Here is a 41,301-nt window from a genome sequence, read left to right as displayed (position 1 = left end):
TGCCGTCGCCGTCCACGGCTCCCAGGCCGGCCCTGGACGAACTGGTAGATCTCCGGGGTGTCGGCGAGCTCGCCGTCTATGGTATCGGACCTCTCGGACGACGAGTCATCCGACGAGGCGTCGTCTCCGGCAGCGGAGGAGTTCGTGGAGTCAGTGTAGTCAGCGGAGTCAGCGGAGTCAGCGGATTCAGCGGAGTCAGCGGAGTCAGCGGAGTCAGCGGAGTCAGAGGAGTCAGAGGAGTCAGAGGAGTCAGAGGAGTCAGAGGAGTCAGAGGAGTCAGAGGAGTCAGAGGAGTCAGAGGAACAGGACGCCAGAGCGACCGTGGGTACGGCGATCCCCGCCATCAGGAATACCAGCCTCTCAGCCACCAGGGTCACGTCCCTGTCCCCACCGCGTCTGTCGGCGCGCGGTACCCGTACTCGTAGCGACAGACTGGTAGCGACAGGTGAGGGCCCGGGGCAGCTCCCCCTCACCCGTCGTCAGGAGTCGAGGATGTCCTCGTTGGCACGGTAGACGAGCTCGGCGTCCTTCCGGGACGTCTCCCACCAGTCGCGGTGGTCGCGGTACCACGCCACCGTGTCCGCCAGGCCGGCGGCGAAGTCGGTGAAACGCGGCTCCCAGCCCAGCGAATGCATCGCGGACGGATCGATGGCGTAGCGCAGATCGTGGCCCGGTCGGTCGGTGACGTGGACGAAGTCATCCTCGTCCCGTCCGAAGAGTCCGTTGAGCGCCCGGACACACTCCAGGTTGGACCGCTCGCCGTCCGCGCCGATGAGGTAGGTCTCCCCCGCCACACCACGGTCGAGGATCGCCCAGACGGCGTCATTGTGGTCGTCGACGTGGATCCAGTCACGGACGTTCTCACCGGTGCCGTAGAGCCGCGGCGTCTCCCCGTCGAGCAGACCGGTGATCTGCCGGGGCAGGAACTTCTCCGGGTGCTGACGCGGCCCGTAGTTGTTCGAGCAGTTCGAGATCGTCGCGCTCAGACCATGACTGCGCACGAACGCGCGCACCAGGTGATCCGCGGCCGCTTTGGACGCCGAGTACACCGACGACGGCGTATAGGGCGTGTCCACCGTGAAGCGGGCCTCCGACCCCGGTTCCCCGGATCCGCGCAACGGCAGGTCCCCGAAGACCTCGTCGGTGGAGATGTGGTGCAGGTGGACGCCGTGACGCACGCACGCCTCAGCCAGCACCGCTGTGCCCTCGGTGTTCGTGCGCACGAAACGCAGCGGATCACGCAGCGCATTGTCGTTGTGGCTCTCCGCCGCGAAGTGGACCACGGCAGCATCCGCACCGTCCCCGGCATCTCCGGCGTCCTTCCTGAGGGACGCAACGAGACGGTCGACCAGCGCAGCGTCCGCCACAGAACCCTCGACGAGATCGACGCCGGTCCCGGCGAGATTCGCCGGATTCGCGGCGTAGGTCATGGCGTCCAACACCGTGATGTGAACGTCAGGACGCGTCGCGAGCGTGCGGTGGACGAAGTTGGAACCGATGAAACCGGCCCCGCCGGTCACCAGCAGACGGGTGATCCGGCGGGACCGGTCGAGAACGGTCGGCATCAGTTCAGTCCGGCGTAGGAGTGCAGACCTGAGACGACGATGTTGATGAAGAAGAGGTTGAACACCATCGTCGCGAAGGCGAAGATGTTGATCCACGCGGCCGGCAGACCGCGCATACCCGGTGTAGCGCGGGCATGCAGGTAGGCGGCGTAGAGGATCCAGGTGATCAGGGAGACGGTCTCCTTGGGGTCCCAGCCCCAGAAGCGGCCCCAGGCGGCGTGCGCCCAGATCGCGCCGAAGACCACACCCAGGCCGAAGATCGGCAGGGTCCAGATGGCGGTGCGGTAGGCCAGGGCGTCCAGCTTCGAGGCGTCCGGCAGCGGGGAGACGACCTTGCCGAACCAGCCGTGCTCCTTGCCCTTGGGCTGCTTGCGGCGCAGCACGTACAGCAGGGAGGACACGCCGGAGACCAGACCGATGGAGCCACCCACCGAGACGGTGGAGACGTGGATCCAGTACCAGTTGGACTTCAGGGAGGGCACGACCGGGGCGACGTCGGCGTACAGCTCGGTGCCGGCGTAGAAGAGCAGCAGGATGATCGGCGTCAGGATCCAGGGCCACAGCACGCGCATCGCCTTGCGGCGCAGCACCACACAGGCCACGCAGATGGCCATACCGGTGACGACAGTGACGTACTCGAAGAGGTTGCCCCACGGGAAGCGCTCGGCAGCGAGGCCACGGCACACCAGGAAGAGCAGGTGGACGGCGGCGGTGAGCCAGACCATCATCTGCGTCATCCCGCCCCACTTGTCGGCGCGGCGGAACTTCGCCTTGAGCGCCTCGACCTGGAAGGTCTTCGGCAGGTCGGACTCGGTCATCGACCCGGAGGCGATACCGGAGACGTCGTTCCTCTCGTCGTCCGGGACGTCGTCGCCGTCGATGACGTCACCACCGGCAGCGGCTCCGACGGCCACCTTCTGCTTCGAGGACGCCTTCTTCGCCTCCCCGAGGATGCGGGAGCGTTCACGACGCGCCTCGGTCGCCGAGCGCAGCATACCGTAGTAGACGAGCGATACGGCGAGGCTGATGAGGTACAGGACCACCGCGGTCTTGAAGGCCAGGTCTGAAAACTCGGCCAGCCCCTGATTGGCGTACATCCGTCGGTTCCTCCGTTGAGAGTTGGATTTCAGTGGTCAACGCTACCGCTGGGGTGCGTCTGTCACCAACATGTCGTCACTTGCTGTCGTCGGGGTCACTGTCCGTGCCGGTGTCCGTGCCGGTGTCGCCGTCACTGTCGCCGTCGCTGTCACTGTCGCTGAGCTCACCGTCACGGCGCTCGCGGGCGAGCTCACGGTCGAGCTCGTCCTCCCAGTCGTCCCAGTCCGCGTCGGTCTGGTCGAACTCCTCGTCCAGCTCCTCGTCGTCGAGGTGCAGCAGCTCCTCGGAGACGCGGTTGAACTCGCGGCCCCAGCCGGCGGAGTCGGTGCGGGCCAGGCCGGCGATCTCCAGGAGGCTGGTGCCGTCACCCTTGTCGGTGACGCGGACCCAGAAACGACGACGCTTGATCGTCAGTGACCCGACCAGGCTGATGAGCATCAGCAGGGCGAAGCCGAGCACGAAGATCTCGGTCCGGTCGCGGCTGACCTGGAGGTTCACGAACTCCTTGGCACCGTCGAAGGAGATCTTCGTGCCGTCGTCGAGGGTCACGTCCTCGCCCTGGTGCAGGTTCACCCTGTCGAGCTTCTGCAGTGAGCCGTTGTGCAGCTGGGTCTGGGACAGGGTGAAGATGTCCTGTCCGGTACCCGAGTCCAGGCCGGTGTCACCGCGGTAGATGTCGATGGCGACCGCCGGGTCGTCCATCGCCGGGAAGCGGGAGGACAGCAGCGCGTTGTTCTCGCCGGAGAACTCGGCCGTGGGAGCGAACAGCCCCTGGATGGCGAGCTGGTTCTGGCGTCGTTCCTGCAGATCCGGGTACATACCGGCCGGCGGGTCCATCTTCAGCGCACCCGAAGACAGGAAGTAGGTCAGGTCGTCCGGGCGGAACTGGATGGTCTCGGTTCGCGTCTCGCCGTTCGGCCAGGTCACGGTGAACGTCGGGGCGTAGCCGTGGCCCTGCAGGTAGACGCGGTCACCGTTGATGGTCAGCGGGTGGTTGACCTTCAGTGTGGTGTGGTCCCATTCATCGACGGGCTTGAGGGCGTCATCCCCCGCGGCGTAGTCGATGTCCGAGCTGAAGTCGGTGGCCTGACCGGACGGCAGGTAGTCGGCGTTGAAGTTCTTGACGTTGACGCAGAAGGGCGTCAGCGTGGTGCCGTCGAAGGTCGGACCGTAGCGCATCGAGTCGAAGTTCGCGACGGCGGTATTGCAGAACTGGGAGTTCTCGGTGCCGGCGACGACGATGACCTGACCCTCGTAGTAGACCATCCGGCCGACGAGGACGGACACCAGGATGCCGACCAGGGACAGGTGGAAGACGAGGTTCGAGAACTCGCGGAGGTAACCCTTCTCCGCGGAGTAGGACCACTTTCCGGCACGGTCCTTGTCCGCCTCGGTTGCCCCACCGGTCCAGCGGCGGAACCGGGCGGAGACCTCCTTCTGCACCTGCTCGGCAGGCATGTCCACGGTGCCGGAGATGTGGTTCGGCATCCGGTCCAGCCGCTTCGGCGCGGCCGGCGGGAGCTTGCGCAGTGCCTTCCAGTGGTCGATCGACCGCGGCAGGATACAGCCGATGAGCGAGACGAACAGGAGGACGTAGATCGCGGCGAACCAGGTGGAGCTGAAGACGTCGAAGAGACCCAGCTTGTCGTAGATCTCCGCGATCTTCCCGTTCGCTTCGAGGTAACTGTCAACGTTCGCCGAGTTCAGCGACCGCTGCGGCAGCAGCGCGCCCGGGATCGCGCCGAGTGCCAGGAGGAACAGCAGCACCAGGGCGGTACGCATCCTCGTCAGCCACTGCCACGCCTTCTTCGGCCAACGGAGGATACTGCGGAGCATGGGGACCTTTCGTGCGGTTGCCGGGGCCGTCATCGGGTTCCGGCGGGATTCTGTGCGGAAGTCTAGGTTCTGATTCTGTGAGTGCTACACGGGCAGGGTCGTGTCATTGACGAGCCACTGGCGGATCCAGTCGACGAAGACCGCCCACTGGCCACTGACCAGCAGAATGCCGACGACGACCAGCAGTGCACCGCCGACCATCTGGATGGTGCGGGAATGACGCCGCAGCCAGCCGACACCACGCAGTGCCTTCGCCGACCCCAGCGCCACGAGGATGAACGGGATGCCCAGGCCCAGGCAGTACGCGATGATCAGCGTGACGCCGCGGACGGCGGTCATGCCCTCGGTCCCGGCGGACACCGAGATGATCGCCGCGAGGGTCGGGCCCAGGCACGGCGTCCACCCGAGGGCGAAGACCGCGCCGAGCAGCGGCGCGCCGGCGAGCGTCGACCAGCGACGCGGCGTCATCCGGGTGTCGGTCTGCAGCGGGCGGATGAAACCCATGAAAATCACGCCCATGATGACCGTGACGATGCCACCGATACGCATGAGCAGGTCCTGGTTGACCTGGATCGCCTGGATCGCGCCGAAGACCGTGGCTGTGGCCAGGCAGAACACGACGGTGAAACCGGCGACGAAGAGAAGGGCCGCACCACCGGCGCGTCCGCGTCCCTTCGTGACGACGGTGCCGTCGGCGGTGTACTCCGCCTCCGCACCGACGACGCCGGCGAGGTAGGAGACGTAACCCGGGACCAGGGGGATCACACACGGGGATGCGAAGGACACCAGTCCCGCAGCGGCGGCGGCCAACAGGCCGAGCAGCAGCGGGCCGGTGGTCACCGCGTCCGCGAAGGTGCTTCCCAGATCACTCATCGAGCAGTGGCTCCACGGCGTCCCACAGCTCGTCGGTCGTGACTTCCTTGAGGAAGACCGCCGCCGGACGGTGCTGCTTGTCCAGCACGATAGTCGTCGGGATGACGGACGCCGGGATGCCGCCCAGGGCGAGGGCGGACTTGAACGGCGGATCGTAGATCGAGGGGTAGGTCATGCCGTTGTCCTCGTGGAAGTCCTGCGCCTTCGCCCGGGCGCTGTCACGGACATTGATGCCCAGCAGCGAGCCGCGGCCGTCCTCCTCGAGCCTCTCCTGGACGGTCTGCAGGTCATCGGACTCGGAGCGGCACGGGCCACACCACTGACCCCAGGCGTTGAGGACGACAACCTGGTCCTCGAAGTCCTTGAGCCCGATGGTGGTGCCCGGGTCCATGAGGGAATCACCCTCCAGGTCGCCGATCTCCCTGCGGTCACCCTCGTCGTAGGTGATCACGGTCTGGCCGCCCGGGGAGACGAACTTGAACTCGCCGCCGATGGCGACGGCGTCCGTCCCCGCGGTGGAGTCCTCACCACAGGCCGCGGCGCCCAGCAGGACACCCACCACCAGGGAGGACGCCGCGACGGTCCGGGCAGCATTCCGGGCAGCATTCCGGGCCACATTCCGGGCCACGTTCCGGGCTTTCCCTGTACTACGCATCTCAGATCTCCTGCGCGGGCTCGGAGTAGAGGAAGTCGGTGAGCTCGTCGCCGTCGAAGACGAGGGAGGAGACGGAGGCGAGGTTGCAGCGCCGGTTGGCCGGGTTGTGCTGCAGCGGCAGGCCCTGGACATCACGCTGGACGCAGACGACCGGCAGCTGGTGGGACACGCAGACGGCCTCGTGGCCCTCGGCGGCGCGACGGGCACGGTCGATGGCGACCCACATGCGGTCGAGAATCTCCGGGTAGGGCTCGCCCCAGCTCGGGACGCTCGGCTTCGTCAGCATCGGCCAACGCTTCGGGTTCCACAGCGCGGACCGGACACCCTTGATGTGGAGTCCCTCGAGCTGGTTGCCGGCCTCGAGGAGATCCTCGTCGGTGGTGAGGGCGAGCTGCGCGCCGGCACGGTTGCCGTTGACGGCCTCGAGGATCGGAGCGACCGTCTCCTGCGCGCGCTCGAGCGGGGACGCAGCGACATAGGTGATGTCGTGGTCCCCGAGATCCTCGGCGACGGCGGCGGCCATCTGCCGGCCACGGACACTGAGGTGCCAGCCGGGAAGACGACCGTAGAGGATGCGGTCCGGATTGTGGACCTCGCCGTGACGGACGAGGTGGACGATCGTGCTCATGGCATGTCAGCGTACCTGCCGTGGTGCTGAGGTCATAAGTGCGTGATGGCGTCCTTGATCATCGGCACATAGCGGTCGATGGACCACGGCACGGTGAGCGGGTTGATCATCGAGGAGCCGGTGACGAAGGAGTTGTCGGTCGGGGCGACGACCGCACCCTTGCGGATCGCGGTGACGGCACCGTAGGTCGGCAGGGCCTCCATCTCCTCCCGGTTGGCCTCGTCCGAGTAGAAGGTGAAGAGAACGTCAACATCGTCCAGGATGTCGGCATTCTCGATGCTGAACGTCGCCGAGTCGGTGCCTTCCTTCTCCTGGCTCTTCATGTCCTCGACGACAGGGGCGACTGTCAGGCCGAGGTTCTCCACCATGGCGGCACGCTGCTCCGAGGGGAGGAAGACGCCCATGTCGCCGGTGGCACCCTGGTTGTAGATGAAGGCGAAGTCGTATTCGGCGAAGTCGGGGTTCTCCTCGCGGACGCTCGCGAACTGGTCCTCGATGCCGCCGATGAGTTCCTCAGCCCGGTCCTTCTCCCCCAGCGCGGTGGCGACGGTGGTGATCTGGTCCTTCCAGTCGATCGTCCACGGCTTCTCCGGGTAGGCGACGGTGGGCGCCAGAGCGCTGAGACTGTCGTACTGTTCCTCGGTGATCCCGGACCACGGCGCGAGGATGACGTCCGGGTCGAGTTTGGCGATCTCCTCGGCACTGACACCGCTGTCGCCGGCGCTGATGAGTTCGGGGTAGTCGTCCTCGGCGACGCCCTCGTTCTCCAGTTCCTCGTGGACCCAGGGAAGGTAGCCGGACTCGTCGGCACCCCACTCATACTCCTCGGTGCCCACCGGGACGATGCCGAGGGCGAGTGCTGTCTCGGCGGACCCCTGGCCGAGGGTGACGACGCGCTCGGGCTTCTCGGTGATCTCGGCCTCGCCGAGGGCGTGGGTGATGGTCACCGGTTCGAAGTCGGTGCCGCCCGAGCTGCCGTTGCCGCTGATGTCGTCGCCATCGTCGGAGCCGCAGGCGGCCAGGCCGATGACGAGGGTGGACGCTGCGAGTACCGAGCCGGCGGTGCGCAGTGCCCGTTTCGCGAAGGACGCCCGGGAAGTCCGGTTTTCCTGGGTAGTCCCGAGCGCCGTATATGGGTGAATGATAGTCATGGAAACGAAGCCTACCTTTTCCCCGCGATGCCCCCTCTCCCACTGAAGGAAGTGTTACCGGTTCTCACTGGTAACACTCTTCGCGACCTGGGTAAATGCCAGACTGCGACTACGCCGACGGCTGAGCGGCTGCGGCGGCCTTCGCGGCGACGGCCAGCGCGGACTCGATGCGCGCGAAGTCGTCATCGGTCAGGGCGGTCGAGACGAACCAGGTCTCGAAGACGCTCGGCGGCGCGTAGACCCCGGCGTCCAGCAGGGAGTGGAAGAAGGGCGCGTAGCGGAAGGTGTCCGCCGCCTGCATGTCGGCGAAGTTGCGTCCCTGCCCCTCGGCGAAGCGGATGGAGAGCATGGACTCCGCCCGCTGCATGTGGTGGGCCACGCCCTCGGCGGTCAGGGCCGCGGAGATCAACGAGGACAGCCGGTCGGCGTTGGCGTTCAGTGTCTCGTAGACGGCGTCGTCCGCGAGCTGCAGGGACGCCAGGCCGGACGCCATGGCCACCGGGTTACCCGACAGGGTGCCGGCCTGGTAGACGGGGCCGACCGGGGCGAGCATGTCCATGATGTCGGTGCGTCCACCGAAGGCGGCCGCGGGCATACCGCCGGAGACGACCTTGCCGAAGGTGGTGAGGTCACCGGCGACACCGTCGACCCCGAACCAGCCCTTGCGCGAGGTACGGAACCCGGTCATCACCTCGTCGACGATGAGCAGGGCGCCGTCGGCGTGGGCGATCTCCTTGAGCGCGGCATTGAAGCCCTCGTCCGGGCGGACCGAGCCCATGTTGCCGGCCGAGCCTTCGACGATGATCGCGGCGATCTCGCCGGGATGCTCGGCAAAGGCGGCGCGCACGGCGTCCAGGTCGTTGTAGGGCACGGCGATGGTCTCTGCGGCGGCGGCCGCGGTGATGCCCGGTGAATCGGGCAGACCCAGCGTGGCGACACCGGAACCGGCGGCGACCAGCAGGGAGTCGACGTGGCCGTGGTAGCAGCCGACGAACTTGAGGATCCGGTCACGGCCGGTGAAGCCGCGGGCCAGGCGCACGGCGGACATGGTGGCCTCGGTGCCGGAGTTCACCATGCGGATCTTCTCCACGCTGGTGCGGCCGATGATCTCCTCGGCCAGGGAGATCTCCCCCATGGTCGGCGCGCCGAAGGAGACTCCCCTGGCCACGGCGGACTGCACGGCGTCCACCACCACGGGGTGGGAGTGGCCGTGGATCATCGGGCCCCAGGAACAGACCAGGTCGACGTAGTCGTTGCCGTCCACGTCGACCAGCCGGGAACCGTCGGCTGAGGCGATGAACGGCGCGGTGCCGCCGACGGAGCCGAAGGCCCGGACCGGGGAATTCACGCCGCCGGGGATCACCCGGCGCGCCTCCTCCATCGCGGTCGAGCTGGCGGACAGGTTGGACTCGGTGTGTTCACTCATCACGTCGACCAGCTTAACCGCAGTGTTGTCAGCGGGTCTGCTCAGCGGGTCTGCTCAGCGGGTCTGCTCAGCGGGTCTGCTCAGCGGGTCTGCTCAGCGGGTCTGCTCAGCGGGTCTGCCAGGGCAGCAGGTTCTCCCCCGCCCAGGAGCGCAGCTTGCCACGCCGCGGACGCCAGTTCGACACCACGGTGCTGCGGGTCGTGTAGTCGCGGTGGGTGATGCGCGCCGAGCGCCACTCGATGAGCATGGAGGACAGCAGCATCGGCACCGTCGCGAGCAGCGGGTTGAGCAGTCCGGTCACGGACAGCAGCACGGCGATGACGTTGTAGCCCCAGGCGAGCCAGAGGTTCCAGTCCACGGTGGCGCGTACGTGGCGGACCAGGCTGACCACCTCGGGGATACTGGAGATGTCCTCGCGCAGCAGCACGACGTCACTCTCGGCGTTGTCGATGCGGTCCGCCGATCCCATGAGGACGCCGATGTCAGCGACCCGGAGGCAGTCGAGCACGTCCTTGTCACCGACCATCGCCACGGTCGCCCCCTGGGCGTGGACACTGCGCACAGTGGCGGCCTTGCGTCCCGGCGCGATACCGGCGAGCACGGTGGAGATGCCGATCATGTCGGCCATCCGACGGGCCACCGGGTAGGTGTCACGGGCGATCATCGTGGTCTCGATGTCCATGTCCTCGAGCTGTTCCACAGCCGTCGATGCGTCCCTCTTGACCTGGTCGGAGACATTGATGACGCCCCGGGCGGTCCCCTTCCACGAAACGACCAGCGGGGTGCCGCCACCGACGGCCGCGTTGGCGAGTGCGGGATCGGTGAGCTCGGAGAGGTCCCGGGGGCGCCACAGTGCGACGGTGACGTGCCTGGTCGTCGTCTCACCGGTCCTGGCGTCCGTCACGGGCAGTTCGACGGTGGCGGAAAAGGTGCCGTGGTCGTCGATGGTGACGGTGCTGGTCTCGAGCCAGTGCGGGACCGAGTCCCCGCCGGTGCCGGAGTCGCGGGCCTCACGGTCGGCGCGGACGATGGCGCGGGAGACGGCGTGGGTGGATTCCAGGGACAGGGCACCGGCGACGCGGAGCACGAGTTCCGGGTTCTCCCCCTTCGCCGCGGTGACCCCGGTGACGGCCATGGGGCCGTGGGTGAGGGTGCCGTTGCGGTTGAAGATGATGGTGTCGACGTCGGCGAGCTGATGGATGGTGTTCGCGTTCCGGAGCAGGGTGCCGCCGGCCGCGGCGCGGGCCAGGCCGAGGCGCAGCGCGAGAGTGGTGGACAGCGCCAGGGCCAGCGGTGCGACGGAGATGAGGACCGCCAGCGCGGTGGCCACGGCATTGGCGGTGGCATCGGTGACGAGCAGCCAGACGGCGGCGGCGCAGCTGGCGATGACGACGGCCCAGGGCACCAGGAGGGACGCCGACCTGGTCGCGATCTGGTCGAGCTGGGCCTCGTCACGCTCTGCGGCACTGATCCAGCGTTGGACGGCGGAGAGCCTGGTCCGGGAACCGGTGCGCTCCACCCGGATTTTCAGGGTGTCGCCGAGGTTGCGGGTTCCGGCGTAGACCGGAGAGTTCACGGTGACCTCGGTGTGCCGGTCACCTCCGCCGAAGGGGCCGGCGTCCACCTCGGCGCGTCCGCCGACGACTTCGCCGTCGGAGGGGACGACGCCGCCGCGGGGTACCAGCAGGTCATCGCCCACACGGATCTCACCGACGGTGATCTCGGACTTCACGGGCCTGCCGCGACGGTCGTTGCGCACCACGGTGACGGTGTCGGAGACCGGCATCTGCAGTGAGCTCAGCGCCAGGGCGGAGCGCAGTCGGGTACGCCGGGTGAACAGGCGTCCGAGCAGGAGCAGGATCGTCACACCGCAGGCGACGTCGAGGAAGACCGCGCCGTTGCCGTTGTCGTGGTAGCCGGCGGTCCAACCGGGATCGTTGCGCCACCCGGCATCGCCGACATCGGTGACGAGCATGGCGACCAGCGAGTAGACGAAGGCGAGCACGATCGCCACAGAGGACGCCGTGTCCAGGGCGGACATGCCACGTCTGAGTCCGGCGGCCATGGCGCGGTGGAAGGGCCAGGCGCACCAGGTGACGACCGGCACCGACAGGGCGAGGCAGAGCCACTGCCAGTTGTCGAACTGCCAGGAGGTGTTGATCTGCATCGCCACCACAGGCACACCTAGCAGCACGGCGACGATGAGCCGCGCCGGGGTGATCAGTGCGCGGGCGGTGTAGAGCACCTCGGTGGTCGCGTTCGACTGGGTGGAACGGCGTCGGGGTGCGGTCCTGTCCCGGTGCTTCCGGTCGCGTTGCTGCGACAGGCGGTGACGCCGCATCCGGCGGCGGCGTTCATTGATATTCAGGCGTTCGGCACGACGGCGCAGGGACGCGGTGGTGAGCCAGGCGTCCACCCCGGCCTGTGCCATGAGGTCACGCAGGACGTCGGGTGACAGGGAGTCAGGCGCGGTGACCCAGGCCATGGAGGTGGAGTAGACCACCCGTGCCTGCACACCGGGGACGAGGTTGAGGATTTTCTCGAGCTGACCGGCCGCGACCGCGGACTCCAGCCCCGACAGGTGCCAGGTGAAGGAGGTGACCGGACCACCGACGGACCCGGCGTCCTCGTCCCCGGTCTCCCCGGTGTCCTCGGTGGCGTCGTCGAGGTGGGTCAGTCCGGCGGCACGCGCAGCGGCCCGGGCCTCGTCAATGGCGCGGGCTACATCTGGCGTGTCGTCATTCACCGGTCCTCCCCGGTCGCTTGGCCGAAGTACGTCTTCACTCCGGGACGGTACGCCGCGAGCGCGGCGAAGGCGAGGAAAAGCGCGATGAGAGGCTGGACGAGCCCGCCGACGCCGAGCAACCAGCTGCCGAGGGAGACGACGAGGAGGACGCCGGTGACGACGAGCGTCCGGAATCGGGCGCGCGCGTCACCGCGCAGGAGACCGGGCACGAGGACGCAGAGGACGACCGCGCCGACAGCCTCGATCACGGCGAGCCACCTGAGTACCGAGGCGATCGCGTCGATGGTGGCCTGTCGGTCGGCGTCGGAGGAGGTCGGCGGGTCAGCGGTCCACATCAGCAGGGCTGCAACGAGCAGTCCGACGCCGCAGATCACGTAGAGGACGAAGGAGAAGCGGACCACGCCGGGCGTCCCTTCACCGGGACGCCAGTACCGGACCCGACGGTTCGGGTCATTCGCGTCTGCCCCGGCACCGGGGAACAGGGAGGCAGGCACCGTCAGTCGCCCTTCTGCTTCTTCTGGTCCTTCTTCTCCTTCTTGGCGGCCTTCTCCTCGTCCTTCATCTTCTTCAGGTCGGCGGAGCGCTTGTCGAGAGCGGCGGTGAACTCCTCCATCTCCCGCTCACCCGGCATGCCGAACCAGTCACGGGTCTCGGGGCGGGTCAGCATCCACCAGCCGGCCGGGGCGAGGACGCCGGAGATGATCGTGCCGGCACCGACGAGCACGATGAGCGGCACGGATCCGGTGTCCGGGGCGCTGGCGAAGGTCTGCATCAGGGCCATCAGCGCCAGGTAGACGGTGCCGAGGGTGAGGAAGAAGCGGGAGCGGTACCCGCCGCGTCCTACCCGGGAGATCAACCACACCGCCACCACGACGGAGAGCAGGGTGAGCAGGAACTGCAGGATCGCGTAGCCGGTGACCAGGGTGTCGGTACTGACGTCACCGGGCAGATCCATGTCCTCGGTCTGCTCGGTGACCTGGCGGGTCAGTGTCCGCCGGTCGGTGAGACTGAGCACCAGCTGCAGGATGCCGGTGAGCAGCTGCAGTGCGGCGACGGCGTACCAGATCTTCACGCCGTCCTTGACCTGGACCGGCGCCTCCTTCATGGAGGGGGCGAGGCCGTCGGCACGGCCCATCTTCGGCGGCGTCGGCATCGGTGCGGGCGGCGTGGGCGCCCCTGACGGCGGAGGCGTCTGCTCCGGGGAGCTGCCGGAGCGGCGGGGGGTGCGGTGCGGTGCAGTCATATCGTCCCCCAGCCTAGCGGTCAGGCGAGCAGTCGCGCGGCCTCGGTTGCCCAGTAGGTGAGGATGATGTCCGCACCGGCGCGGCGGATGCCGGTCAGCGAGTCCAGGATCGCCGGCTCACGGGAGATCCAGCCGTTGGCCGCGGCCGCGGAGATCATCGCGTACTCGCCGGAGACCTGGTACGCCGCAACCGGGACAGTGGAGATGTCCGCGACCTGACGCAGCACGTCGAGGTAGGGCATCGCAGGCTTGACCATCACCATGTCCGCGCCCTCGTCGATGTCGAGCTGGACCTCCATGATGGACTCGCGGGCGTTGCGCGGATCCTGTTGGTAGGTCTTCCGGTCACCCTGCAGGGTCGAGCCGACGGCCTCACGGAAGGGCCCGTAGAACGCACCGGCGTACTTCGCCGAGTAGGCGAGGATGGAGACATCCTGGAAACCCTCGGCGTCGAGTGCGGCACGGATGACGCGGATCTGGCCGTCCATCATCCCCGACGGGCTGACGACGTGGGCACCGGCGCGCGCCTGACTGACGGCCATGGCCGCGTACAGCGGAAGGGTGGCGTCATTGTCGACGATGGTCTGGCCGAACGGGTCCGTGGTGAGGACGCCGCAGTGACCGTGGTCGGTGAACTCGTCGAGGCAGGTGTCCGCCATGACGATGAGGTCGTCACCGAACTCGCGACGCAGTGCGGCGACGCCCTGGTTGAGGATGCCGTCGGCGGCCCAGGCCCGGGTGCCCGCGGCGTCCTTGTGCTCCGGGGTGGGGACGCCGAACAGGTCGATCGAGCCGACGCCGGCCTCCAGCGCCTCCTCGGCAGCCTTGAGCAGGGAGGTCTCGGTGTGCTGGTGGACGCCCGGCATCGCGGAGATCTCGCGCGGGGTGTCGATACCCTCGGCGATGAACGCCGGGAGGATGAACTGCGACGGGTCGAGATGCGTCTCGGCGACGAAGTCACGCATCGTCGCGCTGGTGCGCAGCCGGCGGGGGCGGCGCGACGGTGCGGGGACACCGTAGGTGTCGGTAGGGAGGTTCGGGAGGGTGGGCTCGCTCATGGACCCGATCGTACGCCCGCTCCCCCACCGACTCCGATCAGCTCGGGAGCACCGGATGCAGCCGCTTCATCGACCAACTGCGCTGCATTCTCGCGGCGAGGGTGGAGATCGACAGTGCCACGATGAGAGTGAAGACAAGGACCGCGAGCGCCGTCCACAACCGCTCGTCATGGAAGCCGTAGAGCATCTGCCGTAGCGCATTGACCGCGTAGGTCATCGGGTTGAACGGATGCACGGCCTCGATGAGTGCGTTCTGCGTCTCGACCGGATAGATGCCGCCCGAGGTCACCATCATCACCATCAGTGTGATCAGCGACCCCACCCGGCCGGGCCCGGAGCCGAGCAAGGAGACCAGGGCGTGGTTCATCGCGATGAACACCAGCGAGACGAGCATGGCGACCAGGGTGAATCCGAGGACGTTCGCCGGACGCAGCCCCACGGCCAGGGTGCACACCGCGACCATGACCAGGGCCTGACACAGGGCGAGGAGAGCCACCGGCAGGTAGCCGTCGAAGGCCGCGCGGAGCGAGCCCACACCGGCGGCGATGGCGCGCTGCTGCAGCGGCTTGAAGATCTGGAAGATCACGATGCCGCCGATGAACAGGGCCAGGGAGATGAAGAAGGGCGCCAGGCCGGTACCGAAGGAACTGACCTCGACATCGTCCTGGGACGCCAGTGACACCGGCCCCCCGATGGTCGTCGCCGCCTGGACACGCTGCCCCTCGTTCCAGCTCGGGACCTGCTCAGCGCCCTCGGCGAGCCGGTCGTGCAGCTCATTGGCACCGTCGTCGAGCTGGCCGGCACCGTCGACCAGGGTCGGGAGCTTCTCCTGTGCCTGGCCGAGACCGTCGTCGAGCTGCTTCGCACCGTCGTCGATCTGACCGACGCCGTCAATGAGCTGGGGAAGCCGGTTCACTCCCGCCCGGTACTCGGCGGAGGGGTCGGAGAGCTGGTAGGCCAGCTCGGATGCTCCGGCGTCCAGCCGCTGCAGATCGGAGGCGGTCGAGGACTGCGGACCGAGTCCCTCGGTCTCCAGGGAGGACGCGGTGCCCTCCATCTGACTGATGATCCCCGCCGTGCCCGGGAGGTTCAGACTGCGCAGCTGCTGGGCGTAGCCGCGCAGGTTGGACGCACTGTCACCCTGCACCGTGGTGATCTGTCCGAGCTGACCGGTGAGCTGGCTGACGCCGTCACTGAGTTCATTGGCACCGTCGCCGAGCTGCTGCGTCCCGTCGACGAGTTGGCTGAGCTGCTGGACCCGGGTGTTCAGTTCCCCGGTCCCGGCGGCCAACTGCGCCGAGCCGTCCTTGAGCTGGTCCATTCCGTCGGTCAGCTCGGGCAGCTGGTCGACGAGCTGCCCGGTGCCGTCGGCGAGCTGACCGGCACCGTCGGCGGCCTCGGCCAGGCCGTCACCCGCGTCGAGGACGCCGATGAGGACCTTGTCCACCGCCTCGGCACTGATCCTCGTACCGACGGTGTTGAGGACCTCGCGCATGACGTTCTCACCGATGATGGTGGAGAGGTAGCCGTTGGCGTCGTTGTAGTGGGTGATCAGGCGGGCCTTCTCCGCGTCCGTCCCGGCTGCCGAAGTCACCGCCTCGGAGAAGTTCTCCGGCAGTTGGAGGGAGAAGTAGTAGGTACCGTCCTTGACGCCCTGTTCCGCCTCCTCGGCGGAGACCTCCGTCCAGTTGATCTGGTCGTTGTCCCGCAGACCCTGGACCACCTGGTCGCCGGCCCGGGTTTCCTCGCCGTCGAGTTCGGCACCCTGGTCACTGTTGACCAGGGCGACAGGCAGCGCCTCGGTCTTGTTCAGCGGGTTCCAGAAGGCCCACAGGTACAGCGCCGAGTACAGCAGTGGGATGAGGATGAGGGCGATGATCGTCAGTCGGGTCAGCCTGGCCCGCTTGAACCGGCGCAGTTCATTGGCGACGTGGAATCCGGCGATAGGCACTGTGCGGTCCTTCTACTGTCGGGTGGTGGAGAGGTCGGACGTGGACGGACCGGTACCCGGACCGCCGTCATGGGCGGGACGGATATGCGTCCCGTAGGTGTCGAGGACGACCACCTGGTGCGGCGGAGCGGACTCCGGCAGGGGGTTGACCGAGTTGAGGACGACGGGCATCCGCTCGGCGAACCGGCCGAGGATGCCCAGCAGGATATCCCGGTCGCGGGCCTCGCGGACCTGCTCGAAGTCGTCCATGACGAGCATCCGGATCTCACCGTGGTGGGAGGGACGCAGTGCCAGGCAGATCCGCAGCAGCAGCCGGTCGAGAGTGGAGAGGTCGGAGACCCAGGCGTCCAGCGGCGGCAGGTCACGGGACCCGTAGACCTCACTGCAGAGCTCCCGGACATCGTCCTCGGTCGCCTTACGCACCGGTCTGAACCAGGTACGCGACCAGGACTTGTTCTCGGTGATGATGTCGCGGACGCGGACCGAGCGCGGCATCTCGTCGAGCTGCTCCACCCCGGCGAGCGCGACATGGTGCCAGATGCTCTTACGGTCGGTGGAACCCAGGACCTCGAGCCGCCCGGTCGTCGGCTTCATGCGCCCCGAGAGCACCAGCGACAGGGCGGTGCGTCCTGATCCCCCGGACCCGCCGAGCACGGTCAGACCGACCGGGGCGAGGGTGAAGCTCAGCGGCCCGAAGACCGGCCCCTCCTCGGCCGACACCTCGATCCCCTCGGCGATGACGGACGGACGGGTGGTGTCACTCTGGGTCACTGTGTGATTCCTCGTCGGGGTGGGGTGGGTGTCGAACGCCCCTCAATATACGGGTCAGACACCCCCGGCCCCGGCCGATCGGCGGAATCGGGTCCTCTGTTCAGCGGACTGCCCGGCGGCCTGTGCCGCAGCCTATTCCGCAGGCACGGTGCGCCGGCGACGACGACGCTTGCGCGGCGGCGGCAGCTGGTCGGCGGCCCGCAGTGCGGCGACATGCTCGGCCAGGGCGTCCACCAGTTCGGGGACGCCGGCGACCTCGGGCATGACGTCGACGCGCAGCCCGTGCTCCTCGGCGGTTTTCGCGGCCATCGGGCCGATACAGGCGATGATGGTGCGGGTGTGCGGCTTGCCGGCGATGCCGACGAGGTTCTTCACCGTTGACGAGGAGGTGAAGCACACCGCGTCGAAACCACCGGACTTGATCATGTCGCGGATGTCCTGGCTGGGCGGGGCGGCGCGCACGGTGCGGTAGGCGACGACGTCCTCCACGGACCAGCCGAGTTCGATGAGACCGTCGACGAGGGTGTCGGTGGCGATATCCGCACGCGGGAGCAGGACGCGGTCGACCGGGTCCAGGTCCTCGTCATAGGGCGGGAACACCTCGACCAGACCGGCGGCGTTGCGGGCCTTGGCCTTCGGCAACAGCTCCGGGGTGATGCCGAGGTCGCGGACGGCCTGCGCGGTCTTCTCGCCGACGGCGGCGACCGAGACACCTGCCAGGGCACGGGCATCGAGACCGAACTCGCTGAGCTTCTCCCACACGGCGTGGACCGCGTTGACGGAGGTGAAGACGATCCACTGGTAGCGGCCGTCGACCAGGCCCTTGACGGCACGTTCCATCTGGGCGGGGCTGCGAGGCGGCTCCATGGAGATCGTCGGCACCTCGATCGGGATCGCACCGTGGGACGCCAGCCGGGTGCTCATCGGGCCTGCCTGGGCCTTCGCCCGGGGCACGAGGACGTTCCAGCCGTAGAGGGCGCGGTTCTCCCACCAGGAGTACTTCGACCGGCCGGACGCCGCAGAACCGAGCGTGACGACCAGGTGCTCCGGCATCTCACCCTCCTTGGCGAGCGGGCCGGACGCGGCGACGACCGACTTCAGGGTGTCGAGGGTGACATCCCAGGACCGCTGCTTGCGGGTCGTCGCATGGACGGTGACGGTCGCCGGGGTGGATCCGGGGACGCCGTGGCCCTTGAGCTCCCGGGCTACCGGGGCCAGATCAGTGGGGGCGACGGTGAGGATCAGCGGCTTCGGCGCGGCGGCGACGGCGGCCCAGTCCACACCGGGTAGTCCACCACGCAGGTCGACGGCGGTGTAGCCGTCGCCGGTCGGGATGCCGTTGTAGGCGGGCAGGGCCGAGGCGCCGGTCATACCGGGGATGACCTCGAATTCAGCACCGAGGGCGGCAACCTCACGCAGCTCACGCAGCACGGCCGGGTCGTCGACCGGGTTGCCGGCCACGAGGCGCACCACATTGACGCCGCTGTGGATCATCTCGACCATGTCGGCGGCGAGGCTCTGGGCGGTGAGGTCCGGGACCGTCAGGTCGGGACCGGTGGCACCGGCGCGACCGCACGGCGAGTCCGGCAGGTCGACGGAGGTGCGGGTGGCGGCGGCGTTCACCGAATCCCCGCCGGGGACCGCGAGGACGATCTCGGCGGCGGTGACGTGGGTTGGACGGGCAGGACGCCGACGGCTGCCGGCTTCCTTGGCCGCCTCGTTCTCGGCCTGCCACTCACGCTCCGCCGCGTCGAGCTTGGCGGCGGACACGGGCTCGGCGTCCGCGATGAGCGAGCGGACATTCTCGGGCACGGCAGGGTCGACCCAGGCATGGACCGTGTGCTCGAGGATGTCGCGGGCACGGACGGTCAGCAGTTCGGGGTTGCCTGGTCCGGCACCGACGAAAAGTACACGTCCGTGTCCGAGGGCATTACCGGCAGAGGTCATCGGGGTCTTTCTCGTTGAAGCGTCCTCGACGGTCGGCGGGCCGGTCGTGGAGGAAGGAAAAGTTGTGTGGAGCAGTGCGTGCCGGGCGGGCGCGCAACGGGGGTCTGTTACGGAGCACTGGCGGCGATCACTGCGGCCGCTCCGGCGTCCAGCAGTTTCTGTCCGACTGTCCGCCCCAGCTCCCTGGCAGCATCGCGCCACCGTGGATGCAACGGGTCAGCACCGACATCGGAAAGGTCGATCGTCGCGGATGCCTCACGGACGACGCGTGTCGACCCGTCGAGGGCGAAGGCACCGGCCTGCAGGGTCAACATCGCGGCGTCCTCCCCTGTCCCGAACTCGGAGTAGGCACCCACCGGGGCGGTGCACCCTGCCTCAAGGGTCGCGAGCACGGCGCGCTCGGCGACAGCCCTCGCATGCGAGGCCGGATCATCGAGGGCGAGGACCGCGGTGACCGCCTCGGCGTCATCGACGCGGACCTCCACGCACAGCGCACCCTGGGCGGGGGCGGGCATGATGTCGGCGACGGCGACGGTCTCGGCGGCGCGGTCGAGATGACCGACCCGCTCGAGCCCGGCACGGGCCAGGACGACAGCGGCGAGATCACCGGGGCCACCGTCGACGACGGTGCTGGTCGTGCCGTCACCGGCGCGGCCCATGCGGGTGTCGATGTTGCCGCGGATGCCGATGCACTCGACGTCGGGACGCAGCGCGCGGATCTGGGAGACGCGTCGCGGGGCCCCGGTGCCGATCTTCGCGTCGGCGGGCAGCTCACGCAGGGTGAGGTTGCCGTGGCTCACGAGGACCTCGCGCGGATCGACCCGCGGCGGGACCACGGCGATGAAGCGGGGGTCCGGTGCGGTCGGCAGATCCTTGAAGGAGTGCACGGCCACATCGCATTCACCGGCGGCCAGGGCGTTGCGGAGGGTCTCGGTGAAGACACCGACACCGATGCGGGACACCGGGGTCTGCGCTTTCTGGGAGGCGTCCCCGGGGGTGTGCACGAAGTGGAGGTCGGCGGTCGCACCGTTGTCGACCAGTGCGTCGCGGACCAGACCGGTCTGGGTCGAGGCCAGGGTGGACGCCCTGGTTCCGATGAGGAGGGTGCGGGTCATGAGGCCTCTCCGGAAAGCATGTTGCCGATCCGTGCGAGTGCGGCGTCCCCGGGCTCCAGCGAGCGGGAGACGGGGGCTGAGGACCCGGCAGGAAGGTTGAACAGGACGGCGAGCGCCTCGGCATAGTTCACGCCGTTGGCGGAACCCAGCTTCTTCACCTGGACCGTCGGGGTGTGGAGGATCTTGTCGACCACGCGGCGGACGGTGCGGGTGACCTCGGCACGGTCCTGGTCGCTCATGCCCGGGGTCCGGCGGATCAGCTGGCCGAGCTCGTCGTCGATGACGTCGGAGGCACGCTGACGCAGGGCCTTGACCGTCGGGACGACCGACTGGACGCGCACCTGCTCGAGGTACTCGGCGAGCTCCCGGGCGACGACGGCACGGGCGGCGTCCTCGTCCCGGGTGCCGTCGCCGGCCAGGGTGGTGAGTTCCTCGATGTTCAGCAGGCGGATCTCGTCACCGGCCTCGGTCACCGCATCATCGATGTCACGGGGCATGGACAGGTCGACCAGCACCATGCGGTGCGGGAGACTGGCCTGCGCGTCGGCGATGTCCTCGCCGGAGAGGACCTTACCGACGGCGCCGGTGGCGGAGACCACGACGTCGACACCGGCGAGGACGCCGGGAATGCCGGTCAGCGGAACGGCGGAGGCCGGCACACCCGCCTGACGGGCATGATCGGCGAGGTTCTCGGCGCGGCTGAGCGTCCGGTTCGCCACGGTGACGTGCTCGACGCCCGCCCGGCCGAGCCAGGTGGACGCGAGGGAAGCCATCGCACCGGCGCCGACGACCAGGGCACGGCGTCCGACCATGTCGGTGGCACCGAGCTCGGACAGGGCGTGGTCGAGGGCGAAACTCACCATCGACGAACCAGCGACATCCACCTCGGTCTCGGTGTGAACGCGCTTGCCGGTGCGCAGAGCACGCTGGGTGAGCTCGTGAAGGGTACTTCCGACGGTGCCGTTCTCGTCGGCGGTCTGGTAGGCCGTACGGAGCTGACCGATGACCTGCTGCTCGCCGACGACCATGGAGTCCAGACCGGAGGCGACGGTGAGCATGTGCTCGGCGGCCTTGTCCGCGTAGCGGACGTAGAGGTAGGGCTCCAGGTCAGTGGCGGGGATACCGGCGTGGGAGGCGACGGTCTCGACGACGTGGTCGAGCGCCGGGTGGAACGCCGTGGTCGCGACGTAGAACTCCATGCGGTTGCAGGTGGAGAGGACGAGAGCCTCGGTGACGCAGTCGCCGTCGAGCATGTCCCGCTCCAGTGAGGCCAGGTCCGCCGCCGCGGCGGAGGCCTTCTCCAGCACCGGCACGGGTGCGGAGCGGAACGACAGTCCGACGAGGAGGACAGCTGCGGGCCCGGTGATACCCAGTCCAGCCATGGGCGTTCCGCCTCCTGTGTGTCATGAATCGGCGCGTGTGAATTCATTGGGACTCCGCCGGGGCCGACGGGGCCTCCAATGGAGTCAACGGATACCTACGGTATCTGTTCCACCCCCCGATGACCAAAGCGTGCGGGTGGGTGATGTATATGGTGCCGCCCCGCGCGGCACGGGTGGCGTCCGGTTTCGCGCAGGGGTTTCAGTGTCAGGTTGATGTCAGGTTGCTCGCGTTCAGCTTGCTCGCGTTCAGCTTGCTCTCGGTCAGCTTGCTCTCGGTCAGCTTGCTCGCGCGGCGGTGACGGCGGCCACCAGTTCCTCATCGTCGATCTCCCAGCAGGCGACCTCCTCGTCGTCGACGAGCACCACCGGGACACGGTCCCCGAACTCGACAGTCAGCGAGGTCTCCCCGTCGACGTCGACAATCTCCAGGTCGGCTTCCAGATCCGCACACAGCGGGGTGATCTGTTCCCTGACTCTCACGCACGAACCACAGGTGCTGCGGACCAGGAGAGTGACGGTGACCGGGGTGGGAGGAGCCATGGCTGCGAGCCTAGTCGCGGCGAGATCCCGGCGAGATCCCGGCGTCCGGAAATAGTGCCGACAGGTCGTCTGTCTGCCCCCGACGTCCGGAAATAGTGCCGACAGGTCGGTCGCCAGCGGGTTTTCCGACTTCTCAGCACTACTTCCGGACATCAGCCTCCGACCACCCCCGACCGCCACAACCACCCTCCCCCGGAAACGCCGGAAGGCGCAGTTCCCGGCACTCCGGGGACCACGCCTTCCTGCTGCTGGCGAGAAAGCTACCGACCCTACGGCCGGCGACTTTCTACTTGCCGAGCTTCCGCCGCTGAACGCGGGTACGGCGAAGCATCTTGCGGTGCTTCTTCTTCGACATGCGCTTGCGACGCTTCTTGATGACGGAACCCATAGGTCCTCCTCGTCAATGATTCGGTAACGGACAACTGTGATCGGTACCCGACCGCCCGGAGCCGGCGACTCGGCAAGGAGTCTCCGCAGGCGATCGGTAGCGGCAAGGACCATTCCGAGACCGAACCGACACGAATGACCCCTACTCTATCGCCCGTGCACGCCGGGGACAAAAAGACCCCTCCTCTAACACGGTGCAGGCACCGGCACAGGAGGGGTCCGGGGCATCAGCCCGGGGTGGCGGCGTGGGTGGAATCAGCCCGCCTGGTCCGCGTTGTAGATCGACGCACCGAGATATTCCTCGACGGCCTGCTCGTGAACGCGGAAGGACCGGCCCACCCGCACGGCCGGCAGTTCGCCGGAGTGCACGAGCCGGTACACGGTCATCTTCGAGACACGCATGAGATCGGCGACCTCAGCGACGGTCAGGAATGTTCCGCTGTCGTTACTTGCCATAGTGTTCCATCCTTACGACGCCTCCGTGCGCTGCAGGCTTCCCCTCCTGCAGAAACAGTCACAACGGTGCGCTGGGACCATACTAGCGTTATCTGTGTGACTTGTGGGATACGAAGAGATGAATGACACCCGTGATACTCACGGGACAGGGGGCCGGGCAGGGGTGCCGCGACTATTCACCATCTGAAAAATGCGGGTCAGTCCTCGTCGGAAGCCGGCCGGCCGAGCTCCGCAGAGCGCTCGGCGCACGCCTCCATGGCCTGGTAGAAGGCCTTGCGGATACCGTTCTCCTCGAGGCCACGGACGGCGGCGGCGGTCGTTCCGCCGGGGCTGGTGACGTTGCCGCGGAGCTCGGAGGCGGACTTGTCGCCCTTCACGAGCATCGCGGACGCACCCTCGAGGGTGCCGGCGGCGAGCTGGGCGGCGACCGGACGGGTCAGCCCGAGCTGGACGCCGGCCTCGGTCATCGCCTCGGCGACGAGGAAGACGTAGGCCGGGCCGGAGCCGGAGACGGCCGTCACGGCGTCCATGTCCTTCTCACCGACAGTCACGGCGGTACCGACGGCCTCCATGAGGCCACGCACGGTCTCAACCTGTTCGTCACTGGCGAAGCGGCCACCGGCGACCGCGCTGGTACCCTTGCCGACGAGCATCGGGGTGTTCGGCATGACGCGCACGACGGGCACGCCTGCGGCTAGTGCGGCCTCCATGGTGGCCAGGGTGACACCGGCGGCGACGGAGACGATAACCGTCTCGGCGTCGTTGGAGTCGATGGTGGAGGAGATCTGCTCCAGGACGGTGGAGACGAGGTAGGGCTTCACGGCGATGACGACGATGTCCGCCTCGCTGGCGGCCTCGGTGGCGTCATCGGTGGTGGCGAGACCGTAGGTCTCACGGAGGTAGTCGAGGCGGGGTGCATACGGGTCGACGACGGTCACATCGGACGCCGAGATCTCCGCCGCCGCACCGGACGTGTCCGCCACGAGTCCGGAGGCCAGGGCCTCGCCGATGTTTCCGCCGCCGATAATTGCAATTTTGGTCATGCCCCCAGCGTGCCAGGTGGCACCACCCCACTGCCACCCGGGGAGGGCACGGCACGGTGCCGCGCCCCGGTCAGATCGACATGATGAGGCGTGGTCCGACGGTCAGCGCAATGCCGACGACAAAGGTCAGGACCAGCAGCAATGTGTCTCGGTGACGCAGCAACGTGTGCACCACGCCGACGCAGACACAGGTGACCACGAGGGCCATCACGAGCACCAGAACGGTGCCGAGGTTGTCCCACAGGAGGGTGAATCCGAAGAAGATGAGGACGCCGATGATGACTGCGGCCGCCGACTGGGCGATCACGGCGGGCCAGGAGACGGTGTCGTCCTCGTACTCGACGACCTCGTCGCTCTTCGAGGCACCGGTCTTCTTCGACGGAGCCTTGGCTGCTGCTTCGGCGGGCACCTCGGTGGAGACGCGATCCGTTCCCGGCTCCGCGAGGGAGGATGCCGCGAGGGCACCCGCGCCTGCGGTGGCGCCTGCACCGGTGGACGCGGCGACAGCGAAGTCGTCGGCCTCGTCGGGTGCATCGACGTCGTCCAGCTCGGCTGCGTCGACGGCGTCGACGGCGTCGACGGCGTCGACGCTGTCAGAGCCTTCGCTGTCAGCGGTGTCCTCGACAACCTCACCCTCGATGACATCGGCGCCGGAATCGACCGCAGAGTCACCGTCGTCGGCAGCGTCCGTGTCGGCAGCGTCCGCGTCGAGGCTCTCAGCGTCCTCAGCGTCCTCAGCGTGCACGGCCACGAACTCGGCCGAGGGGTTGGCGCTGGTGAGCAGGGAGTCAGGGACGACAGCCTGGACGATCGTGGACTGCTCGTCGAAGCCCTCATGGGTCTGAGGTGTCTCAGCGACCCCAGTCGTCTCAGCCTGCACCGGCTCCTCGGCCTGGTGTCCACCGTGGCGCTGGGCCGTGGCGTCCTTCTGGCCCCCTACGGCTCCGGCGGCCCCGGCGGCACCGGCGGCACCGGCGACGACACTCGCGGTGTTCGCGGGGCTCGCACCGTTCCCGGCGCCCTCGGCGTCCTTCGCGGCCTTACCCTCGCCCTGACCGTCCTCGTCGTCGATCTTCACGACGGGGATCGACCCGGTCAGTTCAGAGACGGAGACCCCGCCCTCGTCGAGGTTGCGGCGTCGACGGGGCCGGTCGGAGGAGGTGCGCCCACCTTCTCTGGCATTGCGGGCCAGTAGCTCCGCGACCGTCAGCTTCTCACTCATCCTTGAATCCCATCAGTCTCCGTCCCACCCCACCGGCCGGCGGCTGACACCGGGCGGAGAGGTACTACAGGTGACACTCTACAGTTGCCGAATCACAACTCACACCGCATCCGGCACACCCGCCGACATTCGTAGCAGATTCGGAGCCACAGATCCGCCGCTACCGACGCATCAGCCGTCGATCAGGAAACTCCCGGATACGCCCTCCCCGGCGTCCGCCCGACGCAGGATCACGCCCTCACGCAGTGCCCACGGGCACATCTGCAGCTGCTCGATGCCCAGGTGACGCATCGCCGCCTCCGCCACGAGCGCACCGGCGACGATCTGGTGGGAACGGTCGGCACTGACACCCTCCAGTTCCGCACGGTCTGCCGCGGTCATCCGCGAGATGAACGAGGTCAGCTGACGCAGACCAGCCTGGGTGAGCACACGGCGCACCCGGGGCCCGGCGGAGCTCGGGGCCGCACCGGTGAGGCGGGCGAGCATCCGGAAGGTCTTCGAGGTACCGACGGCGAGATCGACGGGGCCGGCATCCCGCAGCAGCTTCACCGGCTCGGCGAGCGTGTCGTCGATGTACTCGGCGAGCGCCTTGATCTCCTTCTTCTTCGGCGGGTCCGTGTCGAACCAGTCGTGGGTCAGCCGGCCGGCACCGAGGTTCACGGACTCGGCGACATCCGGCATCTCGTTGACGCCGACGGACATCTCGAGCGAGCCGCCGCCGATGTCCAGGTCGCAGATCCGACCGGCGGACCAGCCGTACCAGCGGCGCACCGCGAGGAACGTCAGCTTCGCCTCGTCCGCCCCGGAGAGGATGTTCAGGCGGACGCCCGTCTCCCCCTCCACCGCGTCGAGCACCTTCTCACCGTTGGTCGCCGACCGCACCGCCGAGGTGGCGAAGGGCAGCAGCTCATCGCAGTGGAACTGCTCGGCCATCTCGCGGGCCAGGCCGACACCCTTGATGAGCTTCTTCGATCCCTTGCCGGTGATGGCACCGTCCTTGTCCAGGTACTCGACAAGACGCATCGGGGTCTTCCAGTTGCTCATCGGGGTCGGGGGACCGCCGGGGGCCATGTCCACCACAACAAGATGGACCGTGTTACTTCCCACATCCAGGACGCCTAATCGCACGCCGTCCAGAATAGCGGTTCCGACTCCTCCCCCGTGTGTCGCGGGGCACAGGAATCCCCGGAGCGACCGCAGAATTCGCCGCTGACCACCCCGGCGTTACAGTGGAACGGTGGCTGCCCCGGAACAGATTCCCGCCACCGGTTTTCCCGACGGAACACCGGCCGATCTGTCGATCCGCGCAGGCCGGGAGCTCCCCGACGGGCACCCGCGTGAATGGCTGGAGTTCATCGACCCCGCCGATCCGGAGCACATCATCCAGGCCGACCTCACCTGGCTGACCTCGACCTACCGTTGCCGGTTCGGCACGGACGCCTGCCACGGCATCGACGCGGAGAACCCCGACGTCGGCTGCTGCGTCCACGGTGCCTTCCTCACCGACGAGGACGACAATGACGCGCTCACCGAGATCGCGTCCCGGCTCACCGACGAGGACTGGCAGCTGCGCGGCGAGGTGCTCGCACTCGGGGAAGACGCCGCCCCTGACGACAACGATTGCGCCGCCGGTCCCGAACCGTGGCTCGTCTGGGATGAGCTGGATGACGAGGAGACCGGCGAGCCCGAACCCGCCCTGAAGACCCGCGTCCTGCGGGGTGCCTGTGTCTTCGCCAACCGCGCCGGCTTCGCCGGTGGGGCGGGATGTGCGCTGCACGGCTGGGCACTGCGTCATGATGTGCCGGTGACCGTCGCCAAGCCGGAGGTGTGCTGGCAGCTGCCGCTGCGCCGGCTGGAGGACTGGGAGACCGCCCCGGACGGACGCGAGATGCTGCGCACCACCGTCACCGAGTACACCCGGCGCGGCTGGGGCGAGGGCGGCGAGGACTTCGACTGGTACTGCACCTCGGACCCCGGCTGCCACTCCGGCTCGACCGGCCTGTGGGAGAGCTGCGCCGAGGAGCTCACCGAACTCATCGGTGAGCCGGCCTACGAGCTGCTCGCGGAGCACTGCCGGGCACGGAGGGAGCTGGTGGCGTCCCTGCCGCAGCCGCTGACCGGTGGGATCTCGCCGTCGGGACTGCCGCTGCTGAGCATCCACCCGGCGACGGTCGCCGCGCAGCAGCGCGGGTAGCGTCAGGCGAACTTGTAGCCCAGCCCCCGGACCGTGAGCAGCTGCACCGGGGAGGACGGGTCCTCCTCGATCTTCCCGCGCAGCCGCTTGACGTGCACGTCGAGGGTCTTGGTGTCCCCCACGTAGTCCGAGCCCCAGATCCGGTCGATGAGCTGGGCGCGGGTCAGCACGCGGCCGGCGTTGCGCAGCAGGTACTCCAGCAGGTCGAACTCCTTGAGCGGCAGTGCGACCTCCTCCCCCGCCACTGTCACCACATGCCGCTCGACATCCATGGTCACCCGCCCACCGGAGATGACCGAGGTGGCGTCCTCCGGGTTCTCCGCCTCGCCACCCCGTCGCAGGACCGCGCGGATGCGGGCGATGAGCTCACGGGCCGAGTAGGGCTTGGTGACGTAGTCGTCGGCGCCGAGCTCCAGGCCGACGACCTTGTCGATCTCACTGTCACGGGCGGTCACCATGATCACCGGGACCGAGGAGGTCGCACGGAGCTGGCGGCACACCTCCGTCCCGGACATGCCCGGCAACATGAGGTCGAGCAGGACGATGTCGACCGGGCCGGTCGGCGATGCGCCGGACTCCGCCGCGGAAAACCGTTCCAGTGCGGACGGCCCGTCGGCTGCGGTCGTGACAGTGAAACCTTCCCGTTCAAGGAGGAAGGCCAGGGGCTCAGAGAGGGACTCCTCATCTTCGACGATGAGGACGTGCGACGTACTGTTCACGGCTCTGAGTCTAGGTGGAGTTTCCCGGAACGTCCGCTGCCTCACCGTGACTTCGTCGTGTGTTCATCTGGGCGTCACCTACCCGGTCCGTGGCAGTGAGGCGTTCCTGGTCCGGAACTTCATCGGGCTGTGGGGCGGTGTCCTCCCGGAAGACCGGGAACTCCAGCGAGAACGTCGAGCCGGTGCCCGGCCGCGACCACAGTGAGACATTGCCGCCGTGGTTGATCACCGTGTGCTTGACCAGTGCCAGGCCCAGGCCGGTGCCGCCGGTTGTCCGCGAGCGGGCCTGGTCGACGCGGAAGAACCGTTCGAAGACGCGCTGCTGGTCCTCCGGCGCGATACCGATGCCGTGGTCGGTGACCCGGATGATCACCGACTCGCCCTTCACCGCCCGGCTGACCGAGACGGGCGTCTCCTCCGGCGAATAGTTCACCGCATTGGCGATAAGGTTCGCCACCGCCGTGACCAGGAGATGCTCGTCGCCGAGCAGGCGGGCTCCAGAGGGGGCGTCCGTCTTCAGCTCGATGCCGTGCATCTCGGCGGTCTCGCGGTTGCGTCCGACGGCGGCCTCAATGACGGCGTCGACGTCCACCGGTTCCGGATCCGGCAGGGACGCCGCCCCCTGCAGCTTCGACAGCGTGATCAGCTCGCCGATCATCGTCGACATGCGGGTGGTCTCCCGTTGCAGCCGTGCACCGAAGTGTTCGACCGCCGCAGGGTCGTCTCCGGCGTCCACCAGCGCCTCGACCAGCAGGGAGATTGCCCCGACCGGAGTCTTCAGCTCGTGGGAGACGTTCGCCACGAAGTCACGGCGAGCGGACTCCATCCGGACATTCTCCGAATTGTCCCAGGCGTATACCACCACGAAACGGTCGTCGGCCGAGGTCAGCGGCTGTGCACGCACCAGGACCGAGAACACCGGCCGGTCCCGGAACCCGGCATGGGTCGGACTGTGGACCAGTTCGCGGCTGTCGCCGTCGTCGAAGACCAGCTCCACCAGGCGCCACACCTCCGGCACAAGGGCACGGTCCACGACGACGCCGAGCTTCTCCGCCATCCGGTTGGCGAGGATGACATCCTGCCGGGTGTCGACGACCACCGCTGCGGCGGGCGCGGCATCCACGGCGAAGTGCATCACCTGCGCGATGGTCGACAGCTGCCGGTGCACCTCACGCTTCTCGCGGTCCTCGCGGGCACGCCGTTCCCTGGCCCGACGCCGCAGCACGGCGACGACAGCCGCCGCTCCCGCGGTGACCAGGACCCCCAGAAGGACGCCGAGAACCAGTACTGCTGGCGTCCCCATCTGCTTCTACTTACCGCCCTGCGCGGCGACTGCGGCTGCGCCGGCTTCGGCGGCCGCCGGGTCGAGGTACTCGCCACCGGGGTTGGTGACGGAGCCGTCGGCGGCGAAACGGTAGACCAGCGGGATGCCGGTCGGGATGTTCAGGCCGGCGATGTCCTCGTCGGAGATGTTGTCGAGGTGCTTGACCAGGGCACGCAGCGAGTTCCCGTGGGCGGCGACCATGACGGTCTCGCCGGCCTCGAGGCGCGGGAGGATCTCGACGGTGAAGTAGGGGACGAAGCGCTTGACGACGTCGAGCAGGCACTCGGTGCGCGGGGGGTTCTCGATACCGGCGTAGCGCGGGTCACCGGCCTGGGAGTACTCGGAATCGTCCTCCAGCTCGGGCGGCGGGGTGTCGTAGCTGCGGCGCCATGCCATGAACTGGTCGTTGCCGTACTTCTCCTTGGTCTCGGCCTTGTTGAGACCCTGCAGGGCACCGTAGTGACGCTCGTTGAGTCGCCAGTCGCGGATCACGGGGATCCAGAGGCGGTCGGCGGCGTCGAGGGCGAGGTGCGCGGTGGTGATCGCACGACGCAGCAGCGAGGTGTACAGGATGCCGGGCTCGAGACCGGCGTCGGCGATGAGCTTGCCGGCGTTGGCGCCCTCGGCGCGACCCTGGTCGGTGAGGTCGACGTCGACCCATCCGGTGAACTGGTTGGAGGCGTTCCACTCGCTCTGCCCGTGACGGAGCAGGATCAGTGTGCCGTTGCTGTTGTTGCTCATGGTCTTCATTGTGCCACGACTGTGGTACGGGCACAGCGGAGTGGACCGGGATTCACCCCTCTTAACCCCGGGTTTCCCGGAATGCGGCCTGTTGTTCCCGTTGCGTGGGACGGACGGCGCGCTACGGCCGGTCCAGAAAAGTGTTACCAGCTGCCTGTGTCATAATGTGACACTTCCGCAGGTCGAGAAAAGTGTTGCCAGCCAGTACTGGTAACACTTTTCGGCGACAGCTCAGCTGGTCGGCGGGACCGGGGCGCCAGGGCCGGGGGTCGGATCTGAAGACGGAGCTGACGAGGCCGCCGACTCAGACGGAGCGACGCCCCCCTCATCACCATCCGCAGCGTCCTCAGCAGGACGCAGCTTCTGGAAGGCCTCGAGATTGCGGGTCGACTCCCCACGCTTGAGCCGCCACGCCCACTCGCGGCGGATCGAGCTCTCGAAACCCCGCTCGAGGATCCGGTTGAAGTCACCGTCGGCGAGCTCGAGCACCTGACCGAGGGTCCGCTGCACGTCATCGGCGGTCAGTGCATCGGTGAACTGTCCGGCCAGGTAGATGTCCGAGTTGTTGTCCAGCGTGTAGTGCACGCCGTAGGCCTTCCGGTTGTGCTGCAGCAGCATCCGGTACACGTCGGCGTGGTTCTCCTCGACGGCACGGCAGACGAACGCCTCGACCCGCACACCGTTGTCCTGCGGGATGAACAGCGTGTTCGTTTTCAGCCGCGCCTCCCCCGGCAGCACGACAGCGGCAACTCCGTTGGAGATGGTGTACCCGGTTCCTCCGGTCTCGGGGTCACCCTCCGGGCCTCCGAGTGCGGTGTCCAGCAGTGCGGTGAGATCAGCAAGTTCCATGGTTCCGAACTTACCCCCGGGTGTCGGATCAGGACGCCGGATTAAGGACGCCGCATTAAGGACGCCGGCCCCGGCCGTCCGGGTCCGGATGTACCTCAGTGCAGCGGCACCCCGTGCGGCACCCGGTCCCATGATTCCGCCGCACCGTCGCCCAGCGCACGGTCGTAGACACCCTTCATGCGCTCGACGGTGGCGTCCCACGAGTAGACCGCCGCATGCCCGGGCGCCGCAGCGCCCATGGCGATCCGCGCGTCATCGTCGATGACCAGTGTCTCCAGGGCCTCAGCCCACACCGACGGGTCATGGCCGTCGACGAGCAGTCCGGACTCACCCTCGGTGACCGTCAGTGGCAACCCACCGACCCGGGCCGCCACGACCGGGGTGCCCGAGGCCTGCGCCTCCAGCGCCACCAGCCCGAAGGACTCGTTGTAGCTCGGCACCGCGATGATGTCCGCGGCCTGGTAGACGGTCACCAGCTCCTCCGGCGGACGCGGCGCCAGGAACCTCACGTATCCGGTCACACCCAGCTCCGCCGCGAGATCGTGCAGCTCATCAGGACGCTCCAACCCGGTGCCCGAGGGCCCACCGCAGATCACCACGCGGATGTTCTGGCCGGGATGACGCCGGATCAGCTCAGCGGCAGCACGCAGCAGGATGTGCGGGCCCTTGAGCATCTGCAGGCGTCCGATGAAGGCGATGACCTTCGCACGCAGCGGGATGCCGAGTTCACGGCGCGCCCGCTCGGTCGCCCGGTCCGAGCCCGGGGTGAACCGCTCGATGTCTACACCGGGTGCGATGATGGCCAGTCGCTCCGGGTCGGCGTCATAGGCGGCGATGATCGCGGCAGACTCCTCCTCGGTGTTCACGATGATCCGGTCGGCGTTGTCGACGATCTGCTGCTCACAGATCCGTCGGGACTCCGGCTCCGGGGTGTCGCCGTCGGCCAGGCCCAGGTTCTTCACCGCCGCCCAGGTGTGCGCGGTATGGACGAGCGGCACACCCCACAGGTCACGCAGCAGCCAGCCGACCTGCCCGGACAGCCAGTAGTGGGTGTGGATGATGTCGTAGACCCCGGCGCCGGTGCGGGTGCAGGCGGTCTCCGGCACATCGGAGCGGCGGGCGGCCTCGGTACGCACGAAGGCGATGACCGAGCCGGTGAAGGCGGTGAGCTGCGTCGGCAGTGATTCCTTCGCCAGCCCCTCGAACGGCCCGGCGACACAGTTGATGACGCGGAACCCCGGCTCCACCTCCACGACCTCCCCCTGCGAGGCGCGGGTGGCGCGGGTGAACACGTCCACCTCCACCCCGTGGGACGCCAGGTGCGAGGCGACGTTCCGGACGTAGACGTTCATCCCCCCGGCATCCCCGATACCCGGCTGCTCCAGCGGGGAGGTGTGCATGGAAATCATCGCGACGCGCATGCACCGAATAGTAGTCAGTCCTGCAGGGTCACGCCTGCAGGGTCACACCTATCCACACCGGCTCCGGGACCAGCGTCACCCCGAAGACGTCGCGCACCCCGTCGCGCACCGCGGTGGCGAGTTCGACGATGTCCGCCGAGGACGCCGACCCCCGGTTCGTCAGCGCCAGGGTGTGCTTCGTCGAGAGGCCGGCCGGCGCGTCCTCCCGGATCTTCCAGCCCTTGGGGAACCCGGCGCGCTCGATGAGCCAGGCGGCGGAGAACTTGAACTGCGGGCGACCGTCGGCGTCGGTGCCGGCCGGGTAGCTCGGCATGCCCTCCACCTCCGCGGCCCCGCAGTGGTCGGCGACCCTGGCGGTGACGGCGTCCCTGGCGTCCTCCCCGGTGACGACGGGGTTGGTGAAGAAGGAGCCGGCGGACCAGGTGTCGTGATCGGCGTCGTCGAGGACCATGCCCTTGCCCGCGCGCAGGGTAAGCACCGCCTCACGCACCCCGGCGACGGGACGCCGCGGGTGGTCCTCGCCCTCGGTGACGCCGAGACGTCGGGCCAGCTCCCCGAAGCGCAGCGGCACCGAGAGGCCGTCGGTTGTGAGCCGGAACTCGACGGCGGTGACCACGCCGCGGGCGGTGAACTTGAGGTTCGAGTAGCGGTAGGACAGGTCGAGGGCGTCCGGGGTGACCCAGGTGAGCTCGCCGCTGGTGCGGTCGAGCAGCTGGACGCGGTGCAGCAGACCCGAGACCTCCGCCCCGTAGGCGCCGATGTTCTGCACCGGGGACGCCCCGACCGTCCCCGGGATGCCGGAGAGACACTCCAGGCCGCCGTAGGTGTGCTGCACCGACCAGGCCACCAGGTCATCCCAGACGGTGCCGGCGGACGCGCGGACGACGACGGAGGTGGCGTCCTCCCCGACCACGGTGGGCTGTTCGTCGGTGACGGCGACGACCGCGACCAGGTCTCCGACGTCATCGCCGACCACCAGGTTGGAACCACCCCCGACGACCAGGAGGGGGACGCCGGCCTCATCGAGGGAGCGGACCGTGGACGCCAGGGCGTCGGGCGTGGCGCACTCCACGGTCGCCGCCGGTCGGCCGCCCACACGCAGGGTGGTCAGGTCGGCGAAGGTGGCGTCTGTCGAGCGCACACCGGGGGTGGCGGACAGCGATGCGAGAAGGGCATCGGACACGGGACGAGGGAGGGGGTCAACAGAACTCACGCCGTTTACCGTAGTCTGTTCGCATGACTACTCACATCGAAACCTCGGCCACGGTCAACGCACCGGTCGAGAAGGTGTTCGCAGCCCTCAGTGATCGCGCATACTGGGAGTACGACGCCCAGCACCTCTCGGACGAACCGGGCGAGGTCAACTCCTTCTCCGCTGACGACGGCGTCGACGTCACCCTCTTCGAGGTCCTGGCGACCGACGCACTGCCCGAGGCCGTGCGCTCCATGGTCTCCCAGAGCCTCAAGCTCAAGCGCGTCGTCTCCTTCGAGCCGCTGAACGACGGTGTCTCCAACGGCGAGATGTCAGCCGAGATCAAGGGCGCACCGGTGAAGTTCACCGCCGAGCTGACCCTCTTCGAGGAGAACGGTGTCACCACCCTCGAAGCCGAGGCCGACGTCGACGTGACGATCCCGATGATCGGTGCGGTCATCGAGCCCAAGGTCGCCGACGCCGTCAAGGACATCCTCGTCAACGAGGCCGCCCTCGTCGAGAAGTGGATCTCCGAGAACGCCTAGTTCGCCTGCCTGATCCGTCTGGCCCGTTCGACCCCGGTCATCCTCACGTGACCGGCTCCCCCTGCCACGCCCGACCCGTCGCCTCTGCTCCCCCGGAGCAGAGGCGGCGGGTTTTTCAATGCACGGGCCGCGGCCACCGGCGCACCTGTCCGTTCGCTGGCAGGGGATCACCGATTCCCCGGCAATCAATGCCCTCACCCACCACCCCACTGGCACCCGATTCACCCCATGGGCCACACTGGACGCTGTGACTCACGCATCCAACGCATCCTCCGACAACTGGGGCCGTCCCGCCGACGCTCCCACCAGCTACCCCGGCACCGACGCATCCGGCGGTGCCGGCACCACTGGCGGACGCGGGAACGGCGGAAAGTCCCGCGGCAACAAAGGCGTCAAGATCCTCGTCACCGTGATCGTCGTGATCCTGCTGCTCCTCGCCGCCGCGGAGTTCGGCCTGCGCTTCTACCTCAAGGGTCAGGTCGCCGACGAACTGCGCGACTCCTCGGCGGAGCAGGGCATCGAACTCTCCGGCGACCCGGACGTCAGCTTCGGTGCCTCGCCGATGCTTCTCGGCCTGATCCAGGGCAAGGTCCCGAAGATGACTGTCGACCTGCCCTCGAGCCTCGACATCAGCTACGAGGACACGGACCGCTCCAAGCCGGTCGTCACCGGTCAGCCGGCAGCCACCCTCACCGCCGAGGACATGGAGATCACCGGCGACGACCCGGTGATCGGCGACCTCACGCTCGATACGGTCCTCCCCCAGGACTACCTGCTCGCGGTCCTCCAGAAGTCCATGGCCGAGGAAGGTGGCGACCAGGCCGCCGACGACGGCACCGGTGACCTCCTGTCCGGACTGATCCAGATCACCGGCGTCACCACGAACGAGGAGACCGGCACCCTCGACATCGAGATCAGCAGCGGCCTCGCGACCCTGTCGATGACACCGACCGTCGCAGACGGAGGCATGTCCTTCGAGGTCGCGGACATGAAGATCCTCGGGATGAGCATGCCGGATTCCCTGGTCGGCAATCTCTCGGACTCGCTGACCCGGACCGTGGAGGAGACCGACAACCTGGAGATCACCGATGCCTCGGTCACCGAGGACGGCCTCAAGGTCCGTCTGCACGGCACCGACATGAAGGTCGACGACCTCGCCTCCGAGGTGGACGCCACCACGGACACCACACTGTCCGCCGCCTGATCTCAGGCCGGACGGTCGCGCCGCCCAGTCAGGCCGGCGCGCCGGCGAGAATCGCCGCCGCGGAGGAGACACCGAGCCGGGTCGCCCCCGCCCGGATCATCGCGACGGCGGTGTCCCAGTCGCGGATGCCCCCGGACGCCTTGACCCCCAGGCGTCCACCGACCTCGTCGGCCATGATGCGCACGGCGTCCACCGAAGCCCCGCCGGCCGGGTGGAACCCGGTGGAGGTCTTCACGTAGTCCGCCCCGGCCGTCGCCGCAGCCCGGCAGGCGGTGCGCAGCTGCTCGTCATCGAGCAGCGCGGATTCGAGGATGACCTTCAGCACCACCGGCGCGGGCACTGCCTCACGCACCGTGACAATCTCACTGATCAGGGCATTGGCGTCCCTGGCGAGGGCATTGGCGAAGTCGATGACCATGTCGATCTCGTGGGCCCCGTTGGACACCGCCAGCCGCGCCTCGCTCGCCTTGATCAGCGGGTGGTGCTTGCCCGAGGGAAAGCCGACGACCGTGGCGACCCGGAGAGACTCCGGCACGTCACGCACCGGCAGCATCGACGGGGAGACACATACCGCACCGCAGCCCAACCGGGCGGCGTCCGCCACCAGGGCACCCACATCCGCATGGGATGCCTCAGGCTTGAGCAGGGTGGCGTCCATGATCGCGGCGACCTGCGCACGCGACGGCACCGGTCCGGTGGCTGCCCCGGTCACTGGGCGTTTCCCAGGACCTCACGGATGGCCGGGCGGACGTCCTGCCAGTACACACCGACGACGACCGCACCGATGATCCACACGAAGCCGACACCCAGCGGGGCGAGCAGCAGGATCGCCGCCGCCGACCCGGCGAGTGCGCCGATCCAGTTCATCTTCTTCCGGTCGATGACGTAGAAGGCGTCCTCCCGGGTCATCGCGGTCTGGATCGCACCCACGACCGCCAGAATGACGATCACGAGCTGGATGAACAGCAGAAGATAGGCGAGGGCGTCGAATCCGTAGGCCACCGGGTTACTCATGGTGATCCAGCCTACCGTGGTGCGCGCGCCTGCTCAGAACAGGCCGAAGGCGAGTTCCGAGAGCGTGTAGATCAGCAGGCCGGCGAGCGAGCCGACGACGGTGCCGTTGACGCGGATGAACTGCAGGTCCTTGCCGACCATCAGCTCGATCCGGTCGCTGGCCTCGTCGGCGTCCCACCGCTCGACGGTCTCGCCGATGATGCCGGTGACCTCCCCGGCGTAGTTGTCCGCCAGGTAGGACGCCGCGCCGACGATGCGCCGTTCCAGGTCAGTCCGCAGTTCCGGTTCCTCGCGGACACGGGTGGCGAACCCGGTGACCCAGTCGACGATCCTGCGGCGCAGCAGGGAGTCCGGGTCACGCGCCATGTCCGTGAGCGTGGCACGTACGTTCTCCCACACGGACGCCGGCAGGCTCTGGACCGGCACCGAGGCGAGGATGTCCGCCTTCAGCCCCTCCACGCGGGTGATCATCGCCCCGTCGTGCTGGAGGTCCTGCGCGAGCTGGTGGAGGAAACGTCGGATGGCGTGACGCGCCTCATGGTCGGAGTCGGAGCGGACGTCCCCGGTGAAGGCGATGAGTTCCTTCTGCACCTTGTCGCCGACGAGTTCCCGGACGAACCGCGGCGCCCACGAGGGGGTGCGCTCATCGACCAGTCGGGCCACGAGATCCCCGCTCGAGGTCGCCTTGTCGTCCAACCAGATGACGACGGCGTCCACCGCGGGCTCGACGCGTCCCTCCGCGATGAGCTGTTCCAGGGCCCGACCCAGCGGCGGGCCCCAGGCCGGTTCAGCGGCCTTGTCGATGATCAGGGTGCGCAGCAGCTGCTCCGCCTCGGCCGGGTCGATGCCGTTGACGACGAGATCGACGAGGCGTCCGACCTCCTTACCGGTCCGCTCGGCACCGCCCTGGTCCAGCACCCAGTCCGCGGCCCGCTCAGGGATGTGGGCCTCCGAGAGCTTGCGGGAGATGAGAGTGGCGTTGAGGAAATTCTCACCGACGAACTCGCTGAGGGCGTGACCGACCTGGTCCTTCTTCTGTTTGATGATCGCGGTGTGCGGCACCGGGATGCCCAGCGGGTGACGGAACAGGGCGGTGACGGCGAACCAGTCGGCCAGGGCACCGACCATGCCGGCCTCACTGGCGGCCCGGACGTAACCGGTCCAGCCGGCGTCGCGGCCGGTGGCCTCCAACCAGCGGCAGAAGAGGTAGATCACGGTCGCGAGGACCAGCAGACCGGTGGCGATGCTCTTGTGGCGGCGCAGGTCGCGGCGCCGCTCGGCCTCTGTCTCGGGCGACGGGCCGGGGACAGTACTCGTGGGGTCGACGTGGGCGTCGACGTGGGGGTCGTGTGCAGTGCTCATTGTGCTGTCCAGTATCCCCCGAACACGGCTGAGACGCCCGCACAGCGCCACAGGCGACCTACTGCACGCGGCCGGTGGACTCCTTGTAGCGGCGGTACGCGGCCCTGCCGTGGTGGATGGACCATGCACCGTAGGCGAGCATCAGCACGCCGACGATCAGCCCGACCAGACCGATGACGTTGCCGTCGGGCTGGCTTTCGGGGCTACCACCGAACCCGGCGGAGGTGAATCCGAAGATGGCCACCCCGAATCCGGCGAGCGACGAGAGGATCACGCCCATGCCGATCCAGGTCCAGCCCTGCATGAGGGACGAGTGGTGCGAGTCCCAGCTGCTGGGGACGTAGCCGTCCAGGTACACCGGCTCGCCGTTGACGACAGCGACGCGCTTCTTCTTGTTCTCCTTCATGAGTGACATGGCGTCCTCCTTCTCCAGGAACGGACGCGGTGTGGTGTGGTCGGCGGTGGTTGCCGTCGGTGTGCGCGTCCTGATTCCATGGTTCCACAGACGCCGGAGGCCCACACCACCCGAAAGGGTGGTGTGGGCCTCCGGACTGGAGGTGCCGGACCCTCGGTGAGGGTCGGGCGTGCCGGGTTACTGGACCCGGCCGGTGGCCTTCTTGTAGGCGCGGTAGTTCTTACGACCGACGTGCACGAGGAAGAAGCCGGCGAACAGCAGGACGAAGCCGGCGATCAGGCCGATGACGCCGATCGTGACGCCGTTGTCCGCCATCGGGGAGGTCGTGTCGGAGTTGACGCCGAAACCGTAGATGAAGGTGCCGAAACCGGCCAGGGAGACGAGGATCAGTCCCATGCCGATCCAGGTGGCGCTGCGGTGCAGCGACGAGTGGGGAGCGTCGAACGTCGACGGCACGAATCCGTCGAGGTAGGCAAGCTCATTCGTGGGCGTCCGGGTCTCCAGCGCGGTGTTGGCAGACATTCTTTCCTCTTTCATCGGTGTGGATGCCGGTAATTCTAGATCACCGGGTGCCGCACCACCGAAGCAACGGGAGGACGCCGGGGCGTCCTTCCCCCTTCACGGGTGTGGCCGTGCGGTGGGCACGGTGTGGCTGTGCCGTAGCGGGCCGTCAGGACTAGTCGTCCTTGCCGCGCAGGGCGGCGCGGGCGCGCTCCTTGGTGATCGCGGCGACGGCGGTCAGCGGGATACCCGCCGGACAGACGTCGGCGCACTCGCCGTAGAGGGAGCAGGGACCGAAGGTGCCCTCGACCTCGTCGACCATGTTCTTGGCGCGACGGCCACGCTCCATACGACCCAGAGGGGACAGTGTGAGGTGGACCAGCTTGGCGCCGGTGAACAGGTGCGCGGCACCGTTCGGGCAGGCGGCCACGCAGGCACCGCAGCCGATGCAGGCGGCGTGGTCGAGCGCGAGCTCGGCGTCGTGGTGGTTCACCAGGAGGTGGTCGGCGTCCGGAGCGGTACCGGCGACGATCGAGACGAAGCCACCCTTCTCCATGACGCGGTCGAGCGCGGACCGGTCGACGACCATGTCCTTGATGACCGGGTACGCGGCGGAGCGCATCGGTTCGAGCTTGAGGGTGTCACCGTCGGAGTAGCTGAACAGCCGCTGCTGGCAGGCAGGCTTGTTCTGGTCCGGACCGTGCGGACGACCGTTGACCAGGAGGCCACAGGTACCGCAGATACCCTCACGGCAGTCAGACGCGAAGGCGAAGGGCTCCTTGCCTGCCTCGACGTAACCGGAGTTCACGTGGTCGAGGAGCTCCAGGATGGACATGGACTCGACAGCGTCCGGCACGTCCACGGACTCGAAGTGTCCCTGGGCGTTACGGTCCGCCTGCCGCCAGATTTCAAGATGCAGTTTCATTACTTGTAGTTCCTTGTCATCAGCGGGATGCGGTCGAAGTACAGCGGCTCGGAGTGCCGGATGAACTTCTCTTCGCCCGCAGGCTCCCATGCGGAGACGAAGCACCAGTTGTCGTCGTCGCGCTTCGCCTCGCCTTCCTCGTCAAGGTGGTCCTCACGGTAGTGGGCACCACAGGACTCGTCACGGTCCAGGGCGTCGACACACATGAGCTCACCGAGGTCCAGGTAGTCGGCCACGCGGATCGCGTACTCGAGCTGCTGGTTCATCTCGGCGGTGCCGCCGGGGACGAAGACGTTCTCCCAGAAGTCCTTGCGGACCGCGCGGATCTCGTCGATGCCCTCCTGCATGTCCTTGACGTTGCGGGCCACACCACAGCAACGGTAGAGGATCTCACCGAGCTGGCGGTGGTAGTACTCCGCACCGTGCGGGTTGGGACCACGGATGTTGAGGATCCTGTTGAGGCGGTCCTCGGTCCGCTTGAGCGCGGCCTGCGCAGCCTCGGAGTTTTCGTCCGGGACCTCGGTACCCAGCAGCGGGGCCAGGTAGTTCGGGATGGTGAAGGGCAGGGTGAACCAGCCCTCGACCGAGGAGGACAGCAGCGAGTTCGCACCCAGTCGGTTCGCTCCGTGGTACATCCAGGAGGACTCACCGGAGCAGAACAGACCCGGGATCGAGGTCATTTCGTGGAAGTCGGTCCACAGACCGCCCATGGTGTAGTGGCAGGTCGGGGCGATACGCATCGGGGTCTTGTACGCGTCGTCGCCGATGGCCTCTTCGTACATCTGGATGAGGTTGGAGTACCTCTCACGGATGACGTCCTCGCCGAGGTTCTTGATGGCGTGGGTCAGGTCGAGGTAGACCGAGTTCTTCTTCGGACCGACGCCGTAGCCGGCGTTGATCTGCTGCGCGTTTGCGCGGGAGGCGATGTCACGCGGAACGAGGTTGCCGAAGGCCGGGTAGCGACGCTCGAGGAAGTAGTCGCGCTCGTCCTCGGGGATCGTCATCGGGTCCCGCTGGTCGTCCTTCTTCTTCGGGGTCCAGATGCGGCCGTCGTTACGCAGCGACTCGGACATCAGGATGGTCTTCGACTGCCAGTCCGAGTTGACCGGGAGGCCGGTCGGGTGGAACTGCACAAAGGACGGGGACGCCATGTAGGCGCCCTGCTCGTAGGCACGCATGATCGCGCTGGCGTTGGAATTCTTGGCCAGCGTGGACATGTGGTAGACGTTGCCGTAACCGCCGGTGGCGAACACGGTGACATGACCGGTGTGGATGCTGAGTTCACCGGTGATGATGTTACGGGTGACGATGCCCTTGCAGACGCCGTCCTCCACGATGACGTCCTGGACGTCGGAGTGGGTGAAGATCTCCACGTTGCCGGCACCGATCTGGCGGTACAGAGCAGAGGTGGTGGCCAGCTGCAGCTGCTGGCCGGTCTGACCACGGGTGTAGAAGGTGCGGGACACCTGCACGCCACCGAAGGAACGGTTGGCCAGGGTTCCGCCGTACTCACGGGAGAACGGGGCACCGATGGCGTTCATGTGGTCGATGACGCGACCGGACTCCATGGCGAGACGCCAGCAGTCGTTCTCCCGGCACCGGTAGTCACCACCCTTGACGGTGTCCTTGGTGTGGTTGTAGGTCGAGTCGTTGTCCAGGCGCTTGGCGCGCGAGGAGTTGACGCCACCCTGCGCGGCGATGGAGTGCGCGCGGCGGGGACTGTCGTGGTAGGTGAAGACCTTCACGTCGTAACCGAGCTCACCGAGGGCGGCTGCGGCGGCGCCACCGGCGAGGCCGGTGCC

Annotated in this window: 40 protein-coding genes (1 of these 40 cut by a window edge); 3 read left to right on the top strand and 37 right to left on the bottom strand. The window is 68.0% G+C overall.

Features of this window, described 5'->3' with window-relative positions; all coding sequences use genetic code 11:
- From Q0A27_RS07365 to Q0A27_RS07250, 24 genes are all read right to left on the bottom strand, one after another.
- Positions 1-368: hypothetical protein (locus Q0A27_RS07365; protein ID WP_291474412.1), on the bottom strand; the 368-nt coding region annotated here is incomplete at its 3' end.
- Positions 369-479: 111 nt separating this feature from the next.
- Positions 480-1,565 (bottom strand): dTDP-glucose 4,6-dehydratase, encoded by a 1,086-nt coding sequence (gene rfbB, locus Q0A27_RS07360; RefSeq protein ID WP_291474411.1) that lies wholly within the window; start codon positions 1,563-1,565, stop codon positions 480-482.
- The gene (gene ccsB, locus Q0A27_RS07355; RefSeq protein ID WP_291474410.1) at positions 1,565-2,662 is read right to left on the bottom strand and encodes a c-type cytochrome biogenesis protein CcsB; all 1,098 of its coding nucleotides are present in this window, start codon (positions 2,660-2,662) and stop codon (positions 1,565-1,567) included. Before ccsB ends, rfbB begins: the two co-directional genes overlap by 1 nt.
- Before the next feature lie 76 nt (positions 2,663-2,738).
- Complete coding sequence (locus tag Q0A27_RS07350; RefSeq protein WP_291474409.1) at positions 2,739-4,499, bottom strand: cytochrome c biogenesis protein ResB; 1,761 nt, start codon at positions 4,497-4,499, stop codon at positions 2,739-2,741.
- An 84-nt stretch (positions 4,500-4,583) separates the two neighbouring features.
- Complete coding sequence (locus Q0A27_RS07345) at positions 4,584-5,372, bottom strand: cytochrome c biogenesis CcdA family protein (RefSeq protein ID WP_291474408.1); 789 nt, start codon at positions 5,370-5,372, stop codon at positions 4,584-4,586.
- Positions 5,365-6,027, bottom strand: a complete 663-nt coding sequence (locus tag Q0A27_RS07340; RefSeq protein ID WP_291474407.1) for a TlpA disulfide reductase family protein — start codon at positions 6,025-6,027, stop codon at positions 5,365-5,367. The genes Q0A27_RS07345 and Q0A27_RS07340 overlap by 8 nt, the downstream gene beginning before the upstream one ends.
- Position 6,028: 1 nt before the next feature.
- Positions 6,029-6,655: a histidine phosphatase family protein gene (locus tag Q0A27_RS07335; RefSeq protein ID WP_291474406.1), complete on the bottom strand. Its 627-nt coding sequence runs from the start codon at positions 6,653-6,655 to the stop codon at positions 6,029-6,031.
- Positions 6,656-6,687: 32 nt separating this feature from the next.
- The gene (locus Q0A27_RS07330; RefSeq protein WP_291474405.1) at positions 6,688-7,806 is read right to left on the bottom strand and encodes an iron-siderophore ABC transporter substrate-binding protein; all 1,119 of its coding nucleotides are present in this window, start codon (positions 7,804-7,806) and stop codon (positions 6,688-6,690) included.
- Positions 7,807-7,915: 109 nt separating this feature from the next.
- Positions 7,916-9,232, bottom strand: a complete 1,317-nt coding sequence (hemL, locus tag Q0A27_RS07325; protein WP_291474404.1) for a glutamate-1-semialdehyde 2,1-aminomutase — start codon at positions 9,230-9,232, stop codon at positions 7,916-7,918.
- Between the two features lie 106 nt (positions 9,233-9,338).
- Positions 9,339-11,978: a cation-translocating P-type ATPase gene (locus Q0A27_RS07320; RefSeq protein WP_291474403.1), complete on the bottom strand. Its 2,640-nt coding sequence runs from the start codon at positions 11,976-11,978 to the stop codon at positions 9,339-9,341.
- The gene (locus Q0A27_RS07315; protein WP_291474402.1) at positions 11,975-12,472 is read right to left on the bottom strand and encodes a hypothetical protein; all 498 of its coding nucleotides are present in this window, start codon (positions 12,470-12,472) and stop codon (positions 11,975-11,977) included. The genes Q0A27_RS07320 and Q0A27_RS07315 overlap by 4 nt, the downstream gene beginning before the upstream one ends.
- Positions 12,473-12,474: 2 nt before the next feature.
- A complete protein-coding gene (locus Q0A27_RS07310) occupies positions 12,475-13,221 on the bottom strand; it encodes a hypothetical protein (protein WP_291474401.1) in 747 nt (248 codons plus the stop codon).
- A 20-nt stretch (positions 13,222-13,241) separates the two neighbouring features.
- Entirely contained in the window at positions 13,242-14,279 is a 1,038-nt protein-coding gene (hemB, locus tag Q0A27_RS07305) for a porphobilinogen synthase (protein ID WP_291474400.1), read from the bottom strand.
- A gap of 37 nt (positions 14,280-14,316) precedes the next feature.
- Positions 14,317-16,230 (bottom strand): YhgE/Pip domain-containing protein, encoded by a 1,914-nt coding sequence (locus Q0A27_RS07300; protein ID WP_291474399.1) that lies wholly within the window; start codon positions 16,228-16,230, stop codon positions 14,317-14,319.
- A gap of 12 nt (positions 16,231-16,242) precedes the next feature.
- Positions 16,243-17,001: an ABC transporter ATP-binding protein gene (locus tag Q0A27_RS07295; protein ID WP_291474398.1), complete on the bottom strand. Its 759-nt coding sequence runs from the start codon at positions 16,999-17,001 to the stop codon at positions 16,243-16,245.
- A 132-nt stretch (positions 17,002-17,133) separates the two neighbouring features.
- Positions 17,134-18,948 (bottom strand): uroporphyrinogen-III synthase, encoded by a 1,815-nt coding sequence (locus tag Q0A27_RS07290; RefSeq protein ID WP_291474397.1) that lies wholly within the window; start codon positions 18,946-18,948, stop codon positions 17,134-17,136.
- A 107-nt stretch (positions 18,949-19,055) separates the two neighbouring features.
- Complete coding sequence (gene hemC, locus Q0A27_RS07285; protein ID WP_291474396.1) at positions 19,056-20,063, bottom strand: hydroxymethylbilane synthase; 1,008 nt, start codon at positions 20,061-20,063, stop codon at positions 19,056-19,058.
- Complete coding sequence (locus tag Q0A27_RS07280) at positions 20,060-21,445, bottom strand: glutamyl-tRNA reductase (RefSeq protein ID WP_291474395.1); 1,386 nt, start codon at positions 21,443-21,445, stop codon at positions 20,060-20,062. Before Q0A27_RS07280 ends, hemC begins: the two co-directional genes overlap by 4 nt.
- 276 nt (positions 21,446-21,721) lie before the next feature.
- On the bottom strand, positions 21,722-21,985 hold the full coding sequence (locus Q0A27_RS07275) for a glutaredoxin family protein (RefSeq protein WP_291474394.1): 264 nt from the start codon (positions 21,983-21,985) through the stop codon (positions 21,722-21,724).
- Positions 21,986-22,271: 286 nt separating this feature from the next.
- Positions 22,272-22,373, bottom strand: coding sequence for an AURKAIP1/COX24 domain-containing protein (locus Q0A27_RS07270; protein WP_003855542.1), 102 nt, complete (start codon positions 22,371-22,373; stop codon positions 22,272-22,274).
- Between the two features lie 254 nt (positions 22,374-22,627).
- Positions 22,628-22,828, bottom strand: coding sequence for a helix-turn-helix domain-containing protein (locus Q0A27_RS07265; RefSeq protein WP_020442019.1), 201 nt, complete (start codon positions 22,826-22,828; stop codon positions 22,628-22,630).
- A 197-nt stretch (positions 22,829-23,025) separates the two neighbouring features.
- Positions 23,026-23,871, bottom strand: a complete 846-nt coding sequence (gene proC, locus Q0A27_RS07260; RefSeq protein ID WP_291474393.1) for a pyrroline-5-carboxylate reductase — start codon at positions 23,869-23,871, stop codon at positions 23,026-23,028.
- Between the two features lie 70 nt (positions 23,872-23,941).
- Positions 23,942-25,093, bottom strand: coding sequence for a hypothetical protein (locus tag Q0A27_RS07255; protein WP_291474392.1), 1,152 nt, complete (start codon positions 25,091-25,093; stop codon positions 23,942-23,944).
- A gap of 171 nt (positions 25,094-25,264) precedes the next feature.
- On the bottom strand, positions 25,265-26,221 hold the full coding sequence (locus Q0A27_RS07250; RefSeq protein ID WP_291474391.1) for a Ppx/GppA phosphatase family protein: 957 nt from the start codon (positions 26,219-26,221) through the stop codon (positions 25,265-25,267).
- A gap of 109 nt (positions 26,222-26,330) precedes the next feature.
- Between Q0A27_RS07250 and Q0A27_RS07245 the strand changes: the two genes are divergently transcribed.
- Positions 26,331-27,287: a hypothetical protein gene (locus tag Q0A27_RS07245; RefSeq protein WP_291474390.1), complete on the top strand. Its 957-nt coding sequence runs from the start codon at positions 26,331-26,333 to the stop codon at positions 27,285-27,287.
- Between the two features lie 2 nt (positions 27,288-27,289).
- Here the strand turns inward: Q0A27_RS07245 and Q0A27_RS07240 are convergent, their stop codons facing one another.
- The 6 genes from Q0A27_RS07240 to Q0A27_RS07215 form a co-directional block, all read right to left on the bottom strand.
- Complete coding sequence (locus Q0A27_RS07240; RefSeq protein WP_291474389.1) at positions 27,290-28,006, bottom strand: response regulator transcription factor; 717 nt, start codon at positions 28,004-28,006, stop codon at positions 27,290-27,292.
- Positions 28,007-28,016: 10 nt separating this feature from the next.
- The gene (locus Q0A27_RS07235; protein WP_291474388.1) at positions 28,017-29,309 is read right to left on the bottom strand and encodes an ATP-binding protein; all 1,293 of its coding nucleotides are present in this window, start codon (positions 29,307-29,309) and stop codon (positions 28,017-28,019) included.
- A gap of 6 nt (positions 29,310-29,315) precedes the next feature.
- The gene (locus Q0A27_RS07230; protein WP_291474387.1) at positions 29,316-30,071 is read right to left on the bottom strand and encodes a phosphoglyceromutase; all 756 of its coding nucleotides are present in this window, start codon (positions 30,069-30,071) and stop codon (positions 29,316-29,318) included.
- A gap of 231 nt (positions 30,072-30,302) precedes the next feature.
- The gene (locus Q0A27_RS07225) at positions 30,303-30,920 is read right to left on the bottom strand and encodes a YbjN domain-containing protein (protein WP_291474386.1); all 618 of its coding nucleotides are present in this window, start codon (positions 30,918-30,920) and stop codon (positions 30,303-30,305) included.
- A 95-nt stretch (positions 30,921-31,015) separates the two neighbouring features.
- A complete protein-coding gene (mshA, locus tag Q0A27_RS07220) occupies positions 31,016-32,341 on the bottom strand; it encodes a D-inositol-3-phosphate glycosyltransferase (protein WP_291474385.1) in 1,326 nt (441 codons plus the stop codon).
- 28 nt (positions 32,342-32,369) lie between these two features.
- Positions 32,370-33,554: a UDP-N-acetylmuramate dehydrogenase gene (locus Q0A27_RS07215; RefSeq protein ID WP_291474384.1), complete on the bottom strand. Its 1,185-nt coding sequence runs from the start codon at positions 33,552-33,554 to the stop codon at positions 32,370-32,372.
- A gap of 23 nt (positions 33,555-33,577) precedes the next feature.
- Here Q0A27_RS07215 and Q0A27_RS07210 point away from each other — a divergent pair, with 23 nt between their 5' ends.
- Both Q0A27_RS07210 and Q0A27_RS07205 read left to right on the top strand, forming a co-directional pair.
- A complete protein-coding gene (locus Q0A27_RS07210; protein ID WP_291474383.1) occupies positions 33,578-34,078 on the top strand; it encodes a DUF2505 domain-containing protein in 501 nt (166 codons plus the stop codon).
- Positions 34,079-34,325: 247 nt separating this feature from the next.
- Positions 34,326-35,282 (top strand): DUF2993 domain-containing protein, encoded by a 957-nt coding sequence (locus Q0A27_RS07205; protein WP_291474382.1) that lies wholly within the window; start codon positions 34,326-34,328, stop codon positions 35,280-35,282.
- A 28-nt stretch (positions 35,283-35,310) separates the two neighbouring features.
- On the opposite strand, the gene deoC is transcribed toward Q0A27_RS07205, so the two are convergent.
- The 7 genes from deoC to Q0A27_RS07170 all read right to left on the bottom strand — a co-directional run.
- The gene (deoC, locus tag Q0A27_RS07200; RefSeq protein WP_291474414.1) at positions 35,311-35,940 is read right to left on the bottom strand and encodes a deoxyribose-phosphate aldolase; all 630 of its coding nucleotides are present in this window, start codon (positions 35,938-35,940) and stop codon (positions 35,311-35,313) included.
- 50 nt (positions 35,941-35,990) lie between these two features.
- Complete coding sequence (locus Q0A27_RS07195; protein WP_291474381.1) at positions 35,991-36,296, bottom strand: DUF2516 family protein; 306 nt, start codon at positions 36,294-36,296, stop codon at positions 35,991-35,993.
- 33 nt (positions 36,297-36,329) lie between these two features.
- The gene (locus Q0A27_RS07190; protein WP_291474380.1) at positions 36,330-37,658 is read right to left on the bottom strand and encodes a DUF445 family protein; all 1,329 of its coding nucleotides are present in this window, start codon (positions 37,656-37,658) and stop codon (positions 36,330-36,332) included.
- A gap of 58 nt (positions 37,659-37,716) precedes the next feature.
- Positions 37,717-38,073, bottom strand: a complete 357-nt coding sequence (locus tag Q0A27_RS07185; protein WP_291474379.1) for a hypothetical protein — start codon at positions 38,071-38,073, stop codon at positions 37,717-37,719.
- 177 nt (positions 38,074-38,250) lie between these two features.
- Positions 38,251-38,595, bottom strand: coding sequence for a hypothetical protein (locus Q0A27_RS07180; protein ID WP_291474378.1), 345 nt, complete (start codon positions 38,593-38,595; stop codon positions 38,251-38,253).
- A gap of 154 nt (positions 38,596-38,749) precedes the next feature.
- A complete protein-coding gene (locus Q0A27_RS07175; protein ID WP_291474377.1) occupies positions 38,750-39,499 on the bottom strand; it encodes a succinate dehydrogenase/fumarate reductase iron-sulfur subunit in 750 nt (249 codons plus the stop codon).
- On the bottom strand, positions 39,499-41,301 hold the 3' portion of the coding sequence (locus Q0A27_RS07170; protein WP_291474376.1) for a fumarate reductase/succinate dehydrogenase flavoprotein subunit. Its footprint extends 231 nt past the window's final position; only the last 1,803 of its 2,034 coding nucleotides appear in the window; its start codon lies beyond the right edge, outside the window — the gene reads right to left on this strand; its stop codon occupies positions 39,499-39,501. The genes Q0A27_RS07175 and Q0A27_RS07170 overlap by 1 nt, the downstream gene beginning before the upstream one ends.

This window comes from Corynebacterium sp., assembly GCF_022712275.1.
In the GTDB taxonomy this organism is placed as follows: Bacteria; Actinomycetota; Actinomycetes; order Mycobacteriales; family Mycobacteriaceae; genus Corynebacterium.
The sequence above is the reverse complement of the archived record's forward strand: the minus strand, read 5'-3'. Positions and strand labels throughout refer to the sequence as shown.

Coding starts and splice junctions, on each gene's coding strand:
- rfbB (WP_291474411.1), bottom strand. CDS start 1,565: ATGCCGACCGTTCTCGACCGGTCCCGCCGGATCACCCGTCTGCTGGTG.
- ccsB (WP_291474410.1), bottom strand. CDS start 2,662: ATGTACGCCAATCAGGGGCTGGCCGAGTTTTCAGACCTGGCCTTCAAG.
- Q0A27_RS07350 (WP_291474409.1), bottom strand. CDS start 4,499: ATGCTCCGCAGTATCCTCCGTTGGCCGAAGAAGGCGTGGCAGTGGCTG.
- Q0A27_RS07345 (WP_291474408.1), bottom strand. CDS start 5,372: ATGAGTGATCTGGGAAGCACCTTCGCGGACGCGGTGACCACCGGCCCG.
- Q0A27_RS07340 (WP_291474407.1), bottom strand. CDS start 6,027: ATGCGTAGTACAGGGAAAGCCCGGAACGTGGCCCGGAATGTGGCCCGG.
- Q0A27_RS07335 (WP_291474406.1), bottom strand. CDS start 6,655: ATGAGCACGATCGTCCACCTCGTCCGTCACGGCGAGGTCCACAATCCG.
- Q0A27_RS07330 (WP_291474405.1), bottom strand. CDS start 7,806: ATGACTATCATTCACCCATATACGGCGCTCGGGACTACCCAGGAAAAC.
- hemL (WP_291474404.1), bottom strand. CDS start 9,232: ATGAGTGAACACACCGAGTCCAACCTGTCCGCCAGCTCGACCGCGATG.
- Q0A27_RS07310 (WP_291474401.1), bottom strand. CDS start 13,221: ATGACTGCACCGCACCGCACCCCCCGCCGCTCCGGCAGCTCCCCGGAG.
- hemB (WP_291474400.1), bottom strand. CDS start 14,279: ATGAGCGAGCCCACCCTCCCGAACCTCCCTACCGACACCTACGGTGTC.
- Q0A27_RS07290 (WP_291474397.1), bottom strand. CDS start 18,948: ATGACCTCTGCCGGTAATGCCCTCGGACACGGACGTGTACTTTTCGTC.
- hemC (WP_291474396.1), bottom strand. CDS start 20,063: ATGACCCGCACCCTCCTCATCGGAACCAGGGCGTCCACCCTGGCCTCG.
- Q0A27_RS07280 (WP_291474395.1), bottom strand. CDS start 21,445: ATGGCTGGACTGGGTATCACCGGGCCCGCAGCTGTCCTCCTCGTCGGA.
- Q0A27_RS07275 (WP_291474394.1), bottom strand. CDS start 21,985: ATGGCTCCTCCCACCCCGGTCACCGTCACTCTCCTGGTCCGCAGCACC.
- Q0A27_RS07270 (WP_003855542.1), bottom strand. CDS start 22,373: ATGGGTTCCGTCATCAAGAAGCGTCGCAAGCGCATGTCGAAGAAGAAG.
- Q0A27_RS07265 (WP_020442019.1), bottom strand. CDS start 22,828: ATGGCAAGTAACGACAGCGGAACATTCCTGACCGTCGCTGAGGTCGCC.
- proC (WP_291474393.1), bottom strand. CDS start 23,871: ATGACCAAAATTGCAATTATCGGCGGCGGAAACATCGGCGAGGCCCTG.
- Q0A27_RS07255 (WP_291474392.1), bottom strand. CDS start 25,093: ATGAGTGAGAAGCTGACGGTCGCGGAGCTACTGGCCCGCAATGCCAGA.
- Q0A27_RS07235 (WP_291474388.1), bottom strand. CDS start 29,309: ATGGGGACGCCAGCAGTACTGGTTCTCGGCGTCCTTCTGGGGGTCCTG.
- Q0A27_RS07230 (WP_291474387.1), bottom strand. CDS start 30,071: ATGAGCAACAACAGCAACGGCACACTGATCCTGCTCCGTCACGGGCAG.
- Q0A27_RS07225 (WP_291474386.1), bottom strand. CDS start 30,920: ATGGAACTTGCTGATCTCACCGCACTGCTGGACACCGCACTCGGAGGC.
- mshA (WP_291474385.1), bottom strand. CDS start 32,341: ATGCGCGTCGCGATGATTTCCATGCACACCTCCCCGCTGGAGCAGCCG.
- Q0A27_RS07210 (WP_291474383.1), top strand. CDS start 33,578: ATGACTACTCACATCGAAACCTCGGCCACGGTCAACGCACCGGTCGAG.
- deoC (WP_291474414.1), bottom strand. CDS start 35,940: ATGGACGCCACCCTGCTCAAGCCTGAGGCATCCCATGCGGATGTGGGT.
- Q0A27_RS07195 (WP_291474381.1), bottom strand. CDS start 36,296: ATGAGTAACCCGGTGGCCTACGGATTCGACGCCCTCGCCTATCTTCTG.
- Q0A27_RS07190 (WP_291474380.1), bottom strand. CDS start 37,658: ATGAGCACTGCACACGACCCCCACGTCGACGCCCACGTCGACCCCACG.
- Q0A27_RS07185 (WP_291474379.1), bottom strand. CDS start 38,073: ATGTCACTCATGAAGGAGAACAAGAAGAAGCGCGTCGCTGTCGTCAAC.
- Q0A27_RS07180 (WP_291474378.1), bottom strand. CDS start 38,595: ATGTCTGCCAACACCGCGCTGGAGACCCGGACGCCCACGAATGAGCTT.
- Q0A27_RS07175 (WP_291474377.1), bottom strand. CDS start 39,499: ATGAAACTGCATCTTGAAATCTGGCGGCAGGCGGACCGTAACGCCCAG.